This is a genomic window from Terasakiella pusilla DSM 6293 (assembly GCF_000688235.1).
Classification (GTDB): domain Bacteria; phylum Pseudomonadota; class Alphaproteobacteria; order Rhodospirillales; family Terasakiellaceae; genus Terasakiella; species Terasakiella pusilla.
On sequence record NZ_JHYO01000001.1, the window covers coordinates 112,938 to 170,608 of the forward strand.

The 57,671-nt window shown below is 51.0% G+C and carries 55 protein-coding genes (2 of these 55 cut by a window edge); 16 read left to right on the top strand and 39 right to left on the bottom strand.

Translation table 11 applies throughout. The annotated features are described in order from the left end of the window. The 3 genes in view from Q397_RS0100620 to Q397_RS0100630 are tightly spaced (at most 14 nt apart) and all read right to left on the bottom strand, a layout consistent with a single transcriptional unit that may run on beyond the window. Nucleotides 1-278 carry the beginning of a branched-chain amino acid ABC transporter permease gene (locus Q397_RS0100620; protein ID WP_028877769.1) on the bottom strand. Its footprint begins 616 nt before the window's first position, so only the first 278 of its 894 coding nucleotides appear in the window; it begins with the start codon at nt 276-278; the stop codon falls past the left edge of the window. A gap of 14 nt (nt 279-292) precedes the next feature. After that, nucleotides 293-2,116, bottom strand: coding sequence for an AMP-binding protein (locus Q397_RS0100625; protein WP_028877770.1), 1,824 nt, complete (start codon nt 2,114-2,116; stop codon nt 293-295). Between the two features lies 1 nt (nt 2,117). Beyond that, a complete protein-coding gene (locus Q397_RS0100630) occupies nt 2,118-2,924 on the bottom strand; it encodes an ABC transporter ATP-binding protein (protein ID WP_028877771.1) in 807 nt (268 codons plus the stop codon). Nucleotides 2,925-3,201: 277 nt separating this feature from the next. Here Q397_RS0100630 and Q397_RS20360 point away from each other — a divergent pair, with 277 nt between their 5' ends. Next, nucleotides 3,202-5,241, top strand: coding sequence for a PAS-domain containing protein (locus tag Q397_RS20360; protein WP_169737947.1), 2,040 nt, complete (start codon nt 3,202-3,204; stop codon nt 5,239-5,241). A gap of 79 nt (nt 5,242-5,320) precedes the next feature. Next, the gene (locus Q397_RS0100645; protein WP_028877773.1) at nt 5,321-6,043 is read left to right on the top strand and encodes a response regulator; all 723 of its coding nucleotides are present in this window, start codon (nt 5,321-5,323) and stop codon (nt 6,041-6,043) included. A gap of 100 nt (nt 6,044-6,143) precedes the next feature. Here the strand turns inward: Q397_RS0100645 and acnB are convergent, their stop codons facing one another. The 8 genes from acnB to ychF form a co-directional block, all read right to left on the bottom strand. After that, nucleotides 6,144-8,729 (bottom strand): bifunctional aconitate hydratase 2/2-methylisocitrate dehydratase, encoded by a 2,586-nt coding sequence (acnB, locus tag Q397_RS0100650; protein ID WP_028877774.1) that lies wholly within the window; start codon nt 8,727-8,729, stop codon nt 6,144-6,146. A gap of 367 nt (nt 8,730-9,096) precedes the next feature. Further along, nucleotides 9,097-10,077, bottom strand: a complete 981-nt coding sequence (locus Q397_RS0100655) for an ABC transporter ATP-binding protein (protein WP_028877775.1) — start codon at nt 10,075-10,077, stop codon at nt 9,097-9,099. Continuing rightward, a complete protein-coding gene (locus Q397_RS20365) occupies nt 10,074-10,745 on the bottom strand; it encodes an ABC transporter ATP-binding protein (protein WP_338056260.1) in 672 nt (223 codons plus the stop codon). The genes Q397_RS0100655 and Q397_RS20365 overlap by 4 nt, the downstream gene beginning before the upstream one ends. Further along, nucleotides 10,739-11,056 (bottom strand): ATP-binding cassette domain-containing protein, encoded by a 318-nt coding sequence (locus Q397_RS25520; protein WP_205618777.1) that lies wholly within the window; start codon nt 11,054-11,056, stop codon nt 10,739-10,741. The genes Q397_RS20365 and Q397_RS25520 overlap by 7 nt, the downstream gene beginning before the upstream one ends. Nucleotides 11,057-11,061: 5 nt before the next feature. Continuing rightward, a complete protein-coding gene (locus Q397_RS0100665; RefSeq protein WP_038012387.1) occupies nt 11,062-11,991 on the bottom strand; it encodes an ABC transporter permease in 930 nt (309 codons plus the stop codon). Continuing rightward, nucleotides 11,991-12,977, bottom strand: coding sequence for an ABC transporter permease (locus Q397_RS0100670; protein WP_038012389.1), 987 nt, complete (start codon nt 12,975-12,977; stop codon nt 11,991-11,993). Before Q397_RS0100670 ends, Q397_RS0100665 begins: the two co-directional genes overlap by 1 nt. A 106-nt stretch (nt 12,978-13,083) precedes the next feature. Next, nucleotides 13,084-14,652, bottom strand: coding sequence for an ABC transporter substrate-binding protein (locus Q397_RS0100675; protein WP_028877778.1), 1,569 nt, complete (start codon nt 14,650-14,652; stop codon nt 13,084-13,086). 312 nt (nt 14,653-14,964) lie between these two features. Next, the gene (gene ychF / locus Q397_RS0100680) at nt 14,965-16,068 is read right to left on the bottom strand and encodes a redox-regulated ATPase YchF (RefSeq protein ID WP_028877779.1); all 1,104 of its coding nucleotides are present in this window, start codon (nt 16,066-16,068) and stop codon (nt 14,965-14,967) included. A 161-nt stretch (nt 16,069-16,229) separates the two neighbouring features. On the opposite strand from ychF, the gene Q397_RS0100685 reads away from it, so the two are divergent. The 3 genes from Q397_RS0100685 to Q397_RS0100695 are packed head-to-tail and all read left to right on the top strand — an operon-like array spanning nt 16,230 to nt 19,948. Beyond that, the gene (locus Q397_RS0100685; RefSeq protein WP_028877780.1) at nt 16,230-17,321 is read left to right on the top strand and encodes a microcin C ABC transporter permease YejB; all 1,092 of its coding nucleotides are present in this window, start codon (nt 16,230-16,232) and stop codon (nt 17,319-17,321) included. A 3-nt stretch (nt 17,322-17,324) separates the two neighbouring features. Continuing rightward, a complete protein-coding gene (locus Q397_RS0100690; protein WP_028877781.1) occupies nt 17,325-18,347 on the top strand; it encodes an ABC transporter permease in 1,023 nt (340 codons plus the stop codon). After that, on the top strand, nt 18,344-19,948 hold the full coding sequence (locus Q397_RS0100695; protein ID WP_028877782.1) for an ABC transporter ATP-binding protein: 1,605 nt from the start codon (nt 18,344-18,346) through the stop codon (nt 19,946-19,948). Before Q397_RS0100690 ends, Q397_RS0100695 begins: the two co-directional genes overlap by 4 nt. 67 nt (nt 19,949-20,015) lie before the next feature. Here the strand turns inward: Q397_RS0100695 and Q397_RS0100700 are convergent, their stop codons facing one another. Continuing rightward, nucleotides 20,016-20,411 (bottom strand): hypothetical protein, encoded by a 396-nt coding sequence (locus tag Q397_RS0100700; RefSeq protein WP_028877783.1) that lies wholly within the window; start codon nt 20,409-20,411, stop codon nt 20,016-20,018. Nucleotides 20,412-20,635: 224 nt separating this feature from the next. Between Q397_RS0100700 and Q397_RS20370 the strand changes: the two genes are divergently transcribed. Further along, nucleotides 20,636-20,872 (top strand): hypothetical protein, encoded by a 237-nt coding sequence (locus Q397_RS20370; protein ID WP_038012391.1) that lies wholly within the window; start codon nt 20,636-20,638, stop codon nt 20,870-20,872. 100 nt (nt 20,873-20,972) lie between these two features. On the opposite strand, the gene groL is transcribed toward Q397_RS20370, so the two are convergent. The 5 genes from groL to Q397_RS0100730 all read right to left on the bottom strand — a co-directional run bounded on the left by groL (nt 20,973) and on the right by Q397_RS0100730 (nt 26,226). After that, nucleotides 20,973-22,619 (bottom strand): chaperonin GroEL, encoded by a 1,647-nt coding sequence (gene groL / locus Q397_RS0100710; RefSeq protein WP_028877784.1) that lies wholly within the window; start codon nt 22,617-22,619, stop codon nt 20,973-20,975. Nucleotides 22,620-22,676: 57 nt separating this feature from the next. Then, nucleotides 22,677-22,967, bottom strand: coding sequence for a co-chaperone GroES (locus Q397_RS0100715; protein ID WP_028877785.1), 291 nt, complete (start codon nt 22,965-22,967; stop codon nt 22,677-22,679). A 129-nt stretch (nt 22,968-23,096) separates the two neighbouring features. Beyond that, complete coding sequence (locus Q397_RS20375) at nt 23,097-24,737, bottom strand: ArnT family glycosyltransferase (RefSeq protein WP_051609564.1); 1,641 nt, start codon at nt 24,735-24,737, stop codon at nt 23,097-23,099. A 38-nt stretch (nt 24,738-24,775) separates the two neighbouring features. Beyond that, entirely contained in the window at nt 24,776-25,492 is a 717-nt protein-coding gene (locus Q397_RS0100725; RefSeq protein ID WP_028877786.1) for a TVP38/TMEM64 family protein, read from the bottom strand. Continuing rightward, on the bottom strand, nt 25,489-26,226 hold the full coding sequence (locus Q397_RS0100730) for a glycosyltransferase family 2 protein (RefSeq protein ID WP_038012393.1): 738 nt from the start codon (nt 26,224-26,226) through the stop codon (nt 25,489-25,491). Before Q397_RS0100730 ends, Q397_RS0100725 begins: the two co-directional genes overlap by 4 nt. Before the next feature lie 197 nt (nt 26,227-26,423). Between Q397_RS0100730 and Q397_RS0100735 the strand changes: the two genes are divergently transcribed. Beyond that, nucleotides 26,424-26,846 (top strand): rhodanese-like domain-containing protein, encoded by a 423-nt coding sequence (locus Q397_RS0100735; RefSeq protein ID WP_028877788.1) that lies wholly within the window; start codon nt 26,424-26,426, stop codon nt 26,844-26,846. Here the strand turns inward: Q397_RS0100735 and Q397_RS0100740 are convergent. The 5 genes from Q397_RS0100740 to Q397_RS25535 all read right to left on the bottom strand — a co-directional run bounded on the left by Q397_RS0100740 (nt 26,843) and on the right by Q397_RS25535 (nt 31,912). Further along, nucleotides 26,843-27,868 (bottom strand): patatin-like phospholipase family protein, encoded by a 1,026-nt coding sequence (locus tag Q397_RS0100740; protein ID WP_156950600.1) that lies wholly within the window; start codon nt 27,866-27,868, stop codon nt 26,843-26,845. The genes Q397_RS0100735 and Q397_RS0100740 overlap by 4 nt on opposite strands. A gap of 114 nt (nt 27,869-27,982) precedes the next feature. After that, nucleotides 27,983-29,092 carry a 3-isopropylmalate dehydrogenase gene (leuB, locus tag Q397_RS0100745; RefSeq protein WP_028877790.1) on the bottom strand — a complete coding sequence of 370 codons (1,110 nt, stop codon included), beginning with the start codon at nt 29,090-29,092 and terminating at the stop codon, nt 27,983-27,985. 90 nt (nt 29,093-29,182) lie between these two features. Beyond that, nucleotides 29,183-29,797: a 3-isopropylmalate dehydratase small subunit gene (leuD, locus tag Q397_RS0100750; protein ID WP_028877791.1), complete on the bottom strand. Its 615-nt coding sequence runs from the start codon at nt 29,795-29,797 to the stop codon at nt 29,183-29,185. A 4-nt stretch (nt 29,798-29,801) separates the two neighbouring features. Continuing rightward, complete coding sequence (leuC, locus tag Q397_RS0100755; protein WP_028877792.1) at nt 29,802-31,226, bottom strand: 3-isopropylmalate dehydratase large subunit; 1,425 nt, start codon at nt 31,224-31,226, stop codon at nt 29,802-29,804. Between the two features lie 431 nt (nt 31,227-31,657). Then, complete coding sequence (locus tag Q397_RS25535; protein ID WP_084148872.1) at nt 31,658-31,912, bottom strand: helix-turn-helix domain-containing protein; 255 nt, start codon at nt 31,910-31,912, stop codon at nt 31,658-31,660. 227 nt (nt 31,913-32,139) lie between these two features. On the opposite strand from Q397_RS25535, the gene Q397_RS0100760 reads away from it, so the two are divergent. Next, the gene (locus tag Q397_RS0100760; RefSeq protein WP_038012395.1) at nt 32,140-32,799 is read left to right on the top strand and encodes an XRE family transcriptional regulator; all 660 of its coding nucleotides are present in this window, start codon (nt 32,140-32,142) and stop codon (nt 32,797-32,799) included. A 163-nt stretch (nt 32,800-32,962) separates the two neighbouring features. Here Q397_RS0100760 and rplS read toward each other — a convergent pair whose 3' ends face one another. From rplS to ffh, 5 genes are all read right to left on the bottom strand, one after another. Continuing rightward, a complete protein-coding gene (gene rplS / locus Q397_RS0100765; protein ID WP_028877794.1) occupies nt 32,963-33,325 on the bottom strand; it encodes a 50S ribosomal protein L19 in 363 nt (120 codons plus the stop codon). Nucleotides 33,326-33,378: 53 nt separating this feature from the next. Then, nucleotides 33,379-34,092, bottom strand: coding sequence for a tRNA (guanosine(37)-N1)-methyltransferase TrmD (gene trmD, locus Q397_RS0100770; RefSeq protein WP_028877795.1), 714 nt, complete (start codon nt 34,090-34,092; stop codon nt 33,379-33,381). A gap of 11 nt (nt 34,093-34,103) precedes the next feature. Continuing rightward, nucleotides 34,104-34,700: a ribosome maturation factor RimM gene (gene rimM, locus Q397_RS20380; RefSeq protein ID WP_084148873.1), complete on the bottom strand. Its 597-nt coding sequence runs from the start codon at nt 34,698-34,700 to the stop codon at nt 34,104-34,106. Nucleotides 34,701-34,745: 45 nt separating this feature from the next. Next, nucleotides 34,746-35,162 (bottom strand): 30S ribosomal protein S16, encoded by a 417-nt coding sequence (gene rpsP, locus Q397_RS0100780; RefSeq protein WP_028877796.1) that lies wholly within the window; start codon nt 35,160-35,162, stop codon nt 34,746-34,748. A 66-nt stretch (nt 35,163-35,228) separates the two neighbouring features. Continuing rightward, on the bottom strand, nt 35,229-36,674 hold the full coding sequence (gene ffh / locus Q397_RS0100785) for a signal recognition particle protein (RefSeq protein WP_028877797.1): 1,446 nt from the start codon (nt 36,672-36,674) through the stop codon (nt 35,229-35,231). Nucleotides 36,675-36,880: 206 nt separating this feature from the next. Between ffh and Q397_RS0100790 the strand changes: the two genes are divergently transcribed. Both Q397_RS0100790 and Q397_RS0100795 read left to right on the top strand, forming a co-directional pair. Next, nucleotides 36,881-37,606: a PDC sensor domain-containing protein gene (locus Q397_RS0100790; protein ID WP_028877798.1), complete on the top strand. Its 726-nt coding sequence runs from the start codon at nt 36,881-36,883 to the stop codon at nt 37,604-37,606. A gap of 100 nt (nt 37,607-37,706) precedes the next feature. After that, complete coding sequence (locus Q397_RS0100795; RefSeq protein WP_028877799.1) at nt 37,707-38,441, top strand: PDC sensor domain-containing protein; 735 nt, start codon at nt 37,707-37,709, stop codon at nt 38,439-38,441. An 8-nt stretch (nt 38,442-38,449) separates the two neighbouring features. Here the strand turns inward: Q397_RS0100795 and Q397_RS0100800 are convergent, their stop codons facing one another. Then, nucleotides 38,450-38,806, bottom strand: a complete 357-nt coding sequence (locus Q397_RS0100800) for a hypothetical protein (protein WP_028877800.1) — start codon at nt 38,804-38,806, stop codon at nt 38,450-38,452. A gap of 157 nt (nt 38,807-38,963) precedes the next feature. Between Q397_RS0100800 and Q397_RS0100805 the strand changes: the two genes are divergently transcribed. Continuing rightward, complete coding sequence (locus tag Q397_RS0100805) at nt 38,964-39,518, top strand: GNAT family N-acetyltransferase (protein WP_028877801.1); 555 nt, start codon at nt 38,964-38,966, stop codon at nt 39,516-39,518. On the opposite strand, the gene Q397_RS0100810 is transcribed toward Q397_RS0100805, so the two are convergent. Beyond that, nucleotides 39,493-39,930 carry a helix-turn-helix domain-containing protein gene (locus Q397_RS0100810; protein ID WP_028877802.1) on the bottom strand — a complete coding sequence of 146 codons (438 nt, stop codon included), beginning with the start codon at nt 39,928-39,930 and terminating at the stop codon, nt 39,493-39,495. The two genes, Q397_RS0100805 and Q397_RS0100810, sit on opposite strands and share 26 nt — an antisense overlap. Nucleotides 39,931-40,266: 336 nt before the next feature. Here Q397_RS0100810 and Q397_RS20385 point away from each other — a divergent pair, with 336 nt between their 5' ends. Together Q397_RS20385 and Q397_RS23705 are read left to right on the top strand one after the other, a co-directional pair. Next, entirely contained in the window at nt 40,267-40,767 is a 501-nt protein-coding gene (locus tag Q397_RS20385) for a helix-turn-helix domain-containing protein (protein WP_084148875.1), read from the top strand. 120 nt (nt 40,768-40,887) lie between these two features. Next, on the top strand, nt 40,888-41,268 hold the full coding sequence (locus tag Q397_RS23705) for a helix-turn-helix domain-containing protein (protein ID WP_051609567.1): 381 nt from the start codon (nt 40,888-40,890) through the stop codon (nt 41,266-41,268). 273 nt (nt 41,269-41,541) lie between these two features. Here the strand turns inward: Q397_RS23705 and trpS are convergent, their stop codons facing one another. From trpS to murJ, 3 genes are all read right to left on the bottom strand, one after another. Next, nucleotides 41,542-42,540, bottom strand: coding sequence for a tryptophan--tRNA ligase (trpS, locus tag Q397_RS0100830; RefSeq protein WP_028877803.1), 999 nt, complete (start codon nt 42,538-42,540; stop codon nt 41,542-41,544). 97 nt (nt 42,541-42,637) lie between these two features. Then, the gene (locus Q397_RS0100835; protein ID WP_028877804.1) at nt 42,638-45,040 is read right to left on the bottom strand and encodes a methyl-accepting chemotaxis protein; all 2,403 of its coding nucleotides are present in this window, start codon (nt 45,038-45,040) and stop codon (nt 42,638-42,640) included. 188 nt (nt 45,041-45,228) lie between these two features. Then, nucleotides 45,229-46,770 (bottom strand): murein biosynthesis integral membrane protein MurJ, encoded by a 1,542-nt coding sequence (murJ, locus tag Q397_RS0100840; RefSeq protein ID WP_028877805.1) that lies wholly within the window; start codon nt 46,768-46,770, stop codon nt 45,229-45,231. 139 nt (nt 46,771-46,909) lie between these two features. Between murJ and Q397_RS0100845 the strand changes: the two genes are divergently transcribed. Next, nucleotides 46,910-47,449 (top strand): aspartate 1-decarboxylase, encoded by a 540-nt coding sequence (locus tag Q397_RS0100845; RefSeq protein WP_028877806.1) that lies wholly within the window; start codon nt 46,910-46,912, stop codon nt 47,447-47,449. A 45-nt stretch (nt 47,450-47,494) separates the two neighbouring features. Here the strand turns inward: Q397_RS0100845 and Q397_RS0100850 are convergent, their stop codons facing one another. The 5 genes from Q397_RS0100850 to Q397_RS0100870 all read right to left on the bottom strand — a co-directional run bounded on the left by Q397_RS0100850 (nt 47,495) and on the right by Q397_RS0100870 (nt 51,924). After that, on the bottom strand, nt 47,495-48,406 hold the full coding sequence (locus Q397_RS0100850) for a hemolysin family protein (RefSeq protein ID WP_038012397.1): 912 nt from the start codon (nt 48,404-48,406) through the stop codon (nt 47,495-47,497). A gap of 33 nt (nt 48,407-48,439) precedes the next feature. Further along, nucleotides 48,440-48,940 carry an rRNA maturation RNase YbeY gene (gene ybeY / locus Q397_RS0100855; protein ID WP_028877808.1) on the bottom strand — a complete coding sequence of 167 codons (501 nt, stop codon included), beginning with the start codon at nt 48,938-48,940 and terminating at the stop codon, nt 48,440-48,442. Continuing rightward, on the bottom strand, nt 48,937-49,977 hold the full coding sequence (locus Q397_RS20395) for a PhoH family protein (protein WP_051609568.1): 1,041 nt from the start codon (nt 49,975-49,977) through the stop codon (nt 48,937-48,939). The genes ybeY and Q397_RS20395 overlap by 4 nt, the downstream gene beginning before the upstream one ends. After that, entirely contained in the window at nt 49,974-51,335 is a 1,362-nt protein-coding gene (gene miaB / locus Q397_RS0100865) for a tRNA (N6-isopentenyl adenosine(37)-C2)-methylthiotransferase MiaB (RefSeq protein ID WP_028877809.1), read from the bottom strand. The genes Q397_RS20395 and miaB overlap by 4 nt, the downstream gene beginning before the upstream one ends. Nucleotides 51,336-51,507: 172 nt before the next feature. Then, on the bottom strand, nt 51,508-51,924 hold the full coding sequence (locus tag Q397_RS0100870) for a Fur family transcriptional regulator (RefSeq protein ID WP_028877810.1): 417 nt from the start codon (nt 51,922-51,924) through the stop codon (nt 51,508-51,510). A gap of 179 nt (nt 51,925-52,103) precedes the next feature. Here Q397_RS0100870 and Q397_RS20400 point away from each other — a divergent pair, with 179 nt between their 5' ends. Further along, nucleotides 52,104-52,898 carry a formylglycine-generating enzyme family protein gene (locus Q397_RS20400; RefSeq protein ID WP_038012399.1) on the top strand — a complete coding sequence of 265 codons (795 nt, stop codon included), beginning with the start codon at nt 52,104-52,106 and terminating at the stop codon, nt 52,896-52,898. A gap of 49 nt (nt 52,899-52,947) precedes the next feature. On the opposite strand, the gene Q397_RS0100880 is transcribed toward Q397_RS20400, so the two are convergent. Next, complete coding sequence (locus Q397_RS0100880; protein WP_028877811.1) at nt 52,948-55,221, bottom strand: NADP-dependent malic enzyme; 2,274 nt, start codon at nt 55,219-55,221, stop codon at nt 52,948-52,950. 41 nt (nt 55,222-55,262) lie between these two features. Beyond that, nucleotides 55,263-55,754: a hypothetical protein gene (locus tag Q397_RS0100885; RefSeq protein ID WP_028877812.1), complete on the bottom strand. Its 492-nt coding sequence runs from the start codon at nt 55,752-55,754 to the stop codon at nt 55,263-55,265. Nucleotides 55,755-55,970: 216 nt separating this feature from the next. Here Q397_RS0100885 and mutS point away from each other — a divergent pair, with 216 nt between their 5' ends. Then, on the top strand, nt 55,971-57,671 hold the 5' portion of the coding sequence (gene mutS, locus Q397_RS0100890) for a DNA mismatch repair protein MutS (RefSeq protein WP_420864610.1). 999 nt of this gene lie beyond the right edge of the window; 1,701 of the gene's 2,700 nt are visible here — the first part of the coding sequence; its start codon is at nt 55,971-55,973; its stop codon lies off the right edge, out of view.

Sequence of the window (57,671 nt, forward strand, 5' to 3'; positions counted from 1 at the left end):
GGCTCACCAATCATTGGACGCAAAACGACAGTTTGTAAGACGATGCCAAACACCGTCATAAAGGCCAGTGTAAACAGGAAGCCAACAACAAACGGTAGCTCCCAAGTGGTGAGGAACCACCAGCATACCCAAGCACCAATGAGCAAAAACTCACCTTGGGCGAAGTTAACAATTTGGGTCGATTTGTAGATCAGAACGAAGCACATCGCGACAACACCATACAGTGCACCGATGATGAGCCCGTTCATGAGCAGCTGACCAAGTAGATCCCAGTTCATCTCGTTTCTCTCCCTTATTCAGCCGCAGCTTTTGTTTGTACAGAGGTGGCGCCGTCCATCGTTTCGACCTTCAGGTCTGTGACGATGCGCGACTTGGAGCCATCCTGGAATGTAATCAACGTGTCGATATGAACTTCAGGCTTATCTTCATAAATCGCATCGATGATATCTGCGTATTTTTCTGCAACCACTTTACGACGAACCTTACGGGTCCGCGTCAATTCGCCATCGTCCGCATCCAGTTCTTTGTACAACAGAACAAATTTCTGGATTTGCTGCGCTTCTGGCAAGGTGGCGTTTACATTTTCAATCTCGCGCTTCACCTGCTCGTAAACCTGTGGCAGCGCGGAGATGTTTGTATAGTTGGTAAAGGCGATCTGGTTTTGCTCACACCATTTGGACACGATGGAGAAACGGATACCTGTAGAGGTTTCCGCCAAATCCTTGATCCGGTCGATAACCACCAGATGACCGTTTTCTTTCTTGAAGTAACCGGCATCACCTGTATGCATCCAGCCGTCACGGACGTCTTCTTTCGTGGCTTCTTCGTTTTTGTAGTAGCCAAGGAACATGCCGCTGTTTCTGGAAACGATCTCCCCCACACCTTCTTCGTCGGGATTAATGATCTTGATTTCCGCATTATCAAACGGGAAGCCGACACTATCAAAATCGATATCGTCGCCGCGGTGGATGGTATAAGCACCCGCCATTTCCGTTTGACCGTAAAGCTGTTTCAACGGCACACCCATCGCGAGGAAGAAACGGAACGTATCCGGCCCCATCGCCGCCCCACCGGTTGCGGCAGAACGCAGGTTGGTAAAGCCAAGACGGTCACGCAACGCGCGGAACAGGATAAAGTCCGCGAGCTTGGAACGTTCGCCACGATCCAGCGCTTCCATGCCCAGCTTCATGCCCCATTCAAACATTTTCTGTTTAAACTTGGTGGAGTCCATCATGCGGGCACGCACGTCAGCGGCGATGTTTTCCCAGACACGCGGCGCAAGCAGAACGAAGCTTGGGCCGATTTCGCGCAGGTCAGCCATCATCGTTTCCGGCTCTTCCACGAAGTTGACGATCACACGTGCGATCAGCGCCTGCGACACAACATAGACCTGCTCCATAATCCATGGCAGCGGCAGAACAGATACATAGTTGTCGCCCGGCTCACGCCCATCGGCGCGCAAATACGCCAAAGAATGATCAAGGAACGGACCGGACTGCAACATGGTCAGCTTCGGATTGGATGTTGTACCGGACGTGGTACACAGGATCGCCACATCATCGGCTTTCCCCATATCAACCAACTCATCATAAAGCTTCGGATTCTTTTCCAGCTCTTTACGCGCCAGTTCTTTCAGGTCTTCGTGATCCATCAAGCGCGGGTCGTCATACTTACGCATGCCACGCGGGTCACAATAAATGATGTGTTTGATGGACGTTACATCTTCCAGTTCCAGCAGCTTATCGACCTGCTCTTCATCTTCCGCGATCACGACTTTCGTTTCCGCATAGTTGATGAGGTAGGAGGCTTCCGGGCCGAGCGAGTCTTCGTAAATCCCCATGGACATGGACCCGATGGCCTGGGCTGCAACTTCACCCCACACCCATTCCGGGCGGTTTTTACCCAACAGGCCGACTGTATCACCTTTGCCGCAGCCCAGCGCGTGCATGCCAACGGACAGAAGCATTACTTCTTCGTTGTAATCGGCCCAGGTAAACTCGTTCCAGATCCCGTATTCCTTTTCGCGCATCGCGATTTCATTGGGCCAATTCTGGGCGTTGTATCGCAGGATTTTAGGAAAGGTATCGTGCACCTTGATATCGCAATAATTGCTCATGTTAAGCGACCTCGCCTTCGGCTTCATCATCTTCATCAACACCCAGATAGGCGCGTTTCACATAATCGTTTTTCATAATTTCATCAGGCAAGCCTTCAGCAATATTTTTACCGAAGTCCAGTACCATTACGCGTTCAGAAATATCCATGACCACACCCATATCGTGCTCGATCATGACAACTGTCATGCCCCACTCTTCATTCAGGTCACAGATATAGCGCGCCATATCTTCTTTTTCTTCCAGGTTCATCCCTGCCATTGGCTCATCTAACAGCAAAAGGTCAGGACGCAACGCAACAGCACGCGCCAATTCAACGCGCTTGCGCAAACCATAAGACAGCGTACCGGCAACAGATTTTCGAATGTGGGAGATTTCAAGAAAATCAATAATGTCTTCAGCTTCGCGACGGTGGAGCAATTCCTCCTTCTGCGCGCCGCCAAACCAGTACAAACCGCCGTTCAGGAAGTTATTTTTCATCAGGTGATGACGCCCCACCATGATGTTGTCCAAAACCGTCATATGCGCAAACAGCGCCAAGTTCTGGAACGTCCGCCCCATGCCCAGTTCGGCACGGTGGTTCGGTGTCATCTTGGTGACTTCCTGGCCATTGAATTTAATAGAACCCTCTTGTGGCGAATACCGCCCGGAGATGCAGTTCAACAACGATGTTTTCCCGGCGCCGTTTGGGCCGATGATGGAAAATAACTCGCCTTTTTTTACATCGAAGGTGACATTGCTCAATGCGCGCACACCGCCAAAACGCAATGAAATGTCATTGACTTCCAAAATGGGCGTTTGCCCTGTCATGCTTATTCTCCCAGTTATATCGGCCCCTTAAGATAAGCCGTTACTTTATTTGCTTTTTTTGCGATCTTTAGCGTAACACCAAATCGTTTCGTCTGAAACGAAAACTGCTGTACACGTTTAAAACCGCTTTTTCGACACTGGAAGGCTAACTCAAAACTGTGAAGGGTCAATGCATATACATTCAAGATCCGGATAAACATTGTAAAGGAATGTAAAGTTCACCCCTTTCAAACCTATTTTTGGCTAGCATTTCACTAGAATAATAATGGATACGGTCATGGCAAAACCACATAAAACAGAGGAAAATCAAGTCCTTCCCCATATTGAAGGGCCTGCACTGGATGCCCAGCAATGGGCCTTTGTTCAAACAGGTCTGGAACATCTGGATGACGGGTTTTCTATTTATGATTCCGACCTAAATCTGGTGGCTTGGAATTCTAAATTCTTTGAATTGACCGATTTCCCGATTGAACGGTTTGGATATTACGGTGCGCCGTTTGAAGATTTTATCCGTTATAATGCCGAACGTGGTGAATATGGCCAGTACCCGGTCAATGATATTATTGCCGACCGGGTCAAAGAAGCCCGTAAGTTCATCCCTCATATTTTAGAGCGTGAACGCCCAAACGGCACGATCCTGGAGGTCCGCGGCAATCCGATTCCCGGCGGGGGCTTTGTGACCGTCTATAAGGATATTACCGAACGCAAACGCGCCGAACGCGCCCTGAAGCTTGCCAATGAAGAGCTTGAAATCCGCGTTGCCCGACGGACAGCCGAACTCAAGAAAGCCCTTGATGCCCTTAAAGAATCGGAAGAGCGTATCCGGCTGATTGCCGACACGGTCCCAGCCCTGATCGGCTATGTCGAATCGGATCTGACCTACACCTTTGCCAACAAACAATATAAAGAATGGTTCCGCCGCAGCCCCGATCAAATCGTCGGACGCAGCGCCAAGGAAGTGTTAGGTGAAAAAGTTTATCGCGAACATTTGCCCTGTATCCGCGCAGCCCTGCGGGGCGAGCGCGCGGCGCGGGAATTTACACTAGAGCTCCCCGACAACCGTGAAGTCGACGTCCTCGTCTCCTTTATTCCACACTTTAATGAAGCGCGCGATGTACTGGGCTATTTTGTGCTTGGGCAAGACGTCACCGATGTGCGGGATGCGGAATTTAAGTTCCGTCAGGCTCAGAAAATGGAAGCCATCGGCCAGTTGACCGGCGGCTTATCTCATGACTTCAACAATCTTTTGACCATCATCATCGGTAATCTTTCCGTATTGGAAGAAGAACGCGAAGACGAACCCACCCTTTTGGAAATGGTTGGCCCTGCCCTTGATGCGGCACGACGCGGGGGCGAGTTGGTGAAACAATTGCTCGCTTTTGCCCGCCGCCAACCCCTCAAGCCCCGCCTGAGTGATGCCGGTGAGTTGATTTTGGGGATGAAAGACCTGCTGACCCGTGCCCTTGGCGCGCAGGTCGATATGGAACTGAAAATTAACAAGAACATCTGGCCGGTACTGATTGATCCGCACCAGCTGGAGAACGCTGTTCTCAATCTAGTCATCAATGCGCGCGACGCCATGAACGGGGTTGGCGAGCTGAAAATTTATGCGGAAAATGTCACGCTTAAAAATGTGTTTTCCGATCGCAATGTGGACCTTTCCCCCGGTGATTATGTCGTTATCTCGGTAAAAGACACAGGCTCCGGCATGTCACCGGAAATTATGGAACGCATGTTTGAACCTTTCTTTTCCACAAAGGAAAAAGGGCCGAACAGTGGCTTGGGCCTATCGATGATCTACGGCTTTGTGCGTCAATCCCAAGGGCATATTCAAGTAGATAGCTCAGCAGGCAATGGTACGACGTTCCGCATTGTCTTGCCGCGCAGTACCGAAGCTTTAAAACAGGAAATTCCGGCCAAACGGGCTTTACAACTGCCGCAAGGGACTGAACGTATCCTGCTGGTGGAAGATGATCCGGGCGTGCGCGGGTTCGCCACCAACAGCCTACGCCGTCTCGGCTACGAAGTTGTCTCCGCCTGTGACGGGCATGAAGCCCTCGGCATTCTGGAGATTGATCAGGCATTTGATTTGCTCTTTTCCGACATTGAAATGCCCGGTGGTCTGAACGGCATTAAGATGGCGGAACAGGTCCGCGAGCGCCTGCCGGAACTACCGGTTTTGTTCATGTCGGGCTACCCTGATAAAGTGATGGATCAAACCGGATTATTTCAGGGCGAGCTTAATTTGATTCCCAAACCTTTTGAGCGCTTGGAACTTGCGACCAGAGTGCGCAAAGCCCTTGATCGCAAAAATTGAAGCTAAATCCTCTAAAAACTTTCCCGCACCTGCAAACTCGGCTAAAATCTGAAAAAAAATTAACAATGACAGGGTTTCTATGACAGACACGGGCCATATTTTAGTCGTCGATGACGAACCACATATCTGCGCTTTGGTTGAACGCTGCCTCACCGGTGTCGGCTTTCGGGCCACATCAGCCCAAAGCGGACAAGAGATGAAGGCAGCCCTTGCCAAGGGTGATGTTGATATGGTCGTCCTTGATCTGATGTTGCAAGGCGAAGACGGCCTTGACCTGCTGCGTGATATCCGGGGTGAAAACCATATCCCTGTCATCATTCTGACCGGTATGGGAGAAACAGCCGACATGGTGATCGGTCTGGAACTCGGGGCAGATGACTATATTTCCAAACCGTTTGAACCGCGCGAGTTACGCGCCCGTGTGCGCAGTGTATTGCGCCGTGCTAAAGGTCAGTCCAAAGCCGTCCCACAAGGCAAAGATATTTCTGAAATGCGCTTCGCCGGCTGGAAACTGGACCGTATGGCGCGCAAGCTGATCAATCCGGAAGGGGTCGAAGCGCCTTTAACAGCCGCGCAATTTGACCTGTTATGCGCCCTTGCCAGCCATCCCAACCGGGTTTTAAGCCGCGATCAATTGCTGGACCTTGCCCGTGGTCGGGAATCATCGCCCTTTGATCGCTCCATCGATGTGCATATCGGGCATTTACGCCAGAAAATCGAGGCCGACCCGAAAGAACCGACCATGATCAAAACCGTCTATGGGGCAGGCTATATCTTCACACCGGAAGTCGATATTTCGTAAGTGCAGTCCGATCATTGCGACCTGATCCTTCAACAAATCAGACATTAAAAAACCCCGCCCGTTTTCACCGGCGGGGTTTTTCTTTTAAAGCATCAAAGCCTTACATTTCGACAGTTGCCGCTTTCTCTACGAAAGACGGGATCTGGTCGAAGTTCATGTAACGATACACTTCAGAAGCATTCTCGTTCAATGGCTTGACTTTCGCCTGATACTCTTCATTTGTCGGGATTTTGCCCAATTGTGCACAAACGGCGGCCAATTCAGCGGACCCCAGATAAACGTTGGTATCAATACCCAAACGGTTCGGGAAGTTACGGGTAGAGGTAGACATCGCCGTAGACCCTTTGCGGATTTGCGCCTGGTTACCCATACAGAGAGAACAACCCGGTGTTTCCATACGCGCGCCTGTTTTACCCAAGATGCTGTAATAGCCTTCTTCGGTCAGGATCGCTTGGTCCATTTTGGTCGGCGGTGCGATCCACAGACGTGTCGGCAGATCAGACATGCCATCCAGTACTTTACCCGCAGCGCGGAAGTGACCGATGTTTGTCATACAAGAACCCACAAAGACCTCATCGATGTGCTGACCGGCAACTTCAGACAATGTTTTCACATCATCCGGGTCGTTCGGACAAGCCACGATCGGCTCTTTAATGTCGTTCATGTTGATCTCGATGACGGCTGCATATTCTGCATCTTCGTCACGTTCCATCAAAGCCGGGTTCGCAATGAACTCTTCCATCGCTTCGATACGACGCTTCAATGTACGTGCATCTTCATAGCCTTCCGCGATCATCCACTTCATCAGGGTGATGTTGGAACGCATATATTCGATGATCGGCTCTTCATTCAGCTTAACCGTACAACCCGCTGCAGAACGTTCCGCAGACGCGTCAGACAGTTCGAACGCTTGCTCGACTTTAAGATCCGGCAGACCTTCGATTTCGAGAATACGGCCAGAGAAGATGTTCTTCTTGCCTTTTTTCTCAACTGTCAGCAGGCCTTGGTTGATCGCGTACAACGGAATGGCGTTAACCATATCACGCAGCGTGATACCTTCTTGCAGTTCACCTGTGAACTTAACAAGGACAGACTCTGGCATATCCAACGGCATAACACCTGTTGCCGCACCAAACGCCACCAGACCGGACCCAGCCGGGAAAGAAATCCCAAGCGGGAAACGTGTGTGGGAGTCACCGCCTGTACCGACAGTATCCGGCAACAGAAGACGGTTCAGCCAAGAGTGAATAACCCCGTCCATCGGACGCAAGGCCACACCACCGCGTGTTTCCATGAAGTCAGGCAATGTCTTATGTGTGTTCACGTCTGCCAATTTCGGATAAGCAGAGGTGTGACAGAAAGACTGCATCACCAGATCAGCGGAGAAGCCAAGGCACGCCAGGTCTTTCAACTCGTCACGTGTCATCGGACCCGTTGTATCCTGAGACCCAACAGTCGTCATTTTTGGCTCACAGTAAGTGCCCGGACGGATGCCTTTACCTTCTGGCAGGCCACAGGCTTTACCGACCATTTTCTGTGCCAGTGTGTAACCTTTGCCCGTATCTTCCGGTTCCGCCGGAACGCGGAACAGCTCAGACACCGGCAAGCCCAGTGCTTCACGGGCACGGGCTGTCAGGCCACGACCGATGATCAGGTTAATACGACCACCCGCGCGAACTTCGTCAAAGATCACGTCGGATTTGACTTTAAATTCAGAAACAACTTCGCCGTTTTTAAGCGCTTTGCCTTCATACGGGCGCAGTTCGATTTCATCGCCCATATCAAAGTTGGAACAGTCCAACTCGATCGGCAACGCACCGGAATCTTCCATTGTGTTGTAGAAAATCGGCGCGATTTTGGAACCCAGACAGACACCACCGAAACGCTTGTTCGGCACATAAGGGATATCTTCGCCTGTCCACCACAAAACAGAGTTTGTCGCAGATTTACGTGAAGACCCGGTCCCAACAACGTCACCCACATAAGCAATCAGGTTGCCTTTGGCTTTCAGGTCTTCGATGAACTGGATCGGGCCACGTACGCCCGGCTCTTCCGGTGTGATGCCGTCGCGCGGGTTTTTCAACATCGCCAGCGCGTGCATCGGAATATCAGGACGTGTAAACGCATCCGGTGCCGGTGACAGGTCATCTGTGTTTGTTTCACCCGTGACCTTGAAGACCGTCAGCTTCATGCTTTCTGGAACTTCCGGCTTGGAGGTAAACCATTCTGCATCCGCCCAAGACTGCAAAACCGCTTTCGCGTTTGCAGAACCCGCGTCCGCTTTTTCTTTCACGTCGAAGAAGTAATCAAAGACCAGCAGGGTTTTCTTCAAACCTTCTGCCGCAACTTCGCCTACGTCTGCATCGTCCAGCAACTGGATCATTGGCTCGATGTTAAAGCCACCCAACATGGTGCCCAACAGTTCGGTTGCCTTTTGTTTGGAAACCAATCCACAGGCGACTTCACCTTTGGCAACCTGTGCCAGAAAACCTGCTTTGATGCGCGCGGCATCATCCACACCAGCCGGAACGCGATATGTCAGCAGTTCAACCAATGTTTCTTCTTCACCCGCAGGCGGGTTTTTCAAAAGTTCAACCAAAGCCGTTGTTTGTTCAACGGACAGCGGCAGAGGGGGGATACCGAGAGCAGCACGCTCTTCGACATGTTTGCGATATTCTTCTAGCACTGGACTTCCTCCGCTTATGCAAGAGTCAATTATAGAGACAGCCGCCCATTTTGCGGATACCTCAAAAAAACGTGGGCTATATACACCACAAACCGACCCAAATGTCCAGCCTCTAAACCCTTGAAAAAGCGCAGAAAACCTAGCCTCTGGTATTACCAAGCAGACCGTTTAAAGATGTTTTTGGTAAGACCTGTTCAAAGAGTCTCGCCACCTCAATTGCTTAGCATAGGCCCACCTTTTAACGCGACAGGCTAAAAATAAAAAAACGACACCCCGCCCGCGTACGACATAATCGCAGCATTGGGCAGGATATCGCCTTTTTATGTTACTTCACAAACCGGATTCGGTTGCGAGAAAACGGCCAGATTTAAATGCGCCCTTCTTCCAGCGCATGACAGGCCACAGCCGCGCCATCTTCCAGTTTACGCAGCAGCGGGATTTCGCGTTTGCAGCGCTCGTTGGCATACGGACAGCGGTTATGGAAGACACAGCCAGACGGCAGGTTCATGGCACTTGGCACTTCCCCCGTCAGTTTGGTGTGATCCATTTCCTCACACGTCAGGCGCGGAATGGCAGACAGCAAGACCTGCGTATAAGGATGGCGCGGTTTGCTGAACAGGGTCTTGGTATCGGCCAGCTCACACAAGGTACCCAGATACATCACCCCGACGGTGGTGCCAAAATGTTCCACCACAGAGAGATCATGGGTGATGAACAGATAGGTCAGGTTACGTTTTTCCTGCGCATCCATCATCACATTCAAGACCTGCGCCTGAATGGACACATCAAGGGCAGAAATCGGTTCATCCGCGACCACAAAGTCCGGGTCAACCATCAAAGCCCGCGCAATGGAAATACGCTGACGCTGCCCACCGGAAAATTCGTGCGGATAACGTTTGCCCCAACTGGGATCGTTCCCGACCGAGGTCATGACCTCTTCGACCTTTTCCTTCACATCCTTGTCACTCATTTCGGGGAAATGGAAACGCAGCGGCTCTTCCAACGTCTTTTGGATCGTGCGGCGCGGATTGAGCGATGCATACGGGTTCTGGAAGATCATCTGCATCTTGCGATGATAGGGCAGACGGTCCTTATGTTTCAGGTTATCAATCCGTGCGCCACGATACTGAATTTCCCCCGCACTGGGGTGCAACAACCCCATGACGGTGCGGGCCAGCGTGGACTTCCCACAACCGGACTCGCCCACCAGACAGAAGGCTTCCCCTTCCTTGATCTGCAAGCTCACATCATTAATGGCACGCACTTTCGGCTTTTCACGTTGCAGAAAATGCCCGCCCACTTCAAAGATTTTGTGGATTTCTTTTACTTCAACTAACGGCGTGCTCATGACAGGCTCCCGCTTTCTTGTAATTCATGGGCCTTGAAACAGCGGACCAAATGCCCGCCCATATCTTCAAGGTCCGGGACGTCCTGCAAACAACGCTCCCCGACAAACTCACAGCGCGGATTAAACGGACAGCCCTGTGGCATCGCATCCAATGTCGGCATGGAACCGGGGATTTGATACAAACGCTTGCCCGCCTGGTTTTGCTGCGGCAGGGCCGCCATCAAGCCTTTGGTGTAAGGATGGCGCGGGTTTTGGATAACCTCTGACGTTGGCCCCTGTTCGGCAACCCGTCCGGCATACATCACGATGGTTTTTTGCGTCACTTGCGACACAACAGCCAGATCGTGCGTAATCAGGATCATGCCCACATTATGCATTTTACAGAGATCCAGCATCAACGACATGATCTCCGCCTGAATGGTCACATCCAGCGCGGTTGTCGGCTCGTCCGCAATGATCAGGCTCGGTTGCGTCAACAAAGCGATGGCGATAACCACCCGTTGGCGCATCCCGCCCGACAATTCGTGCGGATAAGAATCCAGTCGTTTTTCCGCGGACGGAATACGGACTTCATTGAGGCGGTCGATTGCAATCAATCGAGCTTCTTGCTTGCTGATATTGCGGTGGGCGCGCAAGGTTTCGATCATTTGCGTGCCGATGGTCAACACGGGTTCAGTGTCATCATCGGATCTTGGAAAATCATCGAAATCCGGTTGCCACGGATAGAACGCAGCTCCGTATCATTAAGCTTGGTCAGGTCCGTGCCTTCAAACAAAATCTCGCCTTGTGAAACACGACCGGGTTTGGATAACAGGTTAATAATGGCAAAGGCTGCCAAAGATTTACCGGCACCCGATTCCCCCACAATGCCCAGACGCTCGCCCTTATCGACGGTGAAATTCACGTCGCGCAGGGCTTTGAGCACCCCCCGGCGGGTGGGAAATTCCACATGCAGGTTTTTAACTTCAAGAAGTGGCATGTCGATCACCCTTTATAGAGTTTGGGGTTAAGCACATCACGCAACCAATCACCCAGCAGGTTGATGGTCAAAATCAGCGTGATCAGCACAAGGGACGGGATCGTCGTAATCCACCATGAACCGGAGAAGATAAACTCAAACCCGGCACTGATGAGCGAGCCAAGAGACGGCGTCGTCACCGGCATCCCCAACCCGAGGAAGGACAAAGCCGCTTCCGAGATAATGGCATTTGCCACCTGCACGGTGGAGATCACCAACAAAGGCGACAAGGTGTTTGGCAGGATATGGCGCACCATAATGGTTGGGGAACTCAGACCGATCACACGGGCGGCATCCACATATTCCTTGTTCTTCTCCGCCAAGACGCTGGCCCGGATGGTGCGGGCATATTGCGGCCATTCCGCGATGCCGATCACCATGACCAGCATAAAGATCGCCATCTCCTCATAAAGTTCAGCCCCAAAACTGGCCTGAAAGATCGCGAGCACGATAATGGCAATCATCATCGTGGAGAGAGACAACTGGATATCCGCCAGACGCATGAAAAAGGCATCCACACGACCGCCCATGTAGCCAGAGATCAGACCGATGGCAATGCCAAGGCCCATCTGGACCACAACGGCAAACAGGCCGATGGTGATGGAAATACGCAGACCATAAAGGATAGCCGACAACATATCGCGCCCTTGGGCATCAGTGCCCAACAGAAAGCGTTCATCCGGTTCGGCGTGATCGGTGCTCGACCAAACCGGCGGAATTTCGCTGTCCATGATATCAATCTGGGACGGGTCATGCGGATTAAACGGCGACAGAACCGGCGCAAACAACGCGGCCATAAAAAACAGGAAGATCACGCTAAAGCTGATCATCGCCACACGGTCGGACTTAAAATGGTGAAAAAAGTCCGATTGCAAAAACGTTTTAAACTTACTCATCAGCCTTTCCCCATAATGCGGACAGTTGGGTTGATGAACGTGTAAAGCAAATCAACAATCGTGTTGGTGGCCACAAAGATCAGACCCACCACAATGATGTAGGCAATGATTAACGGCGTATCCACACGATTGACCGCTTCAATAAACATAAAGCCCAGCCCCGGCCATTGAAACACGGTTTCTGTCAGGATGGTATAAGCCAACATAATGCCAATCTGCACACCGCCCACAGTCACAACCGGCAACAAGGTGTTTTTAAAGGCATGTAAAAACCAGACGCGACGCGGTGCCAGCCCTTTGGCCCAGGCAAATTTGATGTAATCCTGTTCCAGCACTTCCATCATTTCAGATCGGATCAGGCGGATAAACAGGGGCAACATAATGGAAGACAGCGCAAAACTTGGCAAAATCAGATGACGCAAGCCGCCCAGACTGAGGAAACCCGTTTCCCAACCGGGGAAGATTTCCACAAGGTCTTCGCCGCGTCCAAAGGACGGCAGCCAGCCCAAAGTCACCGCAAACAAATAAATACAGAAAATCGCCGTCAGAAAGACGGGTACAGAGATCCCAACAATACTCAGCGCCATGGTTGCCTTGGCTATAAAGCTTCTCGGTCGGATCGCACAATAACATCCCAAGGGAATAGAGACCCCTAAAATGATAATCGTCGCCCCGATCACAAGGTCCAATGTCGCCGGAAATTTGTCCATGATCACGTCCAGCGCCGGACGTTTAAAGAAATAGGAATCCCCCAGATCGCCCTGCACAGCCTTGGACAAAAAGCGCCCATACTGCACAAAGAACGGATCATTCAGACCCATTTCATCACGCAAAGCTTCGCGTTCTGCTTCAGACACAGAAACACCAACCATTTCGCGCAACGGATCACCGAGATTGTCCTGAATGGAAAAGCCAATCAAGGAGATGACAAACATCACAATGACGGCTTGGAAAAATCGTTTAATGAAAAAGGCAAGATAAGCCATTTTTCGCACCAGCCCAGAAAGTATGTGAAACAGTCCGCCTTACGGTCGGCGGACAAAAAATAAAAGGCTGGTGTAAAATCCCTTACACCAGCCTTTTAGCCGTCTTTTAATCGATAACGAGATCGCCCATGTACGGGAAGTTCATCACGTTAACGATGTCTTCGATGTGGACGCCTTTACGGGCAGCCCAAGCAAGGTTCTGCCAATGCAGCGGCACAAATGCAGCATCGTCGTAAGCCAGTTGCTCAACTTGTTGCAACAGCTTCTTACGCTCTGCCTGATCTGTGATGGTGTTGGCTTTGTTCACCAGCGCATCCAGTTCAGCATTTGCATAGTTACCGGAGTTGTACTGACCCTTACCTGTATCTTTGTTCGGGGTCATCAGCAGGAATTCTGAATAGTTTGCAGAATCTTCTGTATCCGGGTGCCAGCCGATCATCATCATGTCAGCCGCACGTTCGTCAAATTTCGGCCAATATTGCGCTTTCGGCATGGTTGTCAGGTCAACTTTGATGTTGATTTTAGACAGCATGGACGCAACAGCTTCCGCAATTTTCGCATCGTTCACATAACGGTTGTTCGGTGCCATCATGGTGATGTTGAAGCCTTTTTCATAACCGGCTTCCTTCATCAGCTCTTTGGCTTTCTTCAGATCATAACGCGGTTTCAGCGCTTCAACGTGACCCAGCTGACCTGCTGCGGACTGTTGTGCCGCTGCGGTGCCGAAGCCCTTCATGATCTTTTGAACGATACCTTCGTTGTTGACGGCATAAACAATCGCTTGACGTACGCGCTTGTCTTTAAATGCTTCAACGCGTTCCTGGTTCATTTGGAACGTGATGATACGTGTGCCCGTCATGGTCACAAGGTTGGATCCGTCATGATCTTCAATACGTTTCAGATCGGTCGGTGGCACCGGTGCGATAAAGTCAATATCACCTGCGAGCAAAGCCGCCACACGTGTCGGGGCTTCTTTAATCGGCGTCAGGATGATTTCAGACACATTGCCTTTGGACTCTTTATCCCAATAGTCGGCAAAACGTTTGAATTCAACGCGCACACCTTGCTCACGGCTTACAACCACGTACGGACCCGTGCCAGACTCATTGGTAGACGCATAGGCATCACCATGCTTTTTCAGCATGTCTTTCGGGTTACCGTTCGCGTCTGTACCCGTGTAGAACTTGGAATCCATCGGGAACAGGTATGTCATCATGGTCAAGACCAGCGGATAAGGCTCAGCCGTCATCAACTCGATGGTGTAGTCATCAACAATTTTAGAACCGGTGAACGGCTCAAACAGACCTTTAAAGTCTGCGCTTTTTTTCAAACGGTCCAATGTCCAAGCGACATCGTTTGCCGTGAAGTCATTGCCGGAATGGAATTTGACACCTTTGCGCAGATGGAAACGCATGGTGGTTTCGTTCACTTGTTCCCATTTCGTTGCCAAGCGGCCTTCATAGGACAGGTCTTTGGCGAAACGGATCAGCGGGTCAAAGACCATGTGGGACATTTGCAACGTGCCGCCGGAAAGCTGTTCCATTGGATCAAGAGACACTGGATCGGCGTCATAGGCCATTTTCAGTGTCTTGGCGTGGGTTGGTGCGGATACGCCCATCCCGAAGACAGTCGCAGCAGCAACAAGTGCAACCATCCCTAACTTACGAAGTTTCATTTATTTTAGTCTCCCTTTTGCTGTTTATTCTGAGTACAGAACTACAGCTTCAGATTACGTATACGTAATAAAGGTATTGATTGTGCCTCTTTTCAAAACAAAATCCAGCACAAAACGATCCCCTTCATAAACTTGCGACGAAAGAAATAATTTCAATCGATACTTTCAATTTTTCGAACCAGTTGGTCAAAATATTTCAATAATATTGCAACGCACCAAAACGAATCGAAAAAACGGCCCGAATTTTTGCGACACCTAACAAAAAAGAGGCCCCCGAAGGAGCCTCTTTCAAAAGAACGAATGCGCAGATGCTTAGACGTTGAAACGGAAGTGGAAGACATCACCGTCTTTCACCACATATTCCTTACCTTCCTGACGCATTTTGCCATTTTCTTTTGCACCGGTTTCGCCGTTAAATTCGACGTAATCTTCAAAGGCAATGGTTTCTGCCTTAATAAAGCCACGCTCAAAGTCCGTATGAATCACGCCAGCGGCTTGCGGTGCCTTAGAGGCCACACGCACGGTCCAAGCGCGCGCTTCTTTCGGACCAACGGTAAAGAAGGTCAGCAGGTTCAACAACTTGTAGCCTTCGCGGATGATACGGGCCAGACCCGTTTCTTCCAAACCTAGGCTTTCCAGAAAATCCGCTTTATCTTCTTCGCTGTCCAGTTTGGACACTTCTTCTTCAATCTGTGCAGAAATCACAACGGCACGTGCATTTTCGCTCGCTGCTTTTTCAAAGACACGCGCTGAAATGCTATTGCCTTCTGCGGCGCTATCTTCTTCGACGTTACAAACGTAAAGGACAGGCTTGGACGTCAACAACTGCAACATCTGGAACAGCTTTTCTTCGTCTGCATCGCGACGTTCCACCACACGGGCGGGTTGGCCTTCGCGCAGGACTTCCAAGCAACGTTCCACAATCTTCAGGGTTGCTGCGGCGTCTTTGTCATTGCCACGGGCACGCTTGATCAAGGCTTGCTCGCGTTTTTCCAAGCTATCAAGATCAGCCAGCATCAATTCCGTTTCTACCGTTTCCGCATCACGGATCGGGTCAATACTGTCATCAACATGGGTAATGTTGTCATCTTCAAAACAACGCAACACGTGAATGATCGCATCAACCTCACGAATGTTTGCCAAAAACTGGTTGCCCAGACCTTCGCCTTTGGACGCACCGCGCACCAGACCGGCAATATCCACAAACTCCAACTGCGTCGGGATAATCTTTGCGGACCCTGCGATCTCTGCCAATTTATACAAACGATCATCTGGGACACCAACCCGTCCGGTGTTGGGTTCAATGGTACAGAAGGGGAAGTTTGCCGCTTCTGCCGCTGCTGTTGATGTCAACGCGTTGAAAAGTGTCGATTTACCCACATTCGGCAGGCCGACGATACCGCAGTTAAAACCCATGAGACTTGATCCACAATCTATCCATAAAAAAACTGCTACAGCGCATAGCGCGCCACGCCCCGTTCGTCAACTAAAAGCAATAGATTTTCGCCTTGCCCGTAACGGCTGCTTCACCTAAAACTATATGAAGGAACCCTATTCAACAGAGACAGAACCCATTCATGCTCGCTTATATTCTGCGACGCCTATTGCTGATAATTCCGACCCTGTTTGGCATCATGGTGCTGAACTTCGTCATCATTCAGGCAGCACCCGGTGGCCCCGTGGAACAAATGCTGGCCAAAATCCAAGGCGAAGCGGTCGACGCGACCGCGCGTGTCTCCGGCACTGGGGGTGGGGAAGTGCGATCCTCCTCTTCTTCCGGCGCCAACTCGCAATATCGTGGGGCGCAAGGCCTGCCACCTGATCTGGTTCAGGAAATCGAAAAGCAATTCGGCTTTGACAAACCGGCCCATGAACGTTTTTTCCAGATGCTCGGCAATTATGTGCGTTTTGACTTCGGCACAAGTTTTTACCGCGATGAAACCGTCGTCGATCTGGTCCTGGATAAAATGCCGGTTTCCATCTCTCTGGGTATCTGGACGACGTTGCTCGTCTATCTGATCTCCATCCCCCTTGGTATCAAAAAGGCCATCCGCGATGGCTCGCGCTTTGATGTCTGGACCAGCGGTGCGGTTATTCTGGGCAATGCCATCCCCAGCTTTTTGTTTGCGATCCTGCTGATCGTTCTGTTTGCGGGCGGGCGCTATTTTGACTGGTTCCCCCTTCGGGGCCTCACGTCGGATAACTGGGCGGACCTCAGTACATGGGGGCAGATCACGGATTACTTCTGGCATATTGCGCTGCCTGTGCTGTCCATGGTCATTGGCGGATTTGCCAGCCTGACCATGCTGACCAAAAATTCGTTCTTGGAAGAGATCAACAAACAATATGTCATCACGGCGCGCGCCAAAGGACTGGCTGAAAACCGTGTGCTTTATGGCCATGTGTTTCGCAATGCCATGCTGATTGTCATTGCGGGTTTTCCTGCCACTTTTATCGGTGTGTTCTTTACCGGATCGTTATTGACAGAGATTATTTTCTCCCTCGACGGGTTGGGCCTGTTGGGGTTTGAAGCCGCCATCAACCGGGATTATCCGGTGGTCTTTGGCACGCTCTATTTCTTTACCCTGTTGGGGTTGATTATGAACCTGATCGGTGACGTGATGTACCATATCATTGATCCGCGCGTTGACTTTGATGCGAGGTCTTAAACAATGTCCCCTTTAAATGAACGCCGCTGGCAGAACTTTAAAACAAACCGACGCGGCTACTGGTCGCTCTGGCTGTTTCTCGCGCTGTTTCTCGTCTCGCTTTTTGCGGAACTGATCGCCAACGACAAACCGCTGTTGGTGTCCTATGACGGTGGACTTTACACCCCGTTTTTAAAAGAATATCCCGAAACCACCTTCGGCGGCTTTTTTGAAACCGAAGCCGAATATCGTGACCCGGAGGTTCAGGCTCTCATCACCGATACCGGCGGCTGGATCGTCTGGCCCCTCGTGCGCTACAGCTATGACAGTATCAACTACGACCTGACGGTCCCGACCCCTGCCCCACCTAGCGCGGATAACTGGCTGGGCACTGACGATCAGGGCCGCGATGTGGTGGCCCGGCTGATCTACGGCTTTCGGATTTCCGTCCTTTTTGGCTTGATCCTGACAGTCGCCAGTTCCGCCATCGGCATTGCGGTTGGGGCGGTACAAGGCTATTTCGGCGGGACCATTGATCTTGTTGGGCAACGGTTTATCGAGATATGGTCCGGCCTGCCGACACTCTTTATGTTGATCATCCTTGCCAGTTTTGTGGAACCGAATTTCTGGTGGTTGCTCGGCCTGATGCTCCTGTTTTCGTGGGTGCAGCTGGTCGGGCTGGTGCGGGCCGAATTTTTACGCGCGCGCAATTTTGATTTTGTGCGTGCTGCCAAAGCCCTTGGCGTATCAGATACCACCATCATCCTGCGCCACGTGCTGCCCAATGCCATGGTCGCGACCTTCACCTTTCTGCCCTTTATCCTCAACGGCTCCATCACCACGCTGACGGCGCTTGACTTCCTTGGGTTTGGCTTGCCACCGGGGTCCGCATCGCTTGGGGAGTTGCTTAATCAGGGCAAAAATAACCTGCAAGCGCCGTGGCTGGGACTAACCGCCTTTTTCGTCCTCTCCCTCATGCTGTCTTTGCTGATTTTTATCGGGGAAGCCGCCCGTGACGCCTTTGATCCACGAAAGACTTTCCAATGAGCCAAGCCCTTCTGGACATAAAAGACCTGCGCGTCAATTTTGGGGACAGCGAAGCCGTGCGCGGCATCTCCTTCAGCCTCAAAAAAGGGGAAACACTGGCCCTTGTGGGGGAATCGGGGTCTGGCAAATCGGTTAGCGCGTTGTCTATCCTGCAATTACTGCCCTACCCCCGCGCCCATCATCCGTCTGGCAGCATTACGTTTGACGGGGAAGATTTGCTGGCAACCAAGGGCAATTACATCAACACCATCCGTGGCAACCGCATTGCCATGATCTTTCAGGAACCATTGAACTCCCTCAACCCGCTGCATTCCATTGAAAAACAGATCAGCGAAGTCCTGTTTGTCCATAAGCTGATGACCAAACGCCAAGCGCGCGAACGCGTCATTGAACTGTTGCAACTGGTCGGGCTGGAAAGTGCAACCACGGAAGACCGCCTGAAGGCTCTGCCCCATCAGTTTTCTGGCGGGCAACAACAGCGCATCATGATCGCGATGGCTTTGGCAAACGAGCCGGATATCCTGATTGCCGATGAACCCACAACCGCCCTTGATGTGACGGTACAGGCGCAAATTCTCAAACTCCTGCAAGACCTGCAAGCCAAGCTCGGTATGGCGATCCTGATGATCACCCATGATTTAGGGATCGTGCGGGGCATGGCAGATCGCGTCTGTGTGATGCACGAAGGTATGATTGTCGAAGCGGCCGACTGCGCCCAAATATTCAACGCACCGCAGCATGCCTACACCCAAAAACTACTCGCAGCCGAACCCAGTGGCGAGCCACAAAAGCTGGATAACCCGCGAGACCTGCTGAACGTTACAGATTTTAAGGTCTGGTATCCTATCAAACGCGGCATCATCCAACGCACGGTCGATCACGTAAAAGCTGTCAATGGCATTTCCCTCACCGTGCGCGAGGGGGAAACACTGGGCATCGTGGGGGAATCGGGATCAGGTAAATCCACCTTGGGCCGGGCGATCTTACGTCTGGAAGATAGTCAAGGCGGCTTGATCTTTGACGGAAAGGACCTGCAAGCCCTCTCCCAGAAAGACCTGCGCCCTTTGCGAAGTGACATGCAAATGGTGTTTCAGGATCCCTTTGGATCCATGTCCCCGCGGCTGTCTGTGCAGCAAATCATTGAAGAAGGCTTGCGTGTCCATGCGGAAAAGCTGAGCCTCGAAAAAAGACGCATGATCGTTGGCGATATCCTTGAAGAAGTCGGCCTGCCCCGCAACGCACAAGATCGTTACCCGCATGAATTTTCCGGTGGGCAACGTCAACGCATCGCCATTGCACGTGCCGTTGTCCTAAAACCCCGCCTGATTATTCTGGATGAACCCACAAGCGCGCTAGATATGTCCGTGCAAGCGCAGATCGTTGAGTTGCTGCGTGACTTACAGGTCAAACATAACCTGACCTATATCTTTATCAGCCATGACCTCAAGGTCGTGCGCGCCATGAGCCATCACGTCCTTGTCATGCAAAATGGACAGGTGGTGGAAGAAGGCCCACGCGATCAAATTTTTGACGCGCCGCAAACGGCCTACACCCAGGCCCTGATGGCAGCAGCTTTTGAAAACAAAGCCATAACCTCATAAAAAAAGGCCCCACCAATACTCGGTAGGGCCTTTTTTTGCAGGGAGAACCTTTAAGTCAGCAACGGACTTATTTTGTCAGGTAGTAGTAACCGTTGTCGTCAGCTAAATAACCCGGCTGCCATGTTTTAACGATCGCTGGTTTTGCTGCGTCTGTAGAAGCAGAAGCTGTTGCAACTTGTGACGGGTCAAACGTAACAACCACTTTTTCGTAGCCGTTTTCATCAGCAGAAGCACCGTCAAACGGCAGGTTAGATGTCAGGGTTTTAACAACGCTTGCACCGCCTGCTTTGTAGCCTGTGTCGTAGTCAACTTCGACAGTGCGTGTGTAACCGTTTGGTGCGTCATCCGCATAAAAGCCCGGCTGCCATGTGCTGGATGTTTCTGTAACTGTGCCAGCCAATGCAGAAGCAGCTGTACCAGCAACCAAAGCAGCAGTGAGGGCGAGTGTTTTAATCTGTGTCATAATTTTAGTCTCCTAAGTGTGTCAGAGCGAACATGTGTCGCTGTTGAGGAGAAAATAGGCCGACTCACTCAAAGAAACAATTGAACCAATAGTAAAATTATTGTGTCCAAATTTGTTATAATCCGGCCTTGCATTTTGGCAGCGATGTCACAGTACTGTCATGAAAGAGTCTCCCTTTCACGTTAAAATAAACACACCACCATCATAAACAGGGAATGAGTGAAATGTGGTTTTTTAAAAATGAACTGACAAAAGATCGTGCCGTGTTGCCCCTTGCCAGTCTTGGCACCCTAAAGGCCTATGAGCCCCAACGCTGGATTTGCGAATGTTCCAGCTTTATCTACAACCCCGCGACCATGGGCGGTCTTGCCTTTGAAGAACTGGGTAAAAAATGGAAATGCCCCTGCTGCGGAGCCAAGAAAAAGGCCTTCCGTAAAACCGATCAGCGTTCTGTTTCCTGATCCTTGGCACCGTCCCCCAAAAAAATATAAAAAAAGGCCGCTACCTTTTGCAGTAGCGACCTTTTTCTTTGCGTTAAAGCGTATGCAATAAGCGTCGGACTTAGAAGCCCATACCACCCATGCCGCCCATGCCGCCCATGTCAGGCATAGCAGGTGCGCCACCAGCTTTTTCCGGCTTATCAGCAACCATAGCTTCAGTTGTGATCAGCAGGCCAGCGATAGAAGCCGCATCTTGCAGAGCTGTACGAACAACTTTAACCGGGTCGATAACGCCAGCTGCAACCAGATCAGTGTATTCACCAGTCTGTGCGTTGAAGCCGATTTTAACGTCCGTACCTTCGAGCAGTTTACCCGCAACAACCGCACCGTCGTGACCCGCGTTTTCAGCGATCTGACGGATCGGCGCTTGCAGCGCACGACGGATGATGTCGATACCGACTTTCTGGTCAGGGTTATCCCCTTCCAGACCGTCAAGTGCACGTACAGCGTACAGAAGCGCCGTACCACCACCGGAGATGATACCTTCTTCAACAGCAGCGCGTGTTGCATGCAGAGCATCGTCAACGCGATCTTTGCGTTCTTTCACTTCGATCTCAGTTGCACCACCGACCTGGATAACAGCAACACCGCCAGCCAGTTTCGCCAGACGCTCTTGCAGTTTTTCACGGTCGTAGTCAGAAGAAGTTTCTTCAGCTTGTGCTTTGATTTGGTTGCAACGTGCTTCGATCTCAGCTTTATCGCCCGCACCTTCAACGATTGTTGTATCTTCCTTCGTGATCACAACAGACTTAGCTGTCCCCAGCATGTCGATTGTCACGTTCTCCAGCTTAACGCCGAGTTCGTCAGAAACCAACTGACCGTTTGTCAGGATCGCGATGTCTTGCAACATAGCTTTACGACGATCACCAAAGCCCGGTGCTTTAACCGCAGCAACCTTCAGGCCGCCGCGCAGTTTGTTCACAACCAGAGTTGCCAATGCTTCGCCTTCGATGTCTTCAGCGATGATCAGCAACGGACGGGAAGACTGAACAGACGCTTCCAAAAGCGGCAACATCGGCTGCAGGGAAGTCAGTTTGCCTTCGTTGATCAGGATGTACGGGTTATCCAGCTCACAGACCATTTTCTCAGAGTTGGTCACGAAGTAAGGGGATGTGTAACCACGGTCAAACTGCATGCCTTCAACAACGTCAAGCGTCGTGTCCAGACCTTTAGCTTCTTCAACAGTGATAACGCCTTCGTTGCCGACTTTTTCCATCGCTTGTGCGATCAGGTCACCAACAGTCTTTTCACCGTTTGCAGAGATTGTACCAACCTGTGCAACTTCTTCGTTTGTCGCAACCGGCTTGGAACGGGCTTTAACGTCAGCAACAACAGCAGTAACAGCTGTGTCGATGCCGCGTTTCAGGTCCATTGGGTTCATGCCAGCAGCAACAGCTTTTGTACCTTCACGGACAATTGCTTGCGCCAGAACTGTCGCAGTTGTTGTACCGTCACCAGCCAGATCAGCTGTTTTAGACGCAACTTCTTTGATCATCTGTGCTCCCATGTTCTGGAACTTGTCTTCCAGTTCAATTTCTTTCGCAACAGACACACCGTCTTTAGTAACGCGCGGCGCACCAAAGGATTTGTCCAAAACAACATTACGGCCCTTCGGACCCAGTGTTACTTTTACAGCGTTTGCAAGAAGGTCAACACCCTCAAGAATCTTTGCACGAGCTTCTGTGCCGAATTTGATTTCTTTAGCCATTTAGCTAGACCCTTATTTAAGCAGTCAAAAGATAGGATGGTTTGTGTCGTTTAAGGCTTAGCCTTCGATCACACCCATGATGTCAGTTTCTTTCATGATCAACAGATCTTCGCCGTCAACCTTGATCTCTGTGCCGGACCATTTGCCGAACAGAACCTTGTCGCCAGCTTTAACGTCAAGCGCAACGAATTCACCGTTGTCACCGCGTACACCAGAACCAACAGCGATAACTACGCCTTCAGATGGTTTTTCTTGCGCTGCTTCCGGCAGAATGATGCCGCCAGCAGTTTTAGTTTCTTGCTCTACGCGTTTTACGAGGACGCGATCGTGCAGAGGACGAAATTTCATGGTTTTAAACTCCGTGATAGTCACCAAAGTAATGACCCGAACGAGTCAATGATTAGCACTCGTTAGGTCCGAGTGCTAACAGAGTTAAGAGGAGACCGTAAAACTGTCAAGGATTGAATCGTTATTTTTTTATTTCCCGCGACGATCCAGCAGGCTGAGATCCCCCTCCAACAGGCGGCTATCAAACAAAATGAAGTGCCCACCACGGAAATCTTCGACATGCTTCACTGCCGGATGGTCCGGTGCATCCCGTTTCCACAAGGTTAGCACGACACTGTTCGGATGCGCGCCAACCCATTCATCAATCGAATAGCCCGAACGACTGGTTGCAAGTTCCTGAACCGGTTTTTCAAGCCGTCCCAAAAACTGGAAGGTGCCATGATATTTGCCAACGAAAGCCACATCATCTCCACGATCCTGAAAGGTCTTGATCTTGTTGGAAAGCTCATGCAGATCGAACTCTTCATAAAGATAGGGGGCAAGGGCCAGATGCAAGGTCACCACAAAAGTGGACATCAACACCGTTAACCCCACCACCGACTGCACAACCGACTTTAACGGACGCACCAGCAAATATAATGCCACGAGAACGGTTAGCCCCATCCAGTATGTCGGCAGATACCCCACCCAGTCGGGTAATTTTTTAAGTGGCAAATACGGGACGGCAACCACCACCATCCCAAGCACCGCAAAAAACCCGGCTGGTAACAGGCGCCCCAGTCGACTGTCCGACAAATCCGATTGCCATAGCCAACGTGACATCAAAAAGGCACTCGCCGGAAAGATCGGCAAGAGATAGTGCAACTGCTTGCCACTGATCAGGGAGAAAGCGAAAAAGATCGGCACAAACCAGAGAATACAAAAACGCGACGCCGATTCAGACCAGAGCGTCCCGACGGATCGCCACGCACTGCGCCACATGGTTGGCCAGATCGCCCACGGCAACAATAGCGGCCCAATGACGGCGAGATACCACCACCACGGACGGGCATGGGCGAAAGACTCGACCACACGGCCAGCCGTCTGCCCCCAGAAAATGGCGTTGCGATATTCTTCCCCGCCATAAATGCCGGCAGGCACGGCCCAGGCAAGCCCGATGACTGCCCCGCCCAAGACCCCCAGCACAATCCGGCCGTACCACGCTTTCCACGCACCATATTGCTGTTTCACCAAACCTTCACGGTCCCAAACCGGGGCCAACAGGGCCACAGGCAGAACCTGCAACAAAATGACCGGCCCTTTGGCCAGAATGCCCAGACCAATCGCCAAACCAAAATAGACCCAGCCTTTGCCGCCGCCGTCGCGCCACGCAACCAAGACACCATACAGCGCCCACAAGGTACAGGCCGCAACCAGCATGTCAAACATGGTAACGGTGGTAAAGATGGTCCAGAAAGCCGCACCCAACAACACGATAGGGGACAGGTCAGCAATCATCGGCTCGTCCGGCCAGAGCTTTTGCGCCATAGATCGCGTCAAAAACAAACACGCCAAGCCAAACAACGGGGCGACCAGAGGCGGCCACCATTCGTTCATCCCAAAGACGGCCCAACCCGCGTTCATCAACCAAAACAGCAAGGGCGGTTTATGGCTGTAGGTTTCCCCATTCAGGTGCGGGACAATATAATCGCCATCCAGCCACATTTCCCACGCAACAGCAAGGTAGCGGGTTTCATCCACGGGCAAAGCCGGGCGATAGGCAATCGCAAAAGCGACCAGCACAGCCCACAAAAAAGTAAAGAGGAGAGGAGACCAGTTTTTTTGGATCATCGGTACAACGTCTGTTTCAGGCAGTCGGCTGCCTTTGGTTACATTTTAGTCTCGCCATCACGCACGATGGCATCGGCTGTTTGCTCGTCACCCGCCAGCTGCGTTTCAATGTCACGACCCAGCGTTTTCCCCTGACGGTAGCGGCGATACAAATAAACGCCCAATATGCCAGAGATAACGAAAAGAATCACGCTCAACGCAATATTCCATTCCGTATTGAGCTCAATACCGCTGCCTGCCAAGGCAAAAACCAGCGTCTGGGGGACATACCCCACCATAGAGCCCGCGATAAAAGCAAACGGCGACACACCAGAAACACCGGCCGCCGCACTGGTCGCCATATTATTGCCGACAGGTAAAAGACGAATTAACAAGGTCATGGCAAACGGGCTGTCTTTCAAGAAATCATCAACCCGTTTAATCTTGCGCGGAAACTTGCGTTTCACCCACGCGCGCCCAAAAAAGCGGGCGTAAAAAAATGTCAGGAGACAACCCAGCGTCACCGCCAGCAGCGCAATACTTAGCCCCTTGATCACCCCAAAGGCATAACCGCCCAAAAAGGCGACGACCTGACGCGGAAAACCGACAGCCGCCAACAAGCCCCCGATAGAGATAAAGACAAACCAGCCTTTTATTCCCTGCCCGCGCACATTGTTATCAATCCAGCTTTTATCAATTCCGCGCGACAACAGGTATGCCGCCCCTGCCAGCACCATCAGGAACATCAGCCCCTTGATGAAAACCTTATAATTCATGGAGCCTTCCGCTCGATAATCACGGGCACTTTACCACGGCTTTGCAGCCATTTAACGCCCATAATATCGACGATGCCGACCCACAAACGGTTCCACATCCCATATTTAGAAACACCGCGTTCACGCGCGCGGTGATTAACCACCACCGACTGCACCCGCCCGCCGCGACGGATCATCAAGGCCGGGAGAAAACGGTGCATATGATTAAAATACGGCAAATCAAGGAAGGCTACGCGGGTAAAGACCTTCAGGCCACAGCCTGTGTCCGGCGTATCATCGCCCAACAGCTTGGCGCGGATTTTGTTGGCATTGCGCGATTGCCACAGCTTAAATGCACTGTCATGACGCTTGGCACGCCAGCCTGCCATCAACACTAAATCCTGATCGTCGGCCTTGATCAATTCATCATACAACGCCGGAATATCAGCAGGATCGTTTTGTCCATCGCCATCCAGCGTGGCGATCACACGACCATCAGCCTGTTTAACCCCACTGCGCACCGCTGTGCTTTGACCACAAGAGTCACGGTGGGTCACGATCTTTAAACGATCTGTTTTTGCCTGCATGTCCAACAAGCGTTGCGGCGTGTCATCGTCGCTGCCATCATCTACATAAACAATCTGATATTCCAGTTTACCGTCGAGGGCTGCCATGATTTCTTCAATCAAGGGCTGGATGTTTTCCGCTTCATTCTTAACCGGAACAACGACAGATAGTTCGATGGGCGCTGACATATAAATTGGGACCTGCGTGCATTGCAATAAAAACGCCGCGCATTATGGCCTTTTCGCCGATTTTGTCCACCTAATTCCGACAGACGGACATCCCTATCCTTGGTTTATCAGAACGACTTGCCGTTCTCTTTCCGCAAAAATTTCTTTTCTGCCTCCTAAAATTCTCTATACCTGTAGCAAATAAACAGGAGTCATGAATGTCGGATACCTATGCAGGGGATATCACCCCTAACGAAGCCTGGACGATCTTGCAAGAAAACGAACAGGCCGTTCTAATCGATGTGCGCACCACTGCCGAATGGGCATGGGTGGGTCAGGTTGATCTCAGCTCTCTCTCCAAATCCCATCATTGTGTCGAATGGGTCAGCTTCCCCAGTGGGTCAGCAAACGAGAACTTTGTTGAAGAAGTGCAGGCACGGGTCACAGACACCACAGCCCCGGTTCTCTTGCTCTGTCGCTCCGGTGTGCGTTCCAAATATGCAGCCATCGCCCTGAGCGCCGCTGGCTATCAGACCTGCTACAATATTGCAGGCGGGTTTGAAGGGGACAAAAACGAGGCACAGCATCGCGGCACCGTCAACGGCTGGAAAGTTGCAGGACTGGCGTGGGCGCAGGGCTAAATCCTGAAGTGTTCGCGCAAGTTGATGGAAGAGGTACGTTGGATGGCGGCGCGGTGATCGCCTAAAAACTGATCCGCGCCCCGGCGTCCCTCTTCAAACAAAGTAGAGAGCATGGACCAATCCGGTGTCATTTCACTGCCCGGATTTTGTTTGGATGTGACAGCCGTACCATCAATCAAATGAAAACGGTGCCGTGCCAGACGCCGCGCTTTGCCATTTAAGGCAATGCTGGATTGAGAAATATCACGCCCTTCCTCGATCAATTCAATTTCACGGCGCAACGACTGCGAAAAAGATAAGTGGCTCAGGTGCGTGCGTACCCCGCCGATATGGGAAGGCAGTTGAAACCCATCCACCGGACTGATCTGGACCAGCAATGTATCATTGGTATTGGACTGAAAGATCACGGGGCGAATAGCCGGATTTGCTGAAAACCCGCCGTCCCAATAAGGTTCCCCATCGATCACCACGGATTTAGAGAAAAACGGCAAACAGGTTGAGGCCAAGATCACCTCAAGTGATAAATCTTCGTTGCAAAAAATACGCGCACTGCCATTGGACACTTGTGTCGCGGCGATATAAAGACCAAACGGGCTATGTTCGCGCAAGGCTGGAAAATCGATTTGATCTTTGAGGATTTTACGAAGCGGGTCAAAATCCAGCGGGTTTGGGTCAAAGGGCATCATCATCATGCCGTTCATGGCCCAGTTCATCAGGCTTGTGGACGTCCCCGGCACGGTTAAAAAATCACCCGCTTTCGAGATCGCTTTCCAGACGCTTTCCAGTTTAGCCCGCGCACCTTGGGTGCCATCTTCCATGTAACCTTGCGCCATGGCAACAGCGTTGACCGCCCCCGCACTTGTGCCGCTGATGGTATCAAAGGAAAGGCCGTCGTCTTCCAACAAGCGGTCCAGCACGCCCCATGTGTAAGCCCCATGGGCGCCGCCGCCCTGAAGCGCGAGGTTTAATTGCTTGTAGCGCGATCCGCCCAAGCCCAAGGCGTTGAGTGTTTCTTCCAACATGATAGGGACAATATACCACTTTTCCCCGGTTGCATGTGAATTTTTTGTGCAGCGCAACAAAAAAGCCCGACCTGCAAAAAACAGATCGGGCTTTCTATAGATTTGGAAACAGGCTTAAACCAGTTTATCCAATTCTGTAATCAGGGCATCACCCATGGCGTTACAGCCGACTTGTTTCATGCCAGCTTGCATGATGTCGCCTGTACGAACGCCGGCGCCCAGTACGTTTTCAACGCCTTGATCCAGCAGGTCAGCTTCTGCCCCCATGTCAAAGCTATAGCGCAAGCACATGGAGAAGGACAGAATGGTCGCCAGCGGGTTCGCAAGGTCTTGACCCGCGATATCCGGTGCAGAACCGTGTACCGGCTCGTACATGGCGCGGACTTTACCGTTTTCATCCTTACCGGACAAAGACGCAGACGGCAGCATCCCCAAGGACCCGGTCAGCATCGCAGCGCAATCGGACAGCAGATCCCCAAACAGGTTGTCTGTCAGGATCACGTCAAATTGTTTCGGGTTACGCACCAGCTGCATCGCGCAGTTGTCAGCATACATATGTTCCAGTTGAACGTCGGCATATTCTTCTGCATGCAGTTTTGTAACCACTTCACGCCAGAATTTACCGGATTCCATCACGTTTGCTTTTTCAACGCTGTGAACTTTGTTGCCGCGTTTTTTCGCCAGATCAAACGCCACGTGGGCCGCGCGAATGATTTCAGCATCCGTATAAACTTGCGTATCAAAGCCTTTACGACCACCACCCGGCAGGTCTTCAACGCCGCGCGGCTCGCCAAAGTACACACCAGACGTCAGTTCGCGCAGGATCATAATGTCCAGACCCTTAACGACGTCGTTTTTCAGCGTAGAGCTATCCACCAACGCATCAAACACAAGCGCAGGACGCAGGTTGGCAAACAGGTCCAGTTCTTTACGAAGACGCAGCAGACCGGCTTCGGGGCGGGCGTGACGTTCTACGTTGTCCCATTTCGGGCCGCCAACAGCACCCAGCATAACCGCGTCCGCATCCAAAGCGTCCTGAATGGTTTCGTCCGTGACTGCACATTTGTGAGCTTCGTAACACGCGCCACCCACAAGGGCTTCATTGACGTTGAAGTTTACTGAACGGTTTTTCGCCAACCAATCAATGATTTTGCGAACCTGACCCATTACTTCCGGACCAATACCATCACCCGCCAAGAATAAGAGGTTTTTAGCGTCAGACATTTTTTTCTATTCCTTAAACAAAGCCGTCCCTGCCGAAGCAGGGACCGCTGAACTGTAATAAATGTCCCTGTGTCGCTCAGGGACTGAATTTTATGAACGGGCCATCCACGGCATGGATTGCGCGTACTGATCTTCAAATGACTGGATCTTGTCTTCTTTTTGAAGAGTCAAGCCAACGTCATCCAGACCTTCAAGCAGACAGTGCTTGCGGAACGGGTCCACATCAAATTTGATGCAGCCGCCATCCGGGCCTTTAATCTCTTGGTTTTCCAGATCAATGGTGATCGTTGCATTGGCACCGCGTGAGGCGTCATCCATCAACTTGTCCACATCTTCCTTCGGAAGACGGATCGGCAGGATGCCGTTTTTGAAACAGTTGTTGTGGAAGATGTCTGCAAAGCTGGTAGAGATAATGCAACGGATGCCAAAGTCAGCAATCGCCCAAGGCGCATGCTCACGAGAGGAGCCACAACCGAAGTTGTCACCCGCGATGATGATCTGTGCTTTGCGATACGGTTCTTTGTTCAGGATAAAGTCCGGCTTTTCTGTACCGTCCTGATTGAAACGCATTTCATCAAACAGGTTGGCACCCAGACCAGAGCGTTTGATGGTTTTGAGGAACAGTTTAGGGATGATCATATCGGTATCGATGTTGATCAACGGCATCGGCGCTGCGATACCAGTCAGTGTGGTGAACTTTTCCATGTTCTTAGTTCCCCTCTTTCAACAATTCGCGCACATCTGTCAGCTTGCCTGTGATGGCAGCCGCCGCAGCCATTGCCGGGCTGACCAAATGTGTACGGGAATCACGGCCCTGACGGCCTTCAAAGTTACGGTTGGATGTGGAAGCGCAACGCTCTCCCGGTGCCAGACGGTCATCGTTCATCGCCAGACACATGGAACAGCCCGCCTCACGCCAGTCAAAACCGGCTTCGGTGAAGATTTTATCCAGACCTTCTTCTTCCGCAATCTCTTTCACCAGACCAGAGCCCGGCACGACCATCGCGTTCATGCCTTCAGCCACTTTACGGCCTTTGGCAACGGCAGCAGCCGCGCGCAAGTCTTCAATACGGCCGTTTGTACAAGACCCGATAAAGACGCGTGTCACTTCGATCTCGTTCAACGGTGTACCCGCTTCCAGCCCCATGTAAGCCAACGCACGTTCAATCGCGCCCGCTTTACCTGCATCACGCGCATCAGACGGAGACGGGACTTTAGCTGTAATCGGCAGCGCATCTTCCGGGCTGGTGCCCCAAGTTACGAACGGAACCAGCTCATCAGCTTTGATGATGATGGTTGTGTCGTAAACCGCACCTTCATCAGACGTCAGTGTGCGCCAGTATTTTTCCGCCGCTTCAAACGCTGCACCCTTCGGCGCCATCGGACGACCACGAACATAATCGATCGTTTTGTCATCAACCGCGATCAGGCCCGCACGTGCACCGCCTTCAATCGCCATGTTACAAACGGTCATGCGGCCTTCCATGGACAGATCCATGATCGCCTGACCGGTAAATTCAATCACACTGCCTGTACCGCCTGCAGTCCCGATTTTGCCGATGATCGCCAAAACAAGGTCTTTCGCAGTCACGCCATCCGGCAACGCGCCTTCAACACGGACTTCCATGTTTTTAGATTTTTTCTGCAAGAGCGTTTGCGTTGCAAGAACGTGCTCTACTTCAGATGTCCCGATCCCGAAAGCCAGGGAACCAAACGCGCCATGTGTCGCTGTGTGACTATCGCCACAAACGATTGTCGCGCCCGGCAACGTGAAGCCTTGTTCCGGCCCTACAATATGCACCACACCTTGACGAAGGTCGTCCATCGCGAAGTAAGGAACGCCAAATTCAGCAACGTTCTTTTCCAGAGCTTCCACCTGAATACGTGATTCTTCGTTGGTAATCACAATCCCGTTGGAACGGTCAGAAGTCGGGACGTTGTGGTCGGCGACGGCGAGGGTGAGTTCCGGGTGACGAACCTTGCGCCCCGACATACGTAGGCCTTCAAAAGCCTGCGGGGAGGTCACTTCGTGAACCATGTGACGATCGATAAAGATCAGGCTTGTGCCGTCATCTTGTGTTTCGATCAAATGGTTGTCCCAGATCTTGTCAAACAGTGTGCGGGGGTTGCCCATTTTCGTGCTTCTCCGAATGAGTCAGAAGTATTTACATATCATGTAAGATTTGCGTCCCTTCTATAGAAGTTTTGGACGCAAAGGTCACGAACTTTTACAGTTCTGACCGTGGATGGCACGATTTGACGAATTTTACTTTCAAATTGGGCAATGAAAATAAACCATAATTTTAGTTTTCAGCCAAAAAGAGATACAATTAAGATCGATTCTTTATTGCAAGTTTCATTCATCACCCAAACGATATGCTAAGCGTATTGTGCAATATGTCAAACAATTACAACAAAATAGTGTATTTGGGAAAAAATGACTAAAAATTAATTTAATTAAAAATTGAGGCCAGTCCGTCAAATCAAGTTGCTATGGTTGAAAATCAACATTTTCTTGCATAACATCTTATTCTTATTTGGAAAAAGCCTACACACCCATTATGATCAGTCGTCATTCGACGGGATTCGCTGACCGTCTGAACCATACCATTCAGGCCACAGTTGATGGACAGAAAGTTCAAGGCACTTGGCAATGATGCGATTACCTGTTGGTTGTGGTCTGATTAACGCAGCACGAACAACGGAATCCGAAACACCGTTCTGACGAGCTAAAGCAGCAAGCGATCCGATTTTTTTTCGCACAGCTGCTTTGACGTCTTCAGGATGCATGTTTTGAACAGGTGGGTTTGAATACGGCATATTGAATCCAAGATGAACCGACTTTTACAGGTCGGCTTTTTAATGTTTTATTTTATCACGAACGGGACGCTTAATGGCTTACCAAAACGATCAGCACTGTTTTTCATCCCTATGGTTTGATTATGCCATATCTGGGGAAAATAAAGCCAGAAATTTTATTTCAGGAAGACTACGTACCCTCTGCGATAGAAATCGATACCTTAAAAATCGCGCCATGGGAGAGACATGTGCCTGAAAACTTCCAAGCCCGCCTACGTGAAATCGCCAAAGAAGCAGGGGGCAACCGCGCCCTCTGTGAAAAATCCGGTATCTCGGAACGTACATTTGCCAACTGGCTGTCCGGTGCAAGCGAACCCAAAATCATAGGTCTTTCCGCCATCGCAAACGCAGCAGGTGTTACCATTGACTGGATTGTCAGCGGCACCAAACCCAAAATGGCCTTAGGGTCGCGCCCTCATAATGATAGCGAGATCATTACTATTCCGTGGATTGCAAAGACACTCAAAGACATACAGGGTGATGTGGCACAACGTCTTCACGTGCTGACCCATATGCCATTTTCTACACAGTTTCTGGAAACCCGCCTGTTGAAAACGGATTTTGATCAACTCTGTCTACTTGAAGTTCATGGAGACTCGCTCCATCCCACCGCCAACTGTGGTGACTTTGTCCTTGTTGATCGATCCGACACATCAAAAGCGGACGGACTGGTTTCCTTTGTCTTTCAGGAAAATATTCTGATCAAACGGATCGTCAATACCTTAAACGGTATCGAGGTCATCAGCGATAACAAAGCGCTCTACCCGTCCCACATCATCCCGCCGGAACAAAGCGAACAGCTGGATATTATCGGGCGTATCCTGTGGATCGGCAAAACCGTCCTTTAACAGATAACGTCTCACAAAAGGAAACGCCGTGCCTTTCACGCTCGACAAGTGAGCAAAAGACACGGCGCACCAACATTTTGGCTCTCAGACGTGAGAGGCCGAGAATTGCCCCTGATAAACAGGGGACTTTCAGATCATCAAATCTGCATAACGCAGAAAATGATTACCAGTCTTTCTTCTCGGTAATACGTGCAGCTTTACCAGTACGACCACGCAGGTAGTACAGTTTAGCGCGACGGACGTCACCGCGACGAACAACTTGGATTTCAGCCAGGTTCGGAGAGTAAAGCGGGAATACACGTTCCACACCTTCACCGAAAGAAATTTTACGCAGTGTGAACGCGGAATTGATGCCGTCGTTCTTACGTGCGATGCAAACGCCTTCAAACGCCTGCAGACGCTCGCGCTCGCCTTCTTTTACACGAACCTGAACGCGCAGGGTATCACCAGCGCCAAATTTAGGGACATTACGTTCGGCAAGTTGCTTCTCAATTTGCTCTTTACCGATTTGTTCTACAATATTCATGGTCTCGACCTTCTATAGAAAGGGGTGAACTCTAAACTGGAGAGGTGCCGATCTCAGGCACTTCCTTTAATCTCTTTGCAGTAGCGTTCCCACAAATCGGGGCGACGTTCCTGCGTAATGCGTTGAGCCTGCGTCTTGCGCCAGCTCAGAATTTTCTCATGATGACCGGATAACAGAACTTCTGGGACTTCACGCCCGCGCCACACACGGGGACGGGTGTAATGTGGATATTCCAGAAGACCCGCTTCAAAGCTTTCGTCTTCATGACTGGCTTCTTTACCGATGACACCGGGCAGAAGTCGCACACAGGCATCCAGCAGAACAGTCGCCGCAGATTCACCACCAGACAGGACATAATCCCCGATGCTGATTTCTTCGATATCGTCATGTTCATCAAGAACACGCTGATCGATACCTTCATAACGACCACAGAGCAGGATCACCCCCGGCGCATCCGCCAGTTCGTGCACTTTCTCCTGTGTCAGGGGACGACCGCGCGGTGTTAGAAACACCTTCTTAGCCAACGGATAACGCTTTGCAGCTTCATCCAGTCCACCTGTGACCACATCCGGGCGCATCACCATACCGGCACCCCCCCCGCAAGGGGTATCGTCCACAGTATTGTGTTTGTCCTGAGCAAAATCACGGATCTGGATGGTATCCAGCGTCCAGCGACCTTCCTCTAGACCACGTCCGACCAAAGAATGCCCCAGCATACCGGGAAACATTTCCGGAAAAAGCGTCAGAACACAAGCCGTCCACGGCATCAGTTGCGGGGTCATTGATCCCCCCCATCCGATTTCGCAGTCTTGGGCTTACGATTCTTTTTCTTTTTAATTTCCGGCAACAGGCCTTCCGGCGGATCAACGACAAGGCGTCCTTTCGCAAGATCCACAATCGGCACAATCGCTTTGGTAAAGGGGACCATGATCAAGGCCCCTTCTTTCGGCAGAATTTCCAGCATGTCGCCCGCACCAAAATCATAGACCGCACGCACTGTGCCGAGTGTCTGACCACTGACTGTCTTGACCGTCAGGCCAATCAAGTCTGCGTGATAAAACTCCTCGTCACCGGCATCCGGTAATTTGGAACGGGAAACGAAAAGACGTTCACCTTTCAATAGTTCAGCCGCATCACGTCCTTCAACCCCCGCAACCTTGACAATCAATTCGCCTTTGCCAGTGTGGCTCACGACTTCAATGTCATAGATTTTGGACGCATCTTCGCTTTCCAGCTGACCAAATTGGGCAACATCATCCGGATTTTCGGTAAAGCTTTTCAGACGCAAGGCCCCACTGACGCCATGGGCAGACGAAAAGGCGGCAACGCAAACGCGCAGTCCTTCCTTATCTTTATCAGGCGATGTGGGTGACATGGTCCAAACTCACTCTTGCGAAAATGGGAAAATTCAAAAAGAAACTTAAGCTTCAGCCGGAGCTTCTTCAGAAGCAGCAGCAGCGGCGGCTTCTTCAGCAGCCTGTTTGGCAGCTTCTTCAGCTTCGCGACGCTTCTCAGCTTTTTCTTCGATACGCATTTTAGTCTTTGCAGACTGTTCCGCTTTTTTAGTTTGTTGCGGAACAGCACGTTCAGCTTTGCCAGCAGCTACCAAGAAGCGCAGAACACGGTCAGTCGGTTTTGCACCTTGGCCGAGCCAGTAATCGACACGTTCAACGTTCATGCTAACGCGGTTTTCATTGTCTTTGGCAAGCATCGGGTTGTATGTGCCGACTTTCTCAATGAAACGGCCATCGCGCGGAGCGCGTTTATCAGCAACAACGATACGGTAGAACGGGCGCTTTTTAGCCCCGCCACGTGCCAAACGGATTGTAAGAGCCATTGTTGGTCTTTCCTATGGTTTGGGTTAGTAAAAAAATTATGTCGAAATTCAAAACACGTCAGGTCTTCACTTTTTGAAGGGCGGGATCCCCGGTGGTAAACCACTTTGGCCCCCAAGGCCTTCCATTCCGGGTAGGCCACCCAGACCGCCCGGTGGCATACCACCCGGACCGCCCATGAGTCCCCCCAGCTTGCCGAGCAAACCTTTTTTGTTCATCTTACCGACTTTTTTCATGACGGTTGCAGTCTGCTGATGTTGTTTCAGCAGCTTGTTCACGTCCTGAACCGAGAGGCCACAGCCCGCAGCAATACGCTGCTTGCGTGAGGCTTTAATCAATTTGGGATTTTGACGTTCTTTAACCGTCATGGACAAAATGATCGCTTCTTGACGGGCAATCATCTTGTCATCCACTTTAGCTTCTGCGAGCTGTTTTTTCATCTTGCCGATCCCGGGCATCATCCCGAGAAGGCCGCTCACATCGCCCATTTTTTTAATTTGAGAAAGCTGTTCCAGCATATCTTCCAGCGTAAACTGGCCTTGCATGACCCGTTTCGCCAAGGCTTCGGCTTTATCATGTTCAATGTTTTCCTGGGCTTTTTCCACCAAGGACACCACATCACCCATGCCAAGGATTCGGCTGGCAACGCGGTCTGCGTGGAAGGCTTCCAGTTCGTCGATTTTCTCACCGACACCCATGACCTTGATCGGCGCGCCCGTCACTTCCTTCATGGAAAGGGCCGCACCACCGCGCGCATCACCGTCTACACGGGTCAACGCAATACCGGTAATGCCGATCTTGTCATTAAATTCTTTCGCAACGTTTACCGAGTCCTGACCCGTCATTGCATCCGTCACCAGCAGCGTTTCCTGCGGCTTGGCAACGTCACGGACCTTGGCCACTTCGTCCATCAGCACATCATCAATGTGCAGGCGACCGGCTGTATCAAGGATAACAACGTCATAGCCGCCTTTGCGGCCTTCTTCCATTGCGCGCTTTGCAATGGCAACAGGCTGTTCGCCCATAATAATCGGCAGCGAGTTCAATTCAGCCTGTTTGGCCAGAATCTCAAGCTGCTGCTGGGCGGCCGGACGATAAACGTCCAAACTTGCCAACAAAACTTTTTTACGTTCACGTTTTTTAAGCATTAAGCCGATTTTGGCAGAGGTGGTGGTTTTACCCGCCCCCTGCAAACCGACCATGAGAATCGCAACCGGTGGCACCGCCTGTAAATTGATCTGGGTGTCTTGCGCCCCCAGCATCTCAACAAGGCAATCATGGACGATCTTGATGACCATCTGGCCGGGGTTGATCCCCTTGAGAACATCTTCCCCGATCGCCTTTTCTTTAGCCTTTTTAACAAACTCTTTCACAACCGACAGCGCAACGTCAGCCTCAAGCAAGGCAACGCGCACTTCGCGCATGGCTTCGCTGACATCAGCTTCAGACAATGAGCCACGACGTGTGAGTTTGTCAAAAATACCGCCGAGGCGATCCTGTAAGTTCTCAAACATATAAAAACTTTCCCAACGCAAAACGCGCCAGTGCTCGACTTTCGAGGACTGGCGGCACCCCTATAAGGTGACAAAATTGTCAAAGAGGTATGAATTTGAGCGTCCTTTTACGGGTTGATACACATAGAGTCAAGTAAAAGTGCGCTTGTCTTCCCATTGAAAGCAGATTATTTTAGCCACCATTCAACCACTACGGATAGTGTCCCATGCGTGCCTTATACCTTTTTATATGTGCTGTCATTTTGACGACCAACGCTCACGCGTCGGATGAATTGACAACTTATGCCAATCTGCAGAAGAGTCACGTTCAAGACAATATAAGCGCAATTAAAGGCGCTATTCAAAAAGCCAACGGGCTTTTACGCGACGCACAAGCCCGCGACGAAAAGGATCTGCACGACAATCTACAACAGATCGTACAAAATACCGCCGGCTTGCGTGCCATTATATATATAAATAGAGACGGCATCCTAACCGTTGATAGTTTTACCTATCCTGCCCGACGGATCAATCTGACAGATCGGGAATATGTAAAGGCGGTTGCAGATGCCTCTCACACCGATCTTTATATTGGACAACCCGTTCAGGGGCGCAGTTCCGGCGTCTCGTTCATTCCGCTTTCACAGCGCGTCACTGGGGAGAACGGGGAGCCATTCGGGGTTGTCGCCGGGATTGTGACACCAGACGCACTCATCAGACAGGACATCCTGTGCACCCATTGTTTTATGGGCATATTCTCAACGGGCGGGACAAAACTGGTGTCTTATCCTTCCAGCACGCGCTATGGGCCATCCTTCCTTGCAGAAGCCGCCCCACATGCAAATGGCGCAGCCTTCAAACATCAGTTCGGCAATCAAAGCGTGGTCTCTATGTATAAAACCATCGACGGCTTTGACCTCCACATCATCATGAGCCATCTGGTTTCTGACTAATAAAAATAGTATACGAATTAACGTATTATCTATATCAATTACTACCCGAGACAGTATACGTGATACATATTTTTAATTATACTGAAAGAAAGTGTTACCCTTGTCCTTCGCACGTCTTGTCCTAGTCCTGTTTCTTTTGGGCCTTGCACCCGCGGCCCGCGCAGAGACTGATTTACGATTGCAGGCTGAGTTCCAAGCCATCCACGCCGAGGCCCTGTTGCGCACCATGGACCTAGCCTTGCTCGGTGCGGCGGACGTTCTTGGACGCAGCCAAACTCAAAACGAGCTGATTATTCACGAAGCGTTTGGGAATTATGTCAAACGCGCCCCCGGCCTGCGCGCCATTATCGCCACAAATAGCCAAGGCGAATTACAATTCGACAGCTTTAAATTCCCCGCTCAACATCTCGACCTCAGTAACCGAGATTACATTAAAGTCGCGTTGGAGATGAAAAATAGAGAGGCCTATCTCGGCAAACCTTTGATGGGGAAGACATCCGATGTCGCTTTTTTGCCCATGTCCATGCCTATTTTTGACATTTTCAAGCGAGTCATCGGCGTTGTGGCGGGGATCATGACCCCAAACAGGCTGATCCGGCAGAATATTCTATGTAAAGCCTGCTTTGTCAGCATCTACCGCGAAGATGGGGAAAAAATTACCAGCTATCCGTCTTCCCTACAATTTCCGGAGGATATGCTGACCTTGGTCAAAACCAAAAGCCAAAACGGCATTCTGGAACATCAGATGGGAAGCCTAAAGGCGCAATCTTCCTCAGCCCGCATCCAGGATTATAAGCTCTGGGTCGTCTTTACAAAGTTGAAAATTGGATCATAAGGTCGGGGTTAATAAACCACCCATTCCTTATTTGATTTTTGCAGGTCAATCTCATCGATGAGATATTCGACAGCCTGCGCGCGGTCCATCCCGTTAAACTTATCCGCCTTTTTGCCGAGCTTTTCTTCTACAGACATCAACAAGCGAACCGGGTCAACCTCACCGCCGCGAGATGCAATGACGATCATCCGCATCAAACGATCTTGCGATACGTCTGGCACAAAGCTTTGATAGCTCCATGTCCCCATAGCCACCGCAAATGTTGTAAACACAACGGTTGCCAAGGCCGGTAATCCGTACCGTCTTTTTAGCGGAACAGACTTATCCAACTTCGCTAAGGCATCTTGTAGGTCTTCGTCAAACATAATTTGTATGCTCACATTTCAAATAGGCAATATCGGCATATTACAACTAAAAGATATCTTTTTCCAGTAAAATTCGTAAAATTACCTTTAGTTATATAAAACTCCGTTAATAAATCAGAGTTAGAATTACTACTTCAGGATTCTCAGGAGTAGTAAAATGCTTAACATACGTGCATCCCGTCCATCTGACGTTCAATCCATCGCCCTCATTCATGCAGAGTGTTGGAAAGATACGTACTCCTTCATGCCCAAAGAAGTCTTAGACGATCGCAACTACAATTTTAGACTGTCACAATGGCAAAAGTGGTACAACGAAAAACGTTACGAACACAAAGAAGGCCTATTTGTCATGGAACACCAGCGCCGTGTCGTCGGCTTTTGCATGTGCAAACCCAATAACGATGACGCCATCCCCTATGCCCAAGGCGAACTTCACGCTCAATACGTGCTCCCCAAATACCGCGCGCGCGGCACAGGCTATCAGGTGTTACGTGTCCTCACCGGTTATCTGTTGGAAAATAATATGAGCCCCATGTGCTGCTGGGCCTTCCAGAACAACAAGATCTGGCAGTGGTACGAGCGTATGGGCTTTGAAAAAGTCGTCAGCCGTGACCGCATTCTCAACGGAATTGCCGTCCCTGAATATGGCTTTATCCACAATGACCCTAAAGGATTACTATATGGTCTCAGCCAGCATCTAGACGCAGCATAGCAAAGTCGATGATCTGGGCCGTCATCTCTGCCGGCGCCTGCTCTTCTTTCGGCTTGCTATAATTGTCAACCATCCAGTCGAGAACTTCCATGAAAGTATCCGCAAACTGATTGGGATCACGCGCGGCATCCATGCGCTTGCATAAGTAGTAAGCAACGTTCCACGCGACCTTCCGGTTAAGGGCGACGCTGCGCACATCTGCGCCCAATCGCATTTCCCCCACACCCGTGAAAAACCAATTCAGATCATAGCCCCAATCAGAGAGTTTTTTTAACACATCCCCTTTCGGAATTTGATCGCGTTCATAGCCTTGAACCGACCCAATTGACACATCTAATTGGTGTGCAAACTGCTTTTGTGTCAGCTCCAGACTTTTCCGAATTTCGCTGAAACGTTGTGCTATTTTACTCATGTTTAGACCCGCTCTCATGCATCCCTGCATCTCCCTATAAACCTAGAATACCTCCTTCACACAATAAAATCATCTTTTTTCTACATTAAGATCAGCAAACTAATTTTATTTGTCCCCGTATGAGTAATAAAAATGCCTCACGTACTTTTCCATTTACACACCGAAAAAGAGCATAGCTTTACAGCCACACCTCAACTCAGAATTTATGTAATTGATATAAATTGAGTTTCACAGCCCATAGTCATAGTAGTAAAGCGTTATCCTCTTGACATAAATGGTTGGATAGCTGATTTTCTTCTCACAGAGTCGCTTTTTACATCAGTTGGAAGTCAAACTATGAGCAGAAGACCACCGAGAACGAGCCCGGACCCTATTGATAAATATGTTGGGTCGCGCGTTCGAGCCCGCCGTGTAGGTATGCGTATTTCTCAGACCAAACTCGGCGATGCCATCGGTGTCACTTTCCAACAGATTCAAAAATACGAAAATGGCACGAACCGCATAGGCGCGAGTAATCTGTACAAGATTTCCCGCCAGCTTGGTGTTGAAGTGGCCTATTTCTTCCAGGAAATGCCGGAAGACCTCTATGAAGCCTCCAACGCTGATCCTTTCGGCTTGAGCGAATCGGCAGCGGAACCTTTTGACAGTGACCCGCTTTCCTCGCGCGATTCCATCTCTTTAGTCCATGACTTCCACCGCATCCCAGATGAGACCCTGCGTCAGCGTGTCGGTCAATTTATGCGCGCCCTTGCCAACAGCATGACCAACACGCCTCATGACGAGAACGATGCTGCAGATGAGTTTGAGCCAGACGACGACCACACCGATAAAGAGTAATATTAAAATAAATCACTTATTAATTGAATATAGCATTGGGTGAACCGCGCCCCCATGTTATACCTTAATCTGTTACGTATTGCAGTATACAATCATATAGTGCAAATAGGATTGAGGTAAATGGATAAAAACCCTACAGATGCAAACCCTATCGATAAAACGGCAGGGGAACGACTAAAATTAAGACGTACCTTAATGGGGTATAGTCAAAAACAGCTGGGGGAAGCTGTCGGTGTTTCCCGTCTAAAAATCGGGCAGTTTGAAGCGGGGAAGAGGTCCATCCCCGCGAGCCTCCTCTACAAATTTTCCGACCTTCTTAAAGTCGATATTGCCTTCTTCTTCCATGAAGACACAGCATCCACGTGCACACGTACGCGCGACATCCTCAGTCATGAGGCACTAAGCCTGATGCGCGACTATCGTGCCCTTGACAACCCAGAAGTCAGAACCGCCTTTGCCCGCATGATGGAACGTGCCGCCCAGCTCAATAAATCTAACTAAATTGACCTATGTCGTCTCCCCCACCGATTAAACAGGTTATGCTAATGTTCAAGTTATCAGGTGAAGGAGAGACCCTCATGTTTTTGAACCCACGGGACTGGCTGGCAAAACTGTTAAGTGACGGGTATCTACCCTTTTATGTTTTCGGCCTAATTTTTCTGATTCTCTTCATGGTGTTTGGACGCAGCCTCCTCTTTGGTGCCTGACCCATACCACAAAAAAAGAGGGACAGCACATCTGCCATCCCTCTTTTCACAAGAAATCGATCAACGTTTACGGACGTAAAAAGCCGACCACGTCTTTGACTTCGTCCATCACCGGCTGTGCGATGGCATTGGCACGTTCGCCGCCCTCTTTCAGGATGGCGTCCACTTCTGCCGGGTCTGCCATGTAGCGCTGCATTTCTTGAGAAATGGGCGACAGTTTTTCAACAGCCAGATCGGTCAAAGCTTTTTTGAAATCCGCAAAGCTCTGGCCGCCATATTGCTGACAGACATCCGCAAGCGTCACATCACTTAATGCAGCATAGATGTTCATCAGGTTTTTAGCTTCCGCACGGTCTTCAAAACCATCTACAGACTCAGGGATCGGATGCGGGTCAGTTTTGGCCTTACGAACCTTTTTCGCGATTGTATCCGCATCATCCGTCATGGCGATACGGGAGTAATCGGACGGGTCCGACTTAGACATTTTTTTAGTCCCGTCACGCAAAGACATCACCCGTGTTGCCGACCCGAAGATCATCGGTTCCGGCAGGGGGAAGACTTCTTTTTGGAAGTCGTTATTGAATTTTTGCGCAATGTCGCGAGCCAGCTCAAGGTGTTGCTTCTGATCATCGCCAACCGGGACATGGGTTGCTTTGTAGATCAAAATGTCCGCCGCCATCAGGTTCGGATAAACATACAGGCCACACGACGCGTTTTCTTTGTGCTTGCCTGCTTTTTCCTTAAACTGGGTCATGCGGTTCAACCACCCCAAACGTGCCACACAGTTCAACACCCAGCCCAATTCCGCATGGGCGGGAACGTTAGACTGGTTGAACAGAATGTTTTTCTTGGGGTCAACACCAGCTGCCAGCATACCGGCAGCGACTTCACGGGTCGCACGGCGCAATTCTTCGGGGTCTTGCCAGACGGTAATGGCATGCATATCAACCACGCAAAAAATGCTCTCGTAGTCGTCTTGCAATTTTACCCAGTTGCGAATTGCACCGAGGTAGTTGCCTAAAGTCAAATTACCGGATGGCTGTACGCCAGAAAAAATGCGTTCCATTAGATGTCTCGCTATGAAGTTTTAAAGGAAAGGCGCCCTTTCGACGCCTGAAATATACGAGACTTGTTATGCAATGCCATCGGGGCGCGGTCAAGCTTTACTCCGCTGCAGTGCGATAATCTGCCAAGGATACAACCCGCGTTGTTCCCAGAATATCTTCCCTTAAACTATCAGCCCATAATTGAACCACATAACGCACGATTTCCTGACGATCTTCCATATCCTGACTAAAGCGGATCCGCGTCTTTGGCGACTCAAGGCCACGTTTCGACAGAATCTCCACGTCAAAGTCCCCGTTAATCCCCTCAAAGGTCGCTTTAAATTGATCCCCCGTTTTTAAATCCAGCGGCGGGAACAGGGCAAAACCGTTGTTGGAAATATCCAGCAAACGGGAATGATAGGTCCCTTTATCCCCCCGCAAAACGACTTTCACGTCTTCGCCCGCAAGGATGGATTTTTCACCTTCTTCCGCCATGGTGTTTGACGCGGAACGTACCGCCGTATTCAACGACATTTGCAGGCTTTCGACCATGGAGGTTACGCGGCGCGACACGATATCAAGCTGCCCGCTGAGGTCACGGACTTCCTGCATTTCTTGGGAGGCTTCGGTCACTTGCAGGTTCAAGGTCTCCGACACCCGGAAGGAATCTTGGATGTTAGAGGTAATCTGCAAGGTTTCCTGCGTCTGTTCCTGCACACTTTGTGACACATCCAAAGAAATATTGGTCATGTCCGCAATAATCTGGTTGATCTCTTCAATAGATTTAACACATTCACGCGCCACCTGACGCACATCCGCGATCTGGGTCGAAATTTCCGCCGTTGCCTTAGAGGTTTGCGTTGCCAGCATCTTCACTTCATTGGCAACAACCCCAAAACCTTTGCCATAGGCACCTGCGCGTTCGGCTTCGATGGTGGCGTTGAGGGCCAGCATATTGGTCTGCGCCGCGATATCATTGATCATCGCAATAACACTACCGATACTATCGGCCGCCTCGCTCAGACTTTCAACGGACTGGGAAGACTTTTGCGCCTGATCCATCGCGGTATTGGCAATGGTACGTTGGCGTTCCACCTGCGTTGACACCTGATCGATAGAGCCTGCCAGTTTGTTTGCCGCTTCTGCAACTTTTTGTGACAATTCAAGGGAGGATTGTGCCTGTACCGCCACATCATCCGCGCGATTGGCCGCCCCTTGAGACGACGCCGACATGGTGCCAACGGCGTTGCTGAGTTCCTTGGTGTGGTGCACCACTTGTTCCAGAACAACACCGGTTTCCGATTCAATGGTATCTGCCATCGCCATCAAGGAAGCACTGCGTTTTTCTTCTTCGCGCTTTTGGTCTTCCAGTCGTTGCTGGGTCAGACGTTCCACATCCATGGCGTTTTGACGGAAGATCACAACGGCTTGGGCCATGGTACCGACTTCATCTCGGCGATCGCGGTCCACCACTTCGATGTCCGTATCCCCATCGCCAAGGCGTTTCATATCCGTTGTTACCCGATTAAGCGGTCCCAAGATACTGCGCGAGGTCACCGCCCCCAATAAAACAGCGATGACCGCCACCACACCCATCGTGAAAATGTAGCTGGTAATGGTGGATTGGGAGGCTTGCGTCACCGCTTGAGTGGTGTGATTCTGTTCCTGAATAGCGGTTGTGCGAATATCAGAGGCCAGCGCCATTGTTTGTTCAATCGCATCACGAAAGGCATTGAACGATTGGATCAAACCAAGGTTGGAGCCTTGAAACTGCACATAGCCCTGTTTCAACAGATCATTGTCGCGCCCCAAAAACTTAAGCACCTGGCGATCACGTCTCGGCAGTCCTGCCATCCCGTCTTTAGTATGGGCCAAGACGTCATCAACTTCTGCCGTGGCGTTACGTGCCTTTTGCAAGGTTTCTTCAGTCGGTTTGATGGCATAGGTCATGGTTTCCAGCAGAGCCTTGTTGGAGGCCATCAAAATTTGATCTGCCAAACTATAAAGACCTGCATAATCCGGTTTTTCAGACGCAATTTTGATCAGCTTGCCCGACAGTTCAGGCCCCGATAAAACCAGTTTATTGGCCCCCATCAGGATCATGTCAGCGGAGGCACCGATATTTTCAATGCGCAGCAATAAAGACCCCAGCGTGTCTTTATAAACTTTCTCAGACGCAATCACTTCATCAGCTTTTTGCGACAAGCCTTTGACCCTGAGTGTATCCACAAAGGCGGCTTCAATTTCATTGGTGCGAGCTAACTGTTCTTCGACACGGGCACGGTCTTTCTCTTTGGTAGATTGTGCATAGAGAAGGATAGAGTCTGATAACTCTTTCAGGCTCAGGGCATAGTCATTGGCACTGCCCACCAGCGTGATTTTTTCGTTGATGATCTCGGTGGACCCCGCCATCTCATCAAACTGCAAGGTGGCAAAAACACCCAACCCTAACAACGCACAAATTAAAAAACCAAACCCCATGTAAATCCGATGGGAAATTGACAGACGATCGGCAGCCATTCTCTATTCACCTTGATAGTTAAATCTGTCCCTCTTTAAGCGGGGATTAACCATGAGATGGCCTAGGGCAAAATTCTTGTCAATTTAAGATAGACGATGCCATGAGAAGTTCATTTTCTTGTCATAAATAAATAACATTATGATCGGTCATAATGATAAAAATATATAGGCAAATACCGCTAAAAAACCTAGCGTTTGACTAGCCTTTTGACCTCAGACAAACGCGCAGCCCCAGTGATATGTCCACAGACGAAATAGGAAACCAGACCGACAGCGATGAACGCACTCAATGTCAGGATTCTTTCTATCAATGATCCAGCGATATAGTCTGCACTTACCAAGGTCATGCCATAGAGTAATCCGCCCATCACCAGACAACAGAGTAGGATGCGCCAGAAACGGGATTTCAACCGGGCATCAATCTTGAAATACCCGCGTTTTCCCAACACCACGGCCAGCAAGACCGTATTCGTCCACGCCGAAATCACGGTAGCCATGGCCAAGCCCACATGCAGGAACGGTCCCATCAGGATCAGGTTAAAGACAATATTTACGACCATGCAGACCCCGGCAATGATCATAGGTGTCTTGGTGTCCCCACGCGCAAAAAAGCCTGGTGTCAGAGCCTTGTTCAAGACATAGGCCGGTAGACCAAAGGCATAAACAAACAGGGCCGCAGCGGTCGCCTGACTGTCACTGGCGGTAAACTCTTTGCGTTCAAACAGGATACTGACAATCGGGTCCGCAATGACCATATAGGCAACCGCAGCAGGCAGCGTCAGAAACAACGAAAATTCAAGGGCACGGTTAAGGCTGTTCATGGCGCCGTCTTCATCCCCGCTACGCAATTGGCGCGATAACATCGGCAGCAGGGCTGTGCCGACCGCGACACCAACCACCCCCAAGGGCAGCTGGTTAATCCGGTCTGCGTAAAATAGATACGAGATCGACCCCGTCGGCAGCAAGGTGGCAATCATCATATCGACCAGTAAATTCACCTGATAGATCCCCGCCCCCAAGGCACCGGGGATGATGCGTTTGACCATCAGTTTGACATCGGTGTCCCATCGCATAATACGGAGCTTGAGCGTCATATTATGTTTCGCACAATGCCAGAATAACCAGATAAACTGCACGATCCCGGCCCCAAACACCCCCCAGGCCAAAGCATGGCCCGGACTTGGCAGATGCGGTGTCAGCCCCAAGATCGCCCCGATCAAACAGATGTTTAACAACACAGGCGTTGCGGCAGCCGCCGCAAACTTATTCAGCGAGTTCAACACCCCCGCCATGAGGGAGACGAGCGAGATAAACAAAAGATAGGGGAAGGTGATGCGCGTCAGCTCGACCGCCAGATCGAATTTTTCCGGCTCATCCATAAAGCCCGGTGCAAACAATTGCATGGCCCAAGGCATCGCCAGTTCCATCACAATCAACAGACCCAGCAAAATCCAGAAGAGAAACGCAAAGGCTTTTTCTGCAAAGGCTTTGGCGCTTTCGGGTCCATCGCCTTCATATTTTCCGGCAAAAAGCGGGACGAACGCTGCGTTAAAGGCACCTTCAGCAAACAGACGACGAAAAACGTTAGGAAATTTAAAGGCGATGAAAAAGGCATCGGCAACCGGGCCTGCCCCAAGGATGGCCGCGACCAGAATATCACGCGCAAACCCAAGCACACGGCTGAGCATGGTATAACCGCCAACGGTCGCAATAGATCGCAATAACACCATTAAACTTCCCTACGAATAAGCATACAGTGACTCTTTGTAGCTCCTCAGTGGTAAAGAATGTATAAAATATGTTAGCGCCCGTGCGAAAATTCGCTATAACCGCAGCAACCCTGAGATTCTTCATTGAGAGATTAAAAACATGATGAAAGTTGTGCGCGCCAAATTGCATGGCATCCGTGTGACCGGTGCAGATTTGAACTACCACGGGTCCATCACCCTTGATCCTGAACAGTGTGAACTGGCAGGCATCTACCCGATGGAGTTTGTTGATATCTGGAACAAACAAAGCGGTGCCCGCATTTCCACGTATGTGATTTACGGCGAACCGGGTTCCAAATGCTGTATCCTGAACGGCGCTGCCGCCCGTACCTGTCAAAAAGGCGACGAGGTCATCATCTGTTCTGCAGACTACTGCAAGCCGGAAGACCTTTATGATCTGAAGCCAACGATCCTGACATACCTGCCGGATAACGATGTGGATCAGGTCTTGAAGTACGATGTGTTCCGCAGCGAAACGCGCCCGTATGACTTCCGCATTATTGATGCGCAGACAAACGAGATTGAAGATTGTCACACCTACCCGAACGTGGATATCAACAACATCCGCAAAGACCTTAAAAAACGCGGTCTGGGTGACAGCGACATCGAAGCTTTTGTTGAAAAACACCTGATGCGCTAAGCACAAGAAAAAAGGCAGGTACCGATGTTGGACCTGCCTTTTTTCTTAAGTATTTTGCGCGTTTATTGCCGGTATGTTCTGGATACGCAAGCGATGGATGCGCCGGGGGTCAGCTTCCAGAATTTCAAATTCCAGACCGCTTTCATGGGTCACGACTTCGCCCCGAATCGGCACATGTCCGGTCAGGGAAAACACAAGACCACCAAGCGTATCGATATCTTCACGTTCTTCTTCATTTAAAAACGTGCCAATCTGCTTTTCCACATCGTCCAGTTCCCAGCGGGCGTCCGCGTCGATCTTGCCGTCGGTACGCTCCACATGCATATGGCCTTCCGGGCGATCATGTTCGTCTTCAATTTCCCCGACGATTTCTTCCACCAGATCTTCAATGGTCACCAGCCCGTCGGTGCCGCCATATTCGTCCACCATCAAGGCCATATGGACCCGCTTGGTGCGCATTTCCAAAAGCAGTTCCAACACACGCGCGCTGGGGGCGACAAACAGGACTTTGCGACAGATTGTGGCGAGATTGAACGGGGCGCTTTTGGACTGCCATGCGATGATATCTTTAATATGGACCATCCCAATGGGGTCATCCAAATCTTCGCCGTAGACCGGCAGGCGCGAATGTCCTTCCTTGGTCATACGCGCGACCACTTCATCAAGGGAACTATCCACACTGACTGCGCAGATATCGGTCCGTGGGACACACACATCTTCAATAGTGCGTTCACGCAGGCCGAAAATGTTTTTCAGGATTTGCGCTTCTTCAGCTTCCAGCGGTGCGGCCTGTTCTTCACGCTCTTCCAACAGTTCTTCCAGTGTATCGCGTACACTGATCTCCCCGTTGTTTTTTTTGCGAAAGGGGTTAAGCCGTCCTAATAAACCGGCTTCATCTTCTTGAGGTTGCCCCACTTCGATCGGGGGCGGGCTACTGTCACCGTTTTGGTCGTTCATCTATTTTCTGTTTGTTACAAGGAAAAGGGTTATTTAAGACTGTGCCTCAGAACCATAGGGGTTCGCAATGCCTAATTGATCCAAAAGCGCAATTTCTAAGGCTTCCATTTCCTCGGCTTCGTCCTCATCAATATGATCAAAGCCGATGAGATGCAGCACTCCATGCAAAATTAAGTGGCTCAGATGGTCTTCAAAGCTGATGCCTTGTTCTTCTGCTTCGCGCGCAACCACGCCATGGGCCAAGACAATATCGCCCAAATGCAGCGGCCCCGGCTCAAGGGTCAATTCACCCGCCGCCGGGCTTTCAAGGGCAGGAAAAGACAGCACGTTCGTCGGCTTATCTTTCTCGCGATACTCCCGGTTCAACTCCTGAATATGGTCATCATCCGTCAAGACAATGCTCAGCTCGCAGGGGCGGCCTTTTGTGTCGGTCTTGCATTCTTTCAAGGCCAGCATAACGCGATCGCGGATCAAAGATTCGCAATCTCCCCATTGATCACATTCAACGGCAATATCCAGATCACCTAGAATCATACTCTTGGCCTTCTGCGACGCGGTTTCTCGTAAATCTCGACATCATCACGGTTTTCTTCCGCCTTATCATAGGCATCGACGATACGTTTCACCAGACGGTGACGCACCACGTCTTTTTCCGTAAAGCGAATAGCGTCAATCCCTTTTACGCCTTCCAGCGTTTCAAGGGCATCCCGCAAACCGGAACGCACACCATACGGCAAATCCACCTGCGACAGATCACCTGTCACCACCATGTGCGATCCTTCGCCCAGACGGGTCAGAAACATCTTCATCTGCACAGCCGTGGTGTTTTGCGCTTCATCCAAAATCACAAAAGCGTTGGCCAGAGTTCGTCCACGCATAAAGGCCAGCGGCGCGATCTCGATCTCGCCCTTTTCCATGCGTTTTTCCACCTGATCCTGCGGCATCATGTCATAGAGCGCATCGTAGATCGGGCGCAGGTACGGATCGACCTTTTCCTGCATATCACCGGGCAGGAAGCCCAGTTGTTCGCCCGCTTCCACGGCTGGGCGTGACAAGATAATGCGGTCCACACCGCCTGTTGTCAGGGCTTCAACCGCCTTGGCAACCGCCAGATAGGTTTTCCCGGTCCCCGCAGGGCCAACCCCAAAGACCAGCTCATTCTCGTCAATAGAACGCAGATATGTCGCCTGTAGACTGGAACGCGGTGAGATATGTTTTTTGCGGGTTTTAACAACCATTGCCGTATCGGGCAAAGACGCTTTGATCTTGCGATTGGTTTCCTGCACGTGGGGGGCTTGGTCGCCATCAATCGCCATACGGATCGCCGCATCCACTTCTTGTGAGCCAACGATCATGTCTTTTTTCAAACGGGCATACAGACTATCGAGAACCGCTTTAACACGGTTCACATTTTCCGGATCGCCCACAACGATCACCTGATTCCCGCGTTCGTGGATCGTGACATCCAGCATTTGTTCTAGACGGGCGAGATTACGATTATGTTCCCCAAACAGGTCCGGTAAAAGCGCGTTGGCTTCAAAGTCCAACGTCAAATTTATTTCATCGCTCACTTGGCGGCTGTTCCTTTTAACTCTGCACCCAAACTATTCGGGCGTGCACTGACTATTTTAAGATCGCGGATTTGGCCGATTAAATCAACTGGCGCTTCCACATGGACAGGCTGCATGTACGGGCTGCGCCCCACAAGCTGACCGTCTTTGCGGCCCACACGTTCCAGCAAAATCGGGAACTCTTTACCGATACAGTCTTCGTTAAACTTCGTCTGAATATCGACCAACAGCTTTTGCAACACTTGCAAACGCTCGTTCGCCACCGCTTTATCGACCTGCAAATCCATGGTCGCCGCCGGTGTGCCCGGACGGGCGCTGTACACAAACGAGAACGCCTGAATAAAGCCAACCTGACGGATGATATCCAGCGTATCTTCAAAGTCGCGATCATTTTCACCGGGGAAGCCGACAATAAAGTCAGACGACAGTGCCAAATCGGGGCGCGCGGCTTTCAGCTTCGCGATAATTTCCAGATATTCTTCACGGGTGTGATTGCGGTTCATGGCGGCCAACACCCGGTTGGACCCGGCCTGTACCGGCAAATGCAGGTATGGCATCAATTGCGGCACATCTGCGTGCGCAGAAATCAGGTCGTCATCCACTTCTGCCGGATAGGACGTCGTATAACGGATGCGTTCTAGCCCATCGATTTCAGCCAATTCCCGGATTAGGCGGCCCAATGTCCATTCCCCACCGCGCCCATCGTCACCGTGATAGGCATTGACGTTCTGGCCCAACAGCGTGATTTCCAGCGCGCCTTGCTCGACAAGCTGGCGCGCTTCTTTCAAGACATGGGCAACCGGGCGGGAATATTCCGCCCCACGGGTGTAAGGCACCACACAATAGGTGCAAAACTTATCGCAGCCTTCCTGAATGGACAAAAAGGCGGTGTAGCCTTCCGGTTTCACCGGATCGGGCAGGAAGTCAAATTTATCTTCTTCGGGGAAGTCGGTCATCAGGATGCCACGGCCTTTACCATCGCCTGCACGATGGGCCTTCGCCAGCATCTCCGGCAGGTTATGGTAGGACTGCGGGCCAAAAACCATATCGACATAGGGTGCCCGACGCGAGATTTCCTCGCCTTCGGCTTGCGCGACACAGCCTGCAACAGCGATGACCATTTCATTGTCATCGTTGCGTTTCTTTTTAATGTTTTTCAGACGACCCAGCTCGGAATAGACCTTCTCGGATGCTTTTTCCCGAATATGGCACGTATTCAGAATGACCATATTGGCATCTTCTGGCCCGTCGGTGGTTTCAAACCCCAAGGGTTTCAACACGTCTTCCATCCGCGATGAATCGTACACGTTCATCTGACAGCCATAGGTCTTGATAAAAAGCTTTTTGGGCTGAGCCATCGTCATTCACATCTGTTAATCGTTAGAGAAATTCTGAATGGCGATGTAAGCCGAGACGCGCTTAGAGTCAAGTTATTCAGCAAAAACGGCAGTCACCATCTATCTTAAGTGCGCGCCTGTTCTGCCTTCATCCGCCGATCAAACCGAACCAGACGAGGAACAAAGCCCGACTTTAATCTTTATTCAGCGGAACGCCAAACAGTTCCATGCGGTGATCCACCAGCTTGAAGCCCAGCTTCTCCGCAATTTTGCGCTGCAACTCCTCGATTTCCTCATCGTGGAATTCATAGACTTTACCCGTTTGAACATCGATCAGGTGATCGTGGTGGTCTTCTGACGCTTCTTCATAGCGTGCGCGACCATCACCAAAATCCAGACGCTCGACAATACCGGCTTCTTCAAACAGGCGGACGGTTCGATAAACAGTCGCGATTGAGATCTTTGGATCTACTTCGCTTGATCGTTTATAGACCTCTTCAACATCGGGATGGTCTTGTGAATCTGAAAGCACTTTCGCAATGACACGGCGCTGCCCCGTCATTTTCATGCCTTTTTCCATACACATTTGCTCAATACGAGACTCAGCCATAACCCGATTACCTCTACCTGTAAGTCTAATTAAATCATCATTTTAAATGAGAATCTGCCGTCCATCAATAATGCCCAATATTCACTTTCTGTCAATAATTTGAAACCCTATTTCCTACTTTTTAATGCGTCTAAACGGGAAGCCTTGATCGCCAAGGCAAAATAGGTCACCTTTGTCAGATGCATATATTCATATTCCTCAGTGCCTTATTCGCAAGCCTGCCACTTTACGCTGCCGACACACTCCCTGCCGGATCGGTGTTTAAAGATTGTGAGAGCTGCCCCGAAGTTATCGCTCTGCCCCCCGGATCATATGTTCGGGGGGATGCCGATAGCTATAAATACGAGCGCCCCGCCCAAAAGGTGACAATCGATTATCCCTTTGCCCTTGGGAAATATGAAGTCACCTTCGAGGAGTGGGAAGCCTGCGTACAGGATAAAGGCTGCAAAGCCACACCGGATGATCATGGCTGGGGGAAGGGGCGTTATCCCATCATCAATGTCACCTTTCAGGACATTCAGGATTATCTGGACTGGCTTTCTCAAAAAACCGGACAGACCTATCGCCTTCCCAGTGAAACCGAATGGGAATATGCCGCACGCGCAGGCACCACCACCGACTATTGGTGGGGGGATGACGTTGGCGTAAACAACGCTAACTGTCGCAACTGCGGATCAAAATGGTCTGGCATTGGGTCAGCCCCTGTCGGATCATTCAACGCGAACCCATGGGGCTTTCATGACATGAATGGCAACGCGTGGGACTGGGTGGCAGATTGTTGGACACCACATTATGCCCTTGCCCCGACAGACGGGTCGCCGCGACTGGACGGGGACTGCAAGCACCGCGTCACCCGCGGCGGGTCATGGTATTACTTCCCCAAACTGTCGCGTTCGGCCTATCGCTACAAAAACCATGTAGATATCTTTAGCTACAACATTAGCTTCCGCGTGCTTCGCGAACTCAAGCCATAATCCAAAAAAAAGCCCTCGACTTTCATCAAGGGCTTTTTAAGTGGGTTGATTAGCGACCGACGATGGAATCGTGGGCCGCAAGGATGGCCATATTGACCATCTCTGAAACCGTGGTATCACGCGGGACAACCTGAACCGGCTTTTCATGACCCATCAGGATCGGGCCGATCACGCTACCGCCGCCAAGTTTCTGCAACAGTTTAGACGAGATATCCGCCGTATGCAGACCCGGCATCACCAAGACATTTGCCGGCGCAGACAGACGGGTAAACGGATAATCTTTCAACAAAGCCTGATCCAAGGCTGTATTGACCGTCATTTCGCCATCAAATTCAAAGTCGACATTGCGTTCAACCAGAATATCCACCGCCTTGCGCACTTCTTCTGAACGACCACCAAGGCGACCGCTGAAGGAAGAATGGGACAAGAAAGCAACGCGTGGCTCATGACCCATCTTGCGCGCTTTATTCGCTGCCGCAATCGCGATCTCTGCCATCTGTTGTGCATCCGGTGTTTCATGGATACGGGTATCCGCCAAAAAGACCGTGTTATGACCACTGGACACAACAATGGAAACCCCCATCGGGATCTGGTCTTTTGCCGGATCAAGCACACGTGACACATCATCGTAAGACGAATAGAAGCTACGCGTCAGCCCTGTCACCATCCCGTCCGCATCCCCACACGCCACCATGGCGGCGGCAAAGATGTTGCGGTTCTGGTTGACCCAACGGGTGCAATCACGCATCAACGCGCCCTTGCGCTGCAAACGACGATAAAGATATTCCGCATACTCTTTCGTGCGCGGACCGATCAGGGAGTTATTGATCTCCAGACCTTGCGTGTCGCTGAGGCCCAGCTGCTTCATCGTTGCCTGAATTTTCTCTTCCCGACCCACAAGGATCGGTGTGCCGTAGCCCGCGTTCAGGAACGCATAGGCCGCACGGATCGCCTTTTCTTCTTCGCCTTCCGCAAAAACGATGCGGCGCGGGTTACCGCGTACCTTGTCACAGATCACCTGCAGGCTGGACGCTGTCGGGTCCAGTCGGCTTGCCAGTTCCTTGCGGTAATCTTCCATATCAATGATCGGACGACGCGCCACACCGGACGCCATCGCCGCTTCCGCAACCGCTGGCGGGATAGAGAAGATCAAGCGCGGATCAAACGGTGCTGGAATGATATAGTCCGGCCCATAACGCAGACGACGACCGGAATAAGCGGCTGCCACTTCGTCCGGCACATCTTCACGGGCCAGTTCCGCCAACGCGTTCGCACACGCCACTTTCATATCTTCGTTGATGGTGCTGGCACGCACGTCCAGCGCCCCACGGAAGATGTAAGGGAAGCCCAACACATTGTTGATCTGGTTCGGATAATCCGAACGACCCGTTGCCGTAATCGCATCTTTACGCACAGCTTTAACGTCTTCCGGTGTAATTTCCGGATCCGGGTTTGCCATGGCGAAAATAATCGGCTTCGGTGCCATTTTTTCTACCATTTGCTGTGTCACAGCGCCTTTAACAGACAGCCCGAAGAAGGCATCTGCCCCATCCAGCGCTTCTGCCAAGGTGCGCGCATCCGTATCAGACGCATGAGCGGATTTCCACTGGTTCATGCCTTCTTTGCGGCCTTTGTAGATCACGCCTTTAGAATCGCACATGATGACATTGTCATGGGCCACACCCATGGCTTTCACCAGCTCACAGCACGCAATCGCCGCAGCACCCGCGCCATTGACGACCAGCTTCACGTCTTTCAGGTCACGTCCTGTCAGATCACAGGCATTGATCAGACCGGCGGCAGAGATAATCGCCGTGCCGTGCTGGTCATCGTGAAAGACCGGAATATCCATCATTTCGCGCAGGCGCTGTTCAATGGTAAAACATTCCGGTGCCTTGATATCTTCCAGGTTGATCCCGCCAAAGGTTTTCCCTAGGAAGCGCACGCAGTTGATAAATTCGTCTTCATCTTCGGTATCGACTTCCAAATCAATCCCGTCCACGTCGGCAAAGCGTTTAAACAGAACCGCTTTCCCTTCCATAACCGGTTTTGATGCCAGCGCGCCCAAGTTCCCTAGACCGAGGACGGCTGTTCCGTTTGAAATCACCGCGACCATGTTGCCTTTTGCCGTATAGTCATAAGCAAGGTTCGGGTCTTTTGCGATTTGTTCACACGGTGCGGCGACTCCGGGGGAGTACGCCAAAGACAAATCACGCTGAGTCGTCAGCGGTTTTGTCGGATGGATTTCCAGTTTGCCCGGTCGTCCCGAGGCATGCATAAGAAGCGCTTCGCGCTCCGTGACCTTAACTGATTGATCGTCCATAATGTTCGTTCTCTAATTAATTCTGTTACCGCAAAGCCAGATTATTCCGGCATATTTGTATGGTGATGGACGTTGTCCGCCTTCAAGGAAGTCAAGATCTCTGTCGCCTTGGCTTGTTTGTCTTCACTTTCCGCGCGAACCCACAAGATGATGCTACCGGCGTCAACCGCGCGGGCAAAATCTTCTGTATGCGGTGTTGCTGTGACTTCTGCGAGCACTTCTTTTACGGCAGCACCGCCGACTGTTGCTCCCACAACAGCGCCGATCAATTCACCAATTGGTCCACCAGCTAAAAATATAGCCCCGCTTGCGACCATCGGGCCTTCAAAGCGGATCTCCCCAACCAGTGCGGTCATGACATCCTTTAGCGGTTTTGCCGGCTTGCCTGCTGCTTCAATCGACTCATGCGAACTGAGCACACTTAAATCTGTGCGATCAAATCCGGCGTCGAGCAATGCTTTAACACAAGCTTCAAACTCTTCACGTGTTTTCAGGATACCGACGACTTCTTTAAAGGATGTTTTTGAGTTCATTTATTTTAACCAATAGTGTGAATTGTGAACTTATATTGCGCAATATGCACCATTCAGTCCGTGATGGCTACCCCCAAAAGACTCAAAGAACCAACGTTTTTCCATCATCGGTGCCATGCGCTTGTCTCATTGCTACAAATTAGGCGGTAGATATCACCTCTATCCTCATGTTATCACTATCGCACCTCACTCCTTTCAGCAGTAGAAACAGCCTTAATGACCATGCCAGATACAGCCGCACAGCCCCTTCCCACCGAAATCACACAGGAAGAAATCGATCGCCGCATTGCCGAAGGCGCAACGCCGATGATGGCACAATTTATGGCGATCAAGGAACGTCACCCCGGCATGTTGCTGTTCTACCGCATGGGCGATTTCTATGAGCTGTTTTTTGAAGATGCCGTCGCCGCTGCCGAAGCCCTGCAAATCACCCTGACCAAACGCGGTCATCACAATGGCGATGATATCCCCATGTGCGGTGTGCCCGTTAAAGCTTATGAAAGCTATCTGCCCAAACTGGTCGATAAAGGCTACAAGGTCGCGCTGTGTGAACAGATGGAAGACCCGGCAGAAGCTAAAAAACGCGGGTCCAAATCCGTCGTTAAACGGGATGTCGTGCGCCTGTTTACCGCCGGCACCATCACCGAAGATACCTTGCTGGATGCGCGCCAAAACAACTATCTCGCCTGCGTGGCCCAATCACGCAGTGAAATTGGCGTCGCGTGGCTGGATATCTCAACCGGTGCCTTTTATACTCAGGCCTGTCACCCTGCGAGCTTGCCTGCCGTCCTTGCCCGCCTCAATCCCGGTGAGTTGATGTTGAGCGACAAGCTCATACAGGAACCCGCGTTTTTTGAAACCTTCAACGACTTTAAATCCATCCTGACGCCACAGCCCAACAGCCGTTTTGATAGCGCCAATGCCGCTAAACGTCTGGAAGCCCTTTATAGTGTCAAGACACTGGAAGCCTTTGCCAACTTTACCCGCGCCGAGATCATGGCAGCAGGCGCGCTTGTGGATTATGTGGAACTGACCCAAAAAGGCAAACTGCCGCGCTTGGAAATCCCGCGCCAACTGGCCCAAGGCGCCACTATGGAGATCGACGCAGCCACCCGCAAAAACCTTGAACTGACCGTCACCTTAAACGGTCAACGCAGGGGCAGCTTGCTGGAAGTCATCGACCGCACGGTCTCTGGTGCGGGCGCGCGTCTGCTGTCCACATGGCTGTCGTCGCCCTTAACCGATGTGGCGGCAATTAACGAGCGTTTGGACGGGGTGCAATTCTTCTGTGAAAATAGTTTTGCCCGCGCCGATATCCGCAGTGCCTTAAAAGAATGCCCAGATATGGAACGCGCCTTATCGCGCATCACCTTGGGTCGGGGCGGTCCGCGTGATCTCGCCGCCATCCGCGATGGTCTGGCCTCAAGCTTTGAGCTGCGCGAAAAGCTGATATCGCTTACCCCGCCTGCCGTTTTGGAACACTGCGCCCAAGACCTTGGCACCCATGGGGAACTGGTGGACAAACTACGCCGTGCCCTTGGTGGGGAACTGCCCTTGATGGCACGCGATGGGGATTTTATCGCCCACGATTATGCCCCCGAACTGGATGAGCTGCGCACCCTTCGCAGTGAAGGTAAGCGCCTGATCTCCAACCTGCAGGCCAAATATGCCGAGATGGTGGATATCCCCACCCTTAAGGTCAAACACAACAATGTGCTGGGCTATTTTGTCGAAGTCACCGCCAAACAAGCTGAAAAAATGCCGAACGACAGCGACTTTATCCATCGCCAGACCATGAAGAACGTCATCCGCTATTCCACGGTTGAACTGTCGGAACTGGAAGGCAAGATCAGTTCTGCCGCTGATCGCGCCCTGTCCTTGGAACTGCGCCTGTTTGACGAGTTGATCGCGGATGTG

What these genes read in the sequence shown, in the direction of transcription:
- Q397_RS0100625 (WP_028877770.1), bottom strand. Translation starts at nt 2,116, where the DNA reads ATGAGCAATTATTGCGATATCAAGGTGCACGATACCTTTCCTAAAATC.
- Q397_RS0100630 (WP_028877771.1), bottom strand. Translation starts at nt 2,924, where the DNA reads ATGACAGGGCAAACGCCCATTTTGGAAGTCAATGACATTTCATTGCGT.
- Q397_RS20360 (WP_169737947.1), top strand. Translation starts at nt 3,202, where the DNA reads ATGGCAAAACCACATAAAACAGAGGAAAATCAAGTCCTTCCCCATATT.
- Q397_RS0100645 (WP_028877773.1), top strand. Translation starts at nt 5,321, where the DNA reads ATGACAGACACGGGCCATATTTTAGTCGTCGATGACGAACCACATATC.
- Q397_RS0100655 (WP_028877775.1), bottom strand. Translation starts at nt 10,077, where the DNA reads ATGAGCACGCCGTTAGTTGAAGTAAAAGAAATCCACAAAATCTTTGAA.
- Q397_RS25520 (WP_205618777.1), bottom strand. Translation starts at nt 11,056, where the DNA reads ATGCCACTTCTTGAAGTTAAAAACCTGCATGTGGAATTTCCCACCCGC.
- Q397_RS0100665 (WP_038012387.1), bottom strand. Translation starts at nt 11,991, where the DNA reads ATGAGTAAGTTTAAAACGTTTTTGCAATCGGACTTTTTTCACCATTTT.
- Q397_RS0100670 (WP_038012389.1), bottom strand. Translation starts at nt 12,977, where the DNA reads ATGGCTTATCTTGCCTTTTTCATTAAACGATTTTTCCAAGCCGTCATT.
- Q397_RS0100675 (WP_028877778.1), bottom strand. Translation starts at nt 14,652, where the DNA reads ATGAAACTTCGTAAGTTAGGGATGGTTGCACTTGTTGCTGCTGCGACT.
- ychF (WP_028877779.1), bottom strand. Translation starts at nt 16,068, where the DNA reads ATGGGTTTTAACTGCGGTATCGTCGGCCTGCCGAATGTGGGTAAATCG.
- Q397_RS0100685 (WP_028877780.1), top strand. Translation starts at nt 16,230, where the DNA reads ATGCTCGCTTATATTCTGCGACGCCTATTGCTGATAATTCCGACCCTG.
- Q397_RS0100690 (WP_028877781.1), top strand. Translation starts at nt 17,325, where the DNA reads ATGTCCCCTTTAAATGAACGCCGCTGGCAGAACTTTAAAACAAACCGA.
- Q397_RS0100695 (WP_028877782.1), top strand. Translation starts at nt 18,344, where the DNA reads ATGAGCCAAGCCCTTCTGGACATAAAAGACCTGCGCGTCAATTTTGGG.
- Q397_RS0100700 (WP_028877783.1), bottom strand. Translation starts at nt 20,411, where the DNA reads ATGACACAGATTAAAACACTCGCCCTCACTGCTGCTTTGGTTGCTGGT.
- Q397_RS20370 (WP_038012391.1), top strand. Translation starts at nt 20,636, where the DNA reads ATGTGGTTTTTTAAAAATGAACTGACAAAAGATCGTGCCGTGTTGCCC.
- groL (WP_028877784.1), bottom strand. Translation starts at nt 22,619, where the DNA reads ATGGCTAAAGAAATCAAATTCGGCACAGAAGCTCGTGCAAAGATTCTT.
- Q397_RS0100715 (WP_028877785.1), bottom strand. Translation starts at nt 22,967, where the DNA reads ATGAAATTTCGTCCTCTGCACGATCGCGTCCTCGTAAAACGCGTAGAG.
- Q397_RS20375 (WP_051609564.1), bottom strand. Translation starts at nt 24,737, where the DNA reads ATGATCCAAAAAAACTGGTCTCCTCTCCTCTTTACTTTTTTGTGGGCT.
- Q397_RS0100725 (WP_028877786.1), bottom strand. Translation starts at nt 25,492, where the DNA reads ATGAATTATAAGGTTTTCATCAAGGGGCTGATGTTCCTGATGGTGCTG.
- Q397_RS0100730 (WP_038012393.1), bottom strand. Translation starts at nt 26,226, where the DNA reads ATGTCAGCGCCCATCGAACTATCTGTCGTTGTTCCGGTTAAGAATGAA.
- Q397_RS0100735 (WP_028877788.1), top strand. Translation starts at nt 26,424, where the DNA reads ATGTCGGATACCTATGCAGGGGATATCACCCCTAACGAAGCCTGGACG.
- Q397_RS0100740 (WP_156950600.1), bottom strand. Translation starts at nt 27,868, where the DNA reads ATGTTGGAAGAAACACTCAACGCCTTGGGCTTGGGCGGATCGCGCTAC.
- leuB (WP_028877790.1), bottom strand. Translation starts at nt 29,092, where the DNA reads ATGTCTGACGCTAAAAACCTCTTATTCTTGGCGGGTGATGGTATTGGT.
- leuD (WP_028877791.1), bottom strand. Translation starts at nt 29,797, where the DNA reads ATGGAAAAGTTCACCACACTGACTGGTATCGCAGCGCCGATGCCGTTG.
- leuC (WP_028877792.1), bottom strand. Translation starts at nt 31,226, where the DNA reads ATGGGCAACCCCCGCACACTGTTTGACAAGATCTGGGACAACCATTTG.
- Q397_RS25535 (WP_084148872.1), bottom strand. Translation starts at nt 31,912, where the DNA reads ATGCCGTATTCAAACCCACCTGTTCAAAACATGCATCCTGAAGACGTC.
- rplS (WP_028877794.1), bottom strand. Translation starts at nt 33,325, where the DNA reads ATGAATATTGTAGAACAAATCGGTAAAGAGCAAATTGAGAAGCAACTT.
- trmD (WP_028877795.1), bottom strand. Translation starts at nt 34,092, where the DNA reads ATGCCGTGGACGGCTTGTGTTCTGACGCTTTTTCCGGAAATGTTTCCC.
- rimM (WP_084148873.1), bottom strand. Translation starts at nt 34,700, where the DNA reads ATGTCACCCACATCGCCTGATAAAGATAAGGAAGGACTGCGCGTTTGC.
- rpsP (WP_028877796.1), bottom strand. Translation starts at nt 35,162, where the DNA reads ATGGCTCTTACAATCCGTTTGGCACGTGGCGGGGCTAAAAAGCGCCCG.
- ffh (WP_028877797.1), bottom strand. Translation starts at nt 36,674, where the DNA reads ATGTTTGAGAACTTACAGGATCGCCTCGGCGGTATTTTTGACAAACTC.
- Q397_RS0100790 (WP_028877798.1), top strand. Translation starts at nt 36,881, where the DNA reads ATGCGTGCCTTATACCTTTTTATATGTGCTGTCATTTTGACGACCAAC.
- Q397_RS0100800 (WP_028877800.1), bottom strand. Translation starts at nt 38,806, where the DNA reads ATGTTTGACGAAGACCTACAAGATGCCTTAGCGAAGTTGGATAAGTCT.
- Q397_RS0100805 (WP_028877801.1), top strand. Translation starts at nt 38,964, where the DNA reads ATGCTTAACATACGTGCATCCCGTCCATCTGACGTTCAATCCATCGCC.
- Q397_RS0100810 (WP_028877802.1), bottom strand. Translation starts at nt 39,930, where the DNA reads ATGAGTAAAATAGCACAACGTTTCAGCGAAATTCGGAAAAGTCTGGAG.
- Q397_RS20385 (WP_084148875.1), top strand. Translation starts at nt 40,267, where the DNA reads ATGAGCAGAAGACCACCGAGAACGAGCCCGGACCCTATTGATAAATAT.
- Q397_RS23705 (WP_051609567.1), top strand. Translation starts at nt 40,888, where the DNA reads ATGGATAAAAACCCTACAGATGCAAACCCTATCGATAAAACGGCAGGG.
- trpS (WP_028877803.1), bottom strand. Translation starts at nt 42,540, where the DNA reads ATGGAACGCATTTTTTCTGGCGTACAGCCATCCGGTAATTTGACTTTA.
- Q397_RS0100835 (WP_028877804.1), bottom strand. Translation starts at nt 45,040, where the DNA reads ATGGCTGCCGATCGTCTGTCAATTTCCCATCGGATTTACATGGGGTTT.
- murJ (WP_028877805.1), bottom strand. Translation starts at nt 46,770, where the DNA reads ATGGTGTTATTGCGATCTATTGCGACCGTTGGCGGTTATACCATGCTC.
- Q397_RS0100845 (WP_028877806.1), top strand. Translation starts at nt 46,910, where the DNA reads ATGATGAAAGTTGTGCGCGCCAAATTGCATGGCATCCGTGTGACCGGT.
- Q397_RS0100850 (WP_038012397.1), bottom strand. Translation starts at nt 48,406, where the DNA reads ATGAACGACCAAAACGGTGACAGTAGCCCGCCCCCGATCGAAGTGGGG.
- ybeY (WP_028877808.1), bottom strand. Translation starts at nt 48,940, where the DNA reads ATGATTCTAGGTGATCTGGATATTGCCGTTGAATGTGATCAATGGGGA.
- miaB (WP_028877809.1), bottom strand. Translation starts at nt 51,335, where the DNA reads ATGGCTCAGCCCAAAAAGCTTTTTATCAAGACCTATGGCTGTCAGATG.
- Q397_RS0100870 (WP_028877810.1), bottom strand. Translation starts at nt 51,924, where the DNA reads ATGGCTGAGTCTCGTATTGAGCAAATGTGTATGGAAAAAGGCATGAAA.
- Q397_RS20400 (WP_038012399.1), top strand. Translation starts at nt 52,104, where the DNA reads ATGCATATATTCATATTCCTCAGTGCCTTATTCGCAAGCCTGCCACTT.
- Q397_RS0100880 (WP_028877811.1), bottom strand. Translation starts at nt 55,221, where the DNA reads ATGGACGATCAATCAGTTAAGGTCACGGAGCGCGAAGCGCTTCTTATG.
- Q397_RS0100885 (WP_028877812.1), bottom strand. Translation starts at nt 55,754, where the DNA reads ATGAACTCAAAAACATCCTTTAAAGAAGTCGTCGGTATCCTGAAAACA.